General features: G+C 74.8%; 57 protein-coding genes (1 of these 57 cut by a window edge). 22 read left to right on the forward strand and 35 right to left on the reverse strand.

Annotation, left to right across the window (positions count from 1 at the left end):
- Positions 1–287 precede the first annotated feature (287 nt).
- Positions 288–1,514 (forward strand): Rv3212 family protein, encoded by a 1,227-nt coding sequence (locus tag ACYVOF_RS13935; protein WP_460867534.1) that lies wholly within the window; start codon positions 288–290, stop codon positions 1,512–1,514.
- Between the two features lie 12 nt (positions 1,515–1,526).
- Here the strand turns inward: ACYVOF_RS13935 and ACYVOF_RS13940 are convergent, their stop codons facing one another.
- Entirely contained in the window at positions 1,527–2,315 is a 789-nt protein-coding gene (locus ACYVOF_RS13940; protein ID WP_460867435.1) for a ParA family protein, read from the reverse strand.
- A 78-nt stretch (positions 2,316–2,393) separates the two neighbouring features.
- On the opposite strand from ACYVOF_RS13940, the gene ACYVOF_RS13945 reads away from it, so the two are divergent.
- Positions 2,394–3,245: an oxygenase MpaB family protein gene (locus tag ACYVOF_RS13945; RefSeq protein WP_460867437.1), complete on the forward strand. Its 852-nt coding sequence runs from the start codon at positions 2,394–2,396 to the stop codon at positions 3,243–3,245.
- Positions 3,246–3,291: 46 nt separating this feature from the next.
- On the opposite strand, the gene ACYVOF_RS13950 is transcribed toward ACYVOF_RS13945, so the two are convergent.
- The 4 genes from ACYVOF_RS13950 to ACYVOF_RS13965 are packed head-to-tail and all read right to left on the reverse strand — an operon-like array spanning position 3,292 to position 5,896.
- Positions 3,292–3,585: a hypothetical protein gene (locus ACYVOF_RS13950; protein WP_460867439.1), complete on the reverse strand. Its 294-nt coding sequence runs from the start codon at positions 3,583–3,585 to the stop codon at positions 3,292–3,294.
- The gene (locus ACYVOF_RS13955) at positions 3,582–4,502 is read right to left on the reverse strand and encodes a RecB family exonuclease (protein WP_460867441.1); all 921 of its coding nucleotides are present in this window, start codon (positions 4,500–4,502) and stop codon (positions 3,582–3,584) included. Before ACYVOF_RS13955 ends, ACYVOF_RS13950 begins: the two co-directional genes overlap by 4 nt.
- Position 4,503: 1 nt before the next feature.
- Positions 4,504–5,361: a PHP domain-containing protein gene (locus ACYVOF_RS13960; RefSeq protein ID WP_460867442.1), complete on the reverse strand. Its 858-nt coding sequence runs from the start codon at positions 5,359–5,361 to the stop codon at positions 4,504–4,506.
- Between the two features lie 34 nt (positions 5,362–5,395).
- Positions 5,396–5,896 (reverse strand): MaoC family dehydratase, encoded by a 501-nt coding sequence (locus ACYVOF_RS13965; RefSeq protein WP_460867444.1) that lies wholly within the window; start codon positions 5,894–5,896, stop codon positions 5,396–5,398.
- 177 nt (positions 5,897–6,073) lie between these two features.
- Between ACYVOF_RS13965 and ACYVOF_RS13970 the strand changes: the two genes are divergently transcribed.
- Positions 6,074–7,156, forward strand: coding sequence for a magnesium and cobalt transport protein CorA (locus ACYVOF_RS13970; RefSeq protein ID WP_460867446.1), 1,083 nt, complete (start codon positions 6,074–6,076; stop codon positions 7,154–7,156).
- Here the strand turns inward: ACYVOF_RS13970 and ACYVOF_RS13975 are convergent.
- Together ACYVOF_RS13975 and ACYVOF_RS13980 are read right to left on the reverse strand one after the other, a co-directional pair.
- The gene (locus ACYVOF_RS13975; RefSeq protein ID WP_460867447.1) at positions 7,153–8,226 is read right to left on the reverse strand and encodes a DUF2332 domain-containing protein; all 1,074 of its coding nucleotides are present in this window, start codon (positions 8,224–8,226) and stop codon (positions 7,153–7,155) included. The genes ACYVOF_RS13970 and ACYVOF_RS13975 overlap by 4 nt on opposite strands.
- 2 nt (positions 8,227–8,228) lie before the next feature.
- Positions 8,229–8,801 carry a suppressor of fused domain protein gene (locus ACYVOF_RS13980; protein WP_460867449.1) on the reverse strand — a complete coding sequence of 191 codons (573 nt, stop codon included), beginning with the start codon at positions 8,799–8,801 and terminating at the stop codon, positions 8,229–8,231.
- 90 nt (positions 8,802–8,891) lie between these two features.
- On the opposite strand from ACYVOF_RS13980, the gene ACYVOF_RS13985 reads away from it, so the two are divergent.
- The 5 genes from ACYVOF_RS13985 to ACYVOF_RS14005 all read left to right on the forward strand — a co-directional run bounded on the left by ACYVOF_RS13985 (position 8,892) and on the right by ACYVOF_RS14005 (position 14,734).
- Complete coding sequence (locus ACYVOF_RS13985) at positions 8,892–10,112, forward strand: DUF4032 domain-containing protein (RefSeq protein ID WP_460867451.1); 1,221 nt, start codon at positions 8,892–8,894, stop codon at positions 10,110–10,112.
- Between the two features lie 171 nt (positions 10,113–10,283).
- Positions 10,284–11,624 carry an extracellular solute-binding protein gene (locus ACYVOF_RS13990; RefSeq protein WP_460867453.1) on the forward strand — a complete coding sequence of 447 codons (1,341 nt, stop codon included), beginning with the start codon at positions 10,284–10,286 and terminating at the stop codon, positions 11,622–11,624.
- 11 nt (positions 11,625–11,635) lie between these two features.
- Entirely contained in the window at positions 11,636–12,592 is a 957-nt protein-coding gene (locus ACYVOF_RS13995; RefSeq protein ID WP_460867536.1) for a carbohydrate ABC transporter permease, read from the forward strand.
- Positions 12,592–13,425: a carbohydrate ABC transporter permease gene (locus ACYVOF_RS14000; protein ID WP_460867454.1), complete on the forward strand. Its 834-nt coding sequence runs from the start codon at positions 12,592–12,594 to the stop codon at positions 13,423–13,425. The genes ACYVOF_RS13995 and ACYVOF_RS14000 overlap by 1 nt, the downstream gene beginning before the upstream one ends.
- 52 nt (positions 13,426–13,477) lie before the next feature.
- Entirely contained in the window at positions 13,478–14,734 is a 1,257-nt protein-coding gene (locus ACYVOF_RS14005; RefSeq protein ID WP_460867456.1) for an ABC transporter ATP-binding protein, read from the forward strand.
- A gap of 73 nt (positions 14,735–14,807) precedes the next feature.
- Here ACYVOF_RS14005 and ACYVOF_RS14010 read toward each other — a convergent pair whose 3' ends face one another.
- The 3 genes from ACYVOF_RS14010 to ACYVOF_RS14020 all read right to left on the reverse strand — a co-directional run bounded on the left by ACYVOF_RS14010 (position 14,808) and on the right by ACYVOF_RS14020 (position 17,340).
- Positions 14,808–15,332, reverse strand: a complete 525-nt coding sequence (locus ACYVOF_RS14010) for a YflT domain-containing protein (RefSeq protein WP_460867537.1) — start codon at positions 15,330–15,332, stop codon at positions 14,808–14,810.
- Between the two features lie 108 nt (positions 15,333–15,440).
- Positions 15,441–16,640, reverse strand: a complete 1,200-nt coding sequence (locus tag ACYVOF_RS14015) for an acyl-CoA dehydrogenase family protein (RefSeq protein ID WP_460867458.1) — start codon at positions 16,638–16,640, stop codon at positions 15,441–15,443.
- A gap of 151 nt (positions 16,641–16,791) precedes the next feature.
- Positions 16,792–17,340: a Dps family protein gene (locus ACYVOF_RS14020; protein WP_460867460.1), complete on the reverse strand. Its 549-nt coding sequence runs from the start codon at positions 17,338–17,340 to the stop codon at positions 16,792–16,794.
- Positions 17,341–17,418: 78 nt separating this feature from the next.
- Here ACYVOF_RS14020 and ACYVOF_RS14025 point away from each other — a divergent pair, with 78 nt between their 5' ends.
- From ACYVOF_RS14025 to ACYVOF_RS14050, 6 genes are read left to right on the forward strand one after another with little or no spacing between them, the layout of a single operon-like run.
- Entirely contained in the window at positions 17,419–18,471 is a 1,053-nt protein-coding gene (locus ACYVOF_RS14025) for an HpcH/HpaI aldolase/citrate lyase family protein (protein ID WP_460867462.1), read from the forward strand.
- Positions 18,468–19,358 (forward strand): HpcH/HpaI aldolase/citrate lyase family protein, encoded by an 891-nt coding sequence (locus ACYVOF_RS14030; RefSeq protein WP_460867463.1) that lies wholly within the window; start codon positions 18,468–18,470, stop codon positions 19,356–19,358. Before ACYVOF_RS14025 ends, ACYVOF_RS14030 begins: the two co-directional genes overlap by 4 nt.
- Positions 19,358–19,762, forward strand: a complete 405-nt coding sequence (locus ACYVOF_RS14035; RefSeq protein ID WP_460867465.1) for a hypothetical protein — start codon at positions 19,358–19,360, stop codon at positions 19,760–19,762. The genes ACYVOF_RS14030 and ACYVOF_RS14035 overlap by 1 nt, the downstream gene beginning before the upstream one ends.
- A gap of 9 nt (positions 19,763–19,771) precedes the next feature.
- Positions 19,772–21,058, forward strand: a complete 1,287-nt coding sequence (locus tag ACYVOF_RS14040; RefSeq protein ID WP_460867466.1) for a magnesium transporter MgtE N-terminal domain-containing protein — start codon at positions 19,772–19,774, stop codon at positions 21,056–21,058.
- Positions 21,051–21,587: a DUF1003 domain-containing protein gene (locus tag ACYVOF_RS14045; RefSeq protein ID WP_460867467.1), complete on the forward strand. Its 537-nt coding sequence runs from the start codon at positions 21,051–21,053 to the stop codon at positions 21,585–21,587. The genes ACYVOF_RS14040 and ACYVOF_RS14045 overlap by 8 nt, the downstream gene beginning before the upstream one ends.
- The gene (locus ACYVOF_RS14050; RefSeq protein WP_460867469.1) at positions 21,584–22,726 is read left to right on the forward strand and encodes an Mrp/NBP35 family ATP-binding protein; all 1,143 of its coding nucleotides are present in this window, start codon (positions 21,584–21,586) and stop codon (positions 22,724–22,726) included. Before ACYVOF_RS14045 ends, ACYVOF_RS14050 begins: the two co-directional genes overlap by 4 nt.
- A gap of 251 nt (positions 22,727–22,977) precedes the next feature.
- On the opposite strand, the gene tatB is transcribed toward ACYVOF_RS14050, so the two are convergent.
- From tatB to sigE, 4 genes are all read right to left on the reverse strand, one after another.
- Positions 22,978–23,439, reverse strand: a complete 462-nt coding sequence (gene tatB / locus ACYVOF_RS14055; RefSeq protein ID WP_460867471.1) for a Sec-independent protein translocase protein TatB — start codon at positions 23,437–23,439, stop codon at positions 22,978–22,980.
- A gap of 88 nt (positions 23,440–23,527) precedes the next feature.
- A complete protein-coding gene (locus tag ACYVOF_RS14060) occupies positions 23,528–25,105 on the reverse strand; it encodes a S1C family serine protease (RefSeq protein WP_460867473.1) in 1,578 nt (525 codons plus the stop codon).
- Between the two features lie 44 nt (positions 25,106–25,149).
- Entirely contained in the window at positions 25,150–25,851 is a 702-nt protein-coding gene (locus ACYVOF_RS14065) for an anti-sigma factor family protein (protein ID WP_460867474.1), read from the reverse strand.
- A gap of 1 nt (position 25,852) precedes the next feature.
- Positions 25,853–26,515 (reverse strand): RNA polymerase sigma factor SigE, encoded by a 663-nt coding sequence (sigE, locus tag ACYVOF_RS14070; protein WP_460867476.1) that lies wholly within the window; start codon positions 26,513–26,515, stop codon positions 25,853–25,855.
- A 286-nt stretch (positions 26,516–26,801) separates the two neighbouring features.
- Here sigE and ACYVOF_RS14075 point away from each other — a divergent pair, with 286 nt between their 5' ends.
- The gene (locus ACYVOF_RS14075) at positions 26,802–27,455 is read left to right on the forward strand and encodes an O-methyltransferase (RefSeq protein WP_460867478.1); all 654 of its coding nucleotides are present in this window, start codon (positions 26,802–26,804) and stop codon (positions 27,453–27,455) included.
- Positions 27,456–27,485: 30 nt separating this feature from the next.
- On the opposite strand, the gene glgC is transcribed toward ACYVOF_RS14075, so the two are convergent.
- The gene (gene glgC, locus ACYVOF_RS14080; protein WP_460867480.1) at positions 27,486–28,706 is read right to left on the reverse strand and encodes a glucose-1-phosphate adenylyltransferase; all 1,221 of its coding nucleotides are present in this window, start codon (positions 28,704–28,706) and stop codon (positions 27,486–27,488) included.
- 69 nt (positions 28,707–28,775) lie between these two features.
- Here glgC and glgA point away from each other — a divergent pair, with 69 nt between their 5' ends.
- Positions 28,776–29,942, forward strand: coding sequence for a glycogen synthase (glgA, locus tag ACYVOF_RS14085; RefSeq protein WP_460867482.1), 1,167 nt, complete (start codon positions 28,776–28,778; stop codon positions 29,940–29,942).
- 16 nt (positions 29,943–29,958) lie between these two features.
- Here the strand turns inward: glgA and ACYVOF_RS14090 are convergent, their stop codons facing one another.
- Positions 29,959–30,840: a putative RNA methyltransferase gene (locus tag ACYVOF_RS14090; protein ID WP_460867484.1), complete on the reverse strand. Its 882-nt coding sequence runs from the start codon at positions 30,838–30,840 to the stop codon at positions 29,959–29,961.
- Positions 30,841–30,845: 5 nt separating this feature from the next.
- On the reverse strand, positions 30,846–32,096 hold the full coding sequence (locus ACYVOF_RS14095) for an MFS transporter (RefSeq protein WP_460867486.1): 1,251 nt from the start codon (positions 32,094–32,096) through the stop codon (positions 30,846–30,848).
- A gap of 67 nt (positions 32,097–32,163) precedes the next feature.
- On the opposite strand from ACYVOF_RS14095, the gene ACYVOF_RS14100 reads away from it, so the two are divergent.
- On the forward strand, positions 32,164–33,099 hold the full coding sequence (locus ACYVOF_RS14100) for a LysR family transcriptional regulator (RefSeq protein WP_460867488.1): 936 nt from the start codon (positions 32,164–32,166) through the stop codon (positions 33,097–33,099).
- 99 nt (positions 33,100–33,198) lie between these two features.
- Here the strand turns inward: ACYVOF_RS14100 and ACYVOF_RS14105 are convergent, their stop codons facing one another.
- The 7 genes from ACYVOF_RS14105 to ACYVOF_RS14135 form a co-directional block, all read right to left on the reverse strand.
- A complete protein-coding gene (locus tag ACYVOF_RS14105; RefSeq protein ID WP_460867490.1) occupies positions 33,199–33,366 on the reverse strand; it encodes a DUF3117 domain-containing protein in 168 nt (55 codons plus the stop codon).
- 103 nt (positions 33,367–33,469) lie between these two features.
- Positions 33,470–34,006: a DNA-3-methyladenine glycosylase I gene (locus ACYVOF_RS14110; protein ID WP_460867539.1), complete on the reverse strand. Its 537-nt coding sequence runs from the start codon at positions 34,004–34,006 to the stop codon at positions 33,470–33,472.
- Positions 34,007–34,053: 47 nt separating this feature from the next.
- Entirely contained in the window at positions 34,054–34,506 is a 453-nt protein-coding gene (locus tag ACYVOF_RS14115; RefSeq protein WP_460867492.1) for an SRPBCC family protein, read from the reverse strand.
- A complete protein-coding gene (locus ACYVOF_RS14120; RefSeq protein ID WP_460867493.1) occupies positions 34,503–34,841 on the reverse strand; it encodes a DivIVA domain-containing protein in 339 nt (112 codons plus the stop codon). Before ACYVOF_RS14120 ends, ACYVOF_RS14115 begins: the two co-directional genes overlap by 4 nt.
- Positions 34,842–34,878: 37 nt before the next feature.
- Positions 34,879–35,802: a glucosyl-3-phosphoglycerate synthase gene (locus ACYVOF_RS14125; RefSeq protein WP_460867540.1), complete on the reverse strand. Its 924-nt coding sequence runs from the start codon at positions 35,800–35,802 to the stop codon at positions 34,879–34,881.
- Positions 35,790–36,341: an LOG family protein gene (locus tag ACYVOF_RS14130; RefSeq protein ID WP_460867496.1), complete on the reverse strand. Its 552-nt coding sequence runs from the start codon at positions 36,339–36,341 to the stop codon at positions 35,790–35,792. Before ACYVOF_RS14130 ends, ACYVOF_RS14125 begins: the two co-directional genes overlap by 13 nt.
- Positions 36,338–37,027 (reverse strand): LOG family protein, encoded by a 690-nt coding sequence (locus ACYVOF_RS14135; protein WP_460867542.1) that lies wholly within the window; start codon positions 37,025–37,027, stop codon positions 36,338–36,340. The genes ACYVOF_RS14130 and ACYVOF_RS14135 overlap by 4 nt, the downstream gene beginning before the upstream one ends.
- Positions 37,028–37,245: 218 nt before the next feature.
- Between ACYVOF_RS14135 and wrbA the strand changes: the two genes are divergently transcribed.
- Positions 37,246–37,866 carry an NAD(P)H:quinone oxidoreductase gene (gene wrbA, locus ACYVOF_RS14140; protein WP_460867497.1) on the forward strand — a complete coding sequence of 207 codons (621 nt, stop codon included), beginning with the start codon at positions 37,246–37,248 and terminating at the stop codon, positions 37,864–37,866.
- A gap of 52 nt (positions 37,867–37,918) precedes the next feature.
- On the opposite strand, the gene ACYVOF_RS14145 is transcribed toward wrbA, so the two are convergent.
- A complete protein-coding gene (locus tag ACYVOF_RS14145; RefSeq protein WP_460867499.1) occupies positions 37,919–38,470 on the reverse strand; it encodes a hypothetical protein in 552 nt (183 codons plus the stop codon).
- Between the two features lie 217 nt (positions 38,471–38,687).
- Here ACYVOF_RS14145 and ACYVOF_RS14150 point away from each other — a divergent pair, with 217 nt between their 5' ends.
- Positions 38,688–39,356, forward strand: a complete 669-nt coding sequence (locus ACYVOF_RS14150; RefSeq protein WP_460867501.1) for an SDR family NAD(P)-dependent oxidoreductase — start codon at positions 38,688–38,690, stop codon at positions 39,354–39,356.
- A gap of 81 nt (positions 39,357–39,437) precedes the next feature.
- On the opposite strand, the gene ACYVOF_RS14155 is transcribed toward ACYVOF_RS14150, so the two are convergent.
- Positions 39,438–40,880: an amino acid permease gene (locus tag ACYVOF_RS14155; protein ID WP_460867503.1), complete on the reverse strand. Its 1,443-nt coding sequence runs from the start codon at positions 40,878–40,880 to the stop codon at positions 39,438–39,440.
- Positions 40,881–40,999: 119 nt separating this feature from the next.
- Positions 41,000–42,073, reverse strand: a complete 1,074-nt coding sequence (gene dapE, locus ACYVOF_RS14160) for a succinyl-diaminopimelate desuccinylase (RefSeq protein ID WP_460867505.1) — start codon at positions 42,071–42,073, stop codon at positions 41,000–41,002.
- A 35-nt stretch (positions 42,074–42,108) separates the two neighbouring features.
- Here dapE and dapD point away from each other — a divergent pair, with 35 nt between their 5' ends.
- Entirely contained in the window at positions 42,109–43,119 is a 1,011-nt protein-coding gene (gene dapD, locus ACYVOF_RS14165; protein ID WP_460867506.1) for a 2,3,4,5-tetrahydropyridine-2,6-dicarboxylate N-succinyltransferase, read from the forward strand.
- A gap of 100 nt (positions 43,120–43,219) precedes the next feature.
- On the forward strand, positions 43,220–44,653 hold the full coding sequence (locus tag ACYVOF_RS14170) for an MFS transporter (protein ID WP_460867508.1): 1,434 nt from the start codon (positions 43,220–43,222) through the stop codon (positions 44,651–44,653).
- Between the two features lie 54 nt (positions 44,654–44,707).
- Here ACYVOF_RS14170 and ACYVOF_RS14175 read toward each other — a convergent pair whose 3' ends face one another.
- The 3 genes from ACYVOF_RS14175 to ACYVOF_RS14185 form a co-directional block, all read right to left on the reverse strand.
- Positions 44,708–45,730, reverse strand: coding sequence for a zinc-binding dehydrogenase (locus tag ACYVOF_RS14175; protein ID WP_460867510.1), 1,023 nt, complete (start codon positions 45,728–45,730; stop codon positions 44,708–44,710).
- A gap of 92 nt (positions 45,731–45,822) precedes the next feature.
- A complete protein-coding gene (locus tag ACYVOF_RS14180) occupies positions 45,823–47,988 on the reverse strand; it encodes a 3-hydroxyacyl-CoA dehydrogenase NAD-binding domain-containing protein (RefSeq protein ID WP_460867512.1) in 2,166 nt (721 codons plus the stop codon).
- Between the two features lie 29 nt (positions 47,989–48,017).
- A complete protein-coding gene (locus tag ACYVOF_RS14185; RefSeq protein WP_460867513.1) occupies positions 48,018–49,229 on the reverse strand; it encodes an acetyl-CoA C-acetyltransferase in 1,212 nt (403 codons plus the stop codon).
- A gap of 135 nt (positions 49,230–49,364) precedes the next feature.
- On the opposite strand from ACYVOF_RS14185, the gene ACYVOF_RS14190 reads away from it, so the two are divergent.
- Positions 49,365–50,558 carry a TetR/AcrR family transcriptional regulator gene (locus ACYVOF_RS14190; RefSeq protein ID WP_460867515.1) on the forward strand — a complete coding sequence of 398 codons (1,194 nt, stop codon included), beginning with the start codon at positions 49,365–49,367 and terminating at the stop codon, positions 50,556–50,558.
- Positions 50,559–50,731: 173 nt separating this feature from the next.
- Here ACYVOF_RS14190 and ACYVOF_RS14195 read toward each other — a convergent pair whose 3' ends face one another.
- The 5 genes in view from ACYVOF_RS14195 to ACYVOF_RS14215 are tightly spaced (at most 27 nt apart) and all read right to left on the reverse strand, a layout consistent with a single transcriptional unit that may run on beyond the window.
- Entirely contained in the window at positions 50,732–51,166 is a 435-nt protein-coding gene (locus tag ACYVOF_RS14195) for a PPOX class F420-dependent oxidoreductase (RefSeq protein WP_460867517.1), read from the reverse strand.
- Positions 51,167–51,193: 27 nt separating this feature from the next.
- On the reverse strand, positions 51,194–52,225 hold the full coding sequence (locus ACYVOF_RS14200; RefSeq protein WP_460867519.1) for a D-alanine--D-alanine ligase family protein: 1,032 nt from the start codon (positions 52,223–52,225) through the stop codon (positions 51,194–51,196).
- Positions 52,225–53,556, reverse strand: a complete 1,332-nt coding sequence (locus ACYVOF_RS14205; RefSeq protein WP_460867521.1) for an ATP-grasp domain-containing protein — start codon at positions 53,554–53,556, stop codon at positions 52,225–52,227. Before ACYVOF_RS14205 ends, ACYVOF_RS14200 begins: the two co-directional genes overlap by 1 nt.
- A gap of 14 nt (positions 53,557–53,570) precedes the next feature.
- Positions 53,571–54,374 carry an O-methyltransferase gene (locus ACYVOF_RS14210; RefSeq protein ID WP_460867522.1) on the reverse strand — a complete coding sequence of 268 codons (804 nt, stop codon included), beginning with the start codon at positions 54,372–54,374 and terminating at the stop codon, positions 53,571–53,573.
- A 2-nt stretch (positions 54,375–54,376) separates the two neighbouring features.
- A protein-coding gene (locus ACYVOF_RS14215) for a sedoheptulose 7-phosphate cyclase (protein WP_460867524.1) crosses the window boundary here: on the reverse strand, positions 54,377–55,351 show its 3' portion. It continues 282 nt past the right edge of the window; 975 of the gene's 1,257 nt are visible here — the last part of the coding sequence; its start codon lies off the right edge, out of view; it ends in the stop codon at positions 54,377–54,379.

The following is a 55,351-nucleotide window of genomic DNA, read 5'->3' on the forward strand; positions in this document are numbered from 1 at the left end:
TGACGGCGACGCGCCCGGGTCGGGCCGGACCCGCCCGCGGCGCCGCACCCGCAGCGGGGACGGCACAGGTGCAGCGCCGGCCGCCAACGCGGGCCCTGCACCCACCGAGGGCGCTGCCGCCGGCGACGCCACGGCTACCGCGCCCCGCAAGCGTCGCCGCCGCCGTCGCGGCGGGGGTGCCGGTGCCGGTGCTGAGGGCGGGGCAGGCACGGCGACCGGGGCCGGCTCGTCCGGTCCCACCGACGCCTGACCCGCGCGTGACCCGTCCCGCCCGCCGGCGGTCCCCGCTGCCCGCACCGGAGCGGCGGACCCGCCGGGACCTCGTCGTGGCCGCGGCGATCGTCGTGGTGGTCGCGCTCGCCGCGGGGGCGCTGTGGGCGGGCAGCGACGCCCGGGCCACCGACTCCGAGACGGCCACCACCCCGGCCACCCCGCTGGCGCCGAGCCCGGCGCTGCCCGCCGCGCTGGTGACGGCCTACTCGCTGCCCAGCGGGGCCAGCACCCGGCCCGGTGTGGCGGCGGGGGCCGTGGTGGCCGCCGACGGGGGCACGGTGACCGGGCACGACCCGGTGACCGGCGCCCCGCTGTGGCGCTACGCGCGGGACCTGCCGCTGTGCGCGGAGGCGGTGCAGTGGAGCCACGCCGTGGCCGTCTACCGGGACGGTCGCGGCTGCAGCCAGGTCACCGCCCTGCGCGGCGCGGACGGGGCCCGGGGCCCGCAGCGCAGCAGCGACGCCGACGACGAGGTCTCCCAGCTCGGCGACGGCACCTACCTCACCTCCGTCGGGGACACCCGCCTCGAGGTGTGGCGCTCCGACCTCGTCCGGACCACCGAGCTCGGCCGGGTGGACGCGCCGGTCAACCCGTCGTCGCAGCCCCGCACCGGGTGCGAGCTGCGCTCGACGGGCACCACCAACGGGCGGGTCGTCGTCGTCGAGCGGTGCCCCGGGGACGACTCCGAGCGGCTGACCACCATCGCCAGCGCCCCCTCGGACGCGGAGAAGCCGCAGGAGTTCGGCTCGGTGCTGCTCGGCGTGGAGGGCGCCCGTGTCGTCGCCGTCACCGGGGACCGCGCCGCGGTGCTCCTGCCCGGCGACGTGCCCCGGCTGGTCGTCTACGACGGCCAGGGCGCCGTGCTCGCCGAGCACCCCGTGCCCGGTCTGGGCGTCCCCGCCCGGCCCGCCGGCCGCACCGAGGCGACGACCAGCACGGGCACGCTCACCACCTGGTGGACCGGCGGCGCCACCGTCGCGCTGTCCAAGGCCGACCTGGCCCCGCTGTGGACCCTGCCCACCACCCTGGGCCCCGGTGTGGCCGCGGGCGCGGCGATGGACGTGCCGGTGCCCGGGGGCATCGCCGTGGTCGACACGGCCACCGGCGCGGTCCAGCGGACCACCGCCGTCGACCGCGGGTCCTACGACCCGGCCACCGACGGCCCGGTGACGAGCGAGACGGCCGGGGACACCTGGCTCGAGCAGCGCGGCGGTCTCGTCGTCGGGCTGCGCGCCCCCTGACCGGGGCGCGGGTCAGGACTCGACGGTGGCCAGCGGGGTGCCGTCGGTCCAGTGCGCCAGCAGGTTCTCGGCCAGCTCGCGGTAGGCGGTCGCGCCCTTGTTGCGCCGGCCGGTGAGCACCGTCGCCCCGGAGGCCGAGGCCTCGGCGAAGCGCACGGTGCGCGGGATGGGCGGGGCCAGCACGGCGAGGCCGTAGCGGTCGGAGACGTCGGCCAGCACGTCGCGGGAGTGCGTGGTGCGGGCGTCGTAGAGGGTGGGCAGCGCGCCCAGCAGCGTCAGGCCCTCGTTGGTGATGGCCTGCACGTCGGCCACCGTGCGCAGCAGCTGCCCGACGCCGCGGTGGGCGAGGGTCTCGCACTGCAGCGGCACCAGCACCGCGTCGGCCGCCGTCAGCCCGTTGAGCGTCAGCACCCCGAGCGAGGGCGGGCAGTCGACGAGCACCACGTCGTAGTCCTCGAGCACCGTGCCCAGCGCGCGCTTGAGCACGTACTCCCGGCCCGCGCGCATGAGCAGCATGGCCTCGGCGCCGGCGAGGTCGATGGTCGCCGGCAGCAGCGTCGGCCCCTCCGCGGTCCCCAGCAGCGCGTCGGCGAGCGGCACGTCGCCCAGCAGCACCTCGTGGACCGAGCGCTCGAGGGCGTCGGGGTCGTGGCCGAGTGAGAAGGTCAGCGACCCCTGCGGGTCGAGGTCGACCAGGAGCACGCGCTGGCCCAGCGCCGCCAGTGCGGCCCCCAGGGAGGCGACGGTGGTCGTCTTCGCGACGCCACCCTTCTGGTTCGCCACCGCCACCACCGTCGTCACGGCGGTGATCCTCCCACGTCGCGGCCGTGGCACCGGCCCGACTGGCGGGTCGGGACGCGAGCCCCGACCCTGGGGGGCGTGACCCCCACCGAACCCGCCACCCGCGACGACGCCGCCGGCCTGTTCGGCCCGGGCAGCGTCAGCTGGCGGGTGCAGGCCGACCCGGTGGCCGGCGTCGGCGGGCTGGGGGCGCTGTTCCTGCAGGCGCTGCACCCCCTGGCCATGGCCGGGGTGTTCGAGCACTCCAGCTACGACCAGGACTTCTGGCCCCGCTTCGGCCGCACCGCGCAGTACGTGACCACGGTCAACTTCGGCACCACCGCTGAGGTCGAGGAGGTCGCCGCGCACGTGCGTCGGATGCACGACTACGTCCGGGGCACCGACCCGGTCACCGGCCGGGAGTACTCCGCGGGCAGCCCCGAGCTGGTCACCTGGGTGCACGTCACCGAGGTGCACGGCTTCCTCACCGCCGTGCAGCGCGGCGGGCTCGGGCTGACCGGGGAGGAGCAGGACGCCTACTACGCCGAGCAGGTGCAGGTGGCGCAGCTGCTCGGGGCCACCGAGGTGCCGTCGAGCCGCGCCGAGGTGGAGGAGTACCTGCAGCAGGTGCGGCCCCAGCTGGTCTGCAGCCCGCACACCCGGGACGGCGCACGGCTGCTGCTCGCCCCGCCGATGCCGTGGCGGGTGCGGCTGCTGACCCCCGCGCGGCCCGCGTGGGCCGGTCTCGCCGGCCTCGGGTTCTGCCTCATGCCGCCGTGGGCGCGGCGGCTGTACCGGCTGCCGGGGCTGCCGACGACCGACGTGGGGGCGACCGTCGCGCTGCGCGGGCTGCGCACCGCGCTCGGCGCGCTGCCCGCCCGCTACCGGGAGGGCCCGACGGTCCGGGCCGCCCACGCCCGCGTGGCCGCGCAGGGCCCCGCCGCCGCCTGAGCCCCCACGGCCAGCAGGCCTACGGCCACCGAGGCATCCCCCGGGCCTACGGCCACCAGGCCGCCCACAGCAGCGCCACGGCGACGAGGACCACCACGAGCGCCCCGGGCACGGCGGCGGCACCGCGGCGGTGGTCGGCGTGCACCTGGGCGGGGACCGCGAGCAGCGCCGCCACCACGTGCAGGGCCACGGTCGCGGCGCCCGGTCCCTCCACCGCCCGCTGCGTCGAGACCACCTCGGCCGCGACGACGACCACCGCCATCACCACCAGCGCCCCCGCCACGACCCCCGAGACCCCCCGCAGCAGCCGCACCCCGGCCACGTCGGTCCGGGTGCTCACGCCCCGTCCCCCTCGCCGTCGACCCCGCCCGTGGCCGGGGGCGGGGCGTCGAGGTCGGCCAGGCCGGCCCACGGCGCCAGCTCGGGGGCCGCGGCCCGGCCCTCCGGGCAGTTCCGGCGCACGTCGCACCACGAGCAGCGGGGCCCGGGCGAGGGCGGGAACAGCTCCTCCGGGCTGCCGCCCGCGGCCAGCGTGTCCGAGGTCAGCGCGATCTCCTCGGCCGACTCCTCGGCGCGGACGAGGTGGCGCTGCAGCGAGGCCGGGGTGTGCTCGAACGCGGCCACCGTGCCCGTGGGCACGTGGTGCAGCTCGACCCGGCGGCACGGCTTGCGCAGGGTGCGGCGGGTGGCCAGGACGTAGAGGGCGAGCGCCTGCGAGCCCCGCGCCTCGTCGACGTCGGGGGGCCGCCGCCCCGTCTTGTAGTCGACCACCACGGCCTCGGTGCCCCCGGGGGCGTCGGCGTTGGGCCGGGCGTCGATCCGGTCCACCCGGCCCTCGGCGACGATGGTGCCGACGGGCGCGGACACCCAGCGCTCCAGGCCCAGCGCCTCGACCTCGCCCAGGTCCGACTCGGCGACGTAGGCCGCGACCTGGTCGGCGGCGACCTGGCGGTACCGCGCGGACTGCGCCGCGTCGGCGAAGCCCTCCCCGCCCCACGCGGCCGCCAGCTCGGTGCGGGCGACCTCCGGGGTCCGCTCCCGCGGCGGCCGCACCAGCAGCGCGCGCAGCGCGTTGTGCACCGAGGCCCCCACGGTGGAGTGCGCCCAGGCGTGCCCGCGCGGCGGCGCCGGCCGGTCGAGGTAGGTCATCCGGTAGCGCCGCTTGCACGACGAGAAGGTCCCCAGCTTCGACGGGGTCACCTTGACCAGCCGGGTCGGCATGCCCTCCAGGCCCAGCTGCTCTTCGCCCGCGGGCACCTCAGGCACCCCCGGTCAGCAGCGGCACCCCGTGGCCGAGTGCGAGGAGCCGCTCGAGCTGCTCGTCCGCGGTGGTGCACTGGCCGAGCCGGTTGACCTTGCGGTCGCCGTGGTAGTCGCTCGACCCGGTGACGAGCAGGTCGTGCTCCGCGGCCAGGGCCCGCAGCTGCTCGCGCTCGGGCTCGGCGTGCTCGGGGTGGTCGACCTCGAGGCCGGCCAGGCCCGCCGGCACCAGGGCGGCGATCTCGTCCAGGGTCAGGTTGCGGCCGTCGCTGGGCCGCGCGAGGGCGTGCGCGAGGACGGGCACGCCGCCGGACTCGCGGACCAGCCGCACGCCGTCGGCCAGCGGGGTGTCCGCCTTGTCCACGTAGTACGGCCCGCCGTCGCGCAGCAGGTCGGCGAACGCCTCGTCCGTGTTCGCCACCACCCCGCCGCGGATCAGGGCCGCGGCCAGGTGCGGCCGACCGGCGGACCCGGTGGCCGACGCCATCACCTCGTCGGGGTCCACCGGGTAGCCGTCGGCCGCCATCCGCTCGGCCATCGCCCGCAGCCGGCTGCGCCGCTCGCCCTGCAGCCGGTCCCGCTCGTCGGCCAGCGCGCGGGCGTCCGGGTCGACGAGGTAGCCCAGCAGGTGCACCGTCAGCCCGCCCGCGCTGGTGCAGGACAGCTCCATGCCGCGCACCAGCGCCAGGCCCGCCGGCAGCGCCGCCGCGGCCTCCGCCCACCCCCCGGTCGTGTCGTGGTCGGTGATCGCGACGACGTCGAGGCCGGCCGCCGCGGCGTGCGCCACCAGCTCGGCCGGCGAGTCGGTGCCGTCCGACGCCGTCGAGTGGGTGTGCAGGTCGGTGCGCCGGGTCATGGGCCCAGTGTGGCGCAGGTGCCCGACACCGGGTTCAGCGCTGCGGGGTGGGGCGGCCCGGCTGCTCGCCGCCGGCGGCCTGCGCGTGCGACTGCTTGGGGACCATGACCTTGCGCCGGAAGATGCACACCACGACGCCGTCCTGGTTGTAGCCGATGGTCTCGACGTGCACCACGCCGCGGTCGTCCTTCGACTTCGACGGCGTCTTGTCCAGCACCGTGGTCTCGCCGTAGATGGTGTCGCCGTGGAAGGTCGGCTTGACGTGGCGCAGGCTCTCGACCTCCAGGTTGGCGATGGCCTTGCCCGAGACGTCGGCCACGCTCATGCCGAGCAGCAGCGAGTAGACGTAGTTGCCCACGACCACGTTGCGGCCCTGCTGGGTGCCCTCGGCGTAGTGCGCGTCGAGGTGCAGCGGGTGGTGGTTCATGGTGATGAGGCAGAACAGGTGGTCGTCGTACTCGGTGACCGTCTTGCCCGGCCAGTGCTTGTAGACCGCGCCGACCTCGAACTCCTCGTAGTACCGCCCGAACTGCACCGCTGCGCTCCTCCCGCTGGGACGCCCGGGCCGGTGGGGCGCGGGCTCGACCCGCCCAGCATGACCGGTGCCGGGGTAGCGTCGCCCGGCGGCCCGCCCCCGCGGAGCCACCACGCCCCCGCCGACGTGCGGCCGAGCCCGGCCGCACGCCCCCGTCGCCACCGGAGGAGCTGACGAGTGCCTGCCCTGCCCGCCCCCCGACTGGCCCGGCCCCACGTGCCGCGCCGGTCCGCCCGTCCGGGCTCGGCCGCCGCCTCCCCCGCGGCCGCCGTCGTCGACTGCGCGGTCTACGTGGCCGGCGGGCGCGTCGAGGGCCGCTGGACCCACGAGCAGGCCCTGGCCGAGGTCCGCCGGCGCGGCGAGGGGTTCGTGTGGGTGGGCCTGCACGCCCCCGACGAGGCGCAGATGACGGCGGTGGCCGACACCTACGGGCTGCACGACCTCGCCGCGGAGGACGCGGTGCACGCCCACCAGCGGCCCAAGCTGGAGCGCTACGACGACACCCTGTTCGTGGTGCTCAAGACCGTGTCGTACGTCGCGCACGAGTCCATCGCCACCGCCAAGGAGATCGTCGAGACCGGCGAGGTCATGGTGTTCCTCGGTCGCGACTTCGTGGTCACCGTCCGCCACGGCGACCACTCCGGGCTGGCGCAGCTGCGCGACGCCCTCGAGCACGACGCCGAGCAGCTCGCGCTGGGGCCCGCGGCGGTGCTGCACGCGATCGCCGACCACGTGGTGGACCGCTACCTCGAGGTGGTCGACGCGGTGGAGGGCGACATCGACGCGCTGGAGGAGAACATCTTCTCGCCGCGCACGGCGATCGACATCGACCAGATCTACCTGATGAAGCGCGAGGTGGTGGAGCTGCGGCGCGCGGTGGAACCCCTCGGGGGCCCGCTGAAGCGCCTGGTCGGGGACAGCTCGTCGCTGGTCGACCCGGAGATCCGCCGCTACTTCCGCGACGTCGACGACCACCACACCGCGGTCTCGGAGCGGGTGGCCAGCTACGACGAGGTGCTCACCACGCTGGTGGACACGGCCGTGGCCAAGCTCTCGGTGCAGCAGAACAACGACATGCGCAAGATCGCGGCGTACGCGGCGATCATCACCGTGCCCACGATGCTCGCGGGCATCTACGGCATGAACTTCGACAACATGCCCGAGCTGCACACCCGGTACGGCTACTACGTGGTCCTGCTGGTCATGCTCGGGTCCTGCGTGCTGCTGTGGCGCGGCTTCCGCCGCAACGGCTGGCTCTAGCTCCAGGCCGTCCACCTGAACGGCGTGCCGTGCCCGCCGCCGTGGCCGAGCACCCGGACCGCGCCGTCCCCCGGCCAGGTGCGCAGCCGCAGCTCGAACCGGTGGCCGGGCGTGCCGTCGGGCAGGACCACCCGCACCGGTTCGTAGGACAGGTGCGCCAGCGGGGCCCGGGCGTCGGCGCGGGCCGCGGCGCCGGCGAGCACCTCCCGGGCCCGGGCGCGCTCGGCGCGGTCCACGTACTGGCGCACCACGGAGTGCCACACCACGGTGAGCACCCCGGGCGCGGGCGCGGCGAGCTCCTCGGCCAGGAACGCCGCCGCCGAGGCCCGCCGCACCACGACCGGCTCGGCCGCGGCCAGCGCGAGGGCGGCGCGCAGCCGCTCCCACCGCACCCGGTCGTCGGGCCAGACGAACGAGCCCAGGTGCGCCCGGCCCGCCGTGGAGCCCGGGTCGACGGGGTCGACGTCGCCCCCGGCCCGCGCCACCACGGCCAGCGGCCGGTCGAGCTCGGCCGGGGGCAGACCGGTCCACGCCGCGGTGACCCGCAACGGCGAGGTCGCGTCGCCCAGCAGCCCGGCGGGGGTGTCGAGGCCCACCCGGTCCGGGCGCAGGTTCAGCCCGCCGCTGGCCCCGACCTCGAGCAGCCGCACCGGCAGCCCCGCCTGCTGCGAGGCCACCTGCAGCCCGCCCCACAGCGGCCCCAGCCGGCCCGCCTCGTTCGTCTGCACCGCGGTCGCGTCCACCCAGGCGCGCACGGTGTCGCGGTGCTCGGCCAGCGCGTCGGCCGCGGCGGGCCACAGCCGGTCCAGGTCGGGCGTGCCGCCGCAGCTGGGCAGGTGCAGTGCGTAGCCCGGGGCGCGGCGCAGCAGCGCGAGGCGGTGCAGCGCCCCGGCCAGCCGCAGCCCGGGGGCGTCGGCCAGCCGGTCGTGCTCGTGGCCGGCCAGCACCACGGCGACGTCCCCGCCGGCCTGCAGGTCCGCCGCGGCGTCGAGCAGCAGCCGGTGGGTCAGCGGGCTGCTCGGCAGGCAGAGCGGCGCCTGCTCCCGGAGTGCGTCGAGCAGCGGGCCCACGGTCAGAGCGAGACGGCCGAGCGGGCCGGGTCGGTGGTGTCGACGCCCGCTTCCGCCCACGCCTCGCGCAGCGCGTCGGCCCCCCGCAGCCGCACCCACGCGGCCTCGGTGGCGGTCACGGGCACGACGGCCAGGAAGGCCACCGGGTCGGCCGGCTCGGGCAGGACGACGTCGGGCAGCGCGCCCGCACCGAGCAGCACCGCGGTGAAGGCGGCACCGTCCCAGAGCGGCTCGGAGAGGTCGAGCAGCGCGTCGGGGACGAGCACCAGGCCCTCCACCACCGGTGTCGCGGCGAGCACGGCCAGCGAGCGCAGCACGCCGTCGACCCCGCCGCGCACGGTGAGCACCAGCTCGGCCCGCGGCCCGCGCACCGGGTCGTGCACGACGTCGGCGGCGTCGCCCATCGGCCGCTCCGAGCAGCCCAGCGTGGCGTAGCGGACCAGCCCGTCGTCGTCGGGGCCGAAGCGGAGCACCTCGAGCGGGTCGACGCCGAGGAAGGTGACCGACGCGCGGACCGGGTCCGCCCCCAGGTGGGCGGCGAGGTGCGCGGTGACGGCCGCACCCACCTCGCTCACGCCACCATTGAACGCCAACCGTGCCGGGCCGACCGCGCCGGCCGGTAGGTTCACACCCCCGGTCCGCTCCCCCGTCCGCCGGAGGTCGGTGTGCGCTACCTCTTCCGCCCGCCCGCCACGGAGGCGACCGGGCTGCTGCCGCTGCCGTGGGGCACCCCGCTCGAGGAGTGGGACCCCGAGCTGCTGCTCACCGTCCCGCAGCGCGGCATCTCCCGGCACGTGGTGCGCTTCGTCGCCGTCGAGGGACGGGTCTACGCGCTCAAGGAGATCGGCGAGCGGCTCGCCCGGCACGAGTACGCCCGGCTCACCGAGTTCGAGGCCGAGGGCCTGCCCACGGTGTCGGTGCTGGGCATCTGCGTCGGCCGGCCCGACGACCTGCCGGCCATCCTGGTCACCCGCTACCTCGAGTACTCGATGTCCTACCGCTACCTGTTCTCCAGCCCGCGCACCGACCACTCCACCGACCAGCTGCTCGACACCCTCGTCGAGCTGCTGGTGCGGCTGCACCTGGCCGGGGTGTTCTGGGGCGACTGCTCGTTGTCCAACACGCTGTTCCGGCCCGACGCGGGGACGCTGGCCGCGCACCTCGTCGACGCCGAGACGGTGGAGCGGTACCCGACGCTGACCGTCGGGCAGCGCCGCCACGACGTCGACCTGGCCCGGGAGCGCGTGGGGGCCGAGCTGCTCGACCTGCGCTTCGGCGGGCTGCTGCCCGAGGACATCGACCCGGTCGACGTGGCCGACGACCTGCCCCCGCGGTACGAGGCGCTGTGGGACGAGGTGACCCGCGAGGAGCTGATCCCGCTCGACGAGCAGCGCTACCGGGTGGCCGAGCGGCTGCGCCGCATCAACGAGCTCGGCTTCGACGTCGGCGAGGTGGAGCTGGTGACGTCCGACGAGGGCGCCCGGCTGCGGGTGGAGACCCGGGTGGCCGAGCAGGGCCAGCACCGCCGGGAGCTGTTCCGGCTCACCGGGCTCGAGACCCAGGAGAACCAGGCCCGCCGGCTGCTCAACGACGTCCGCAGCTACCGGGCGTGGCTCGAGCAGCAGCGCGGCCACCCCGTGCCGGAGGCCGAGGCCGGGCACCGGTGGCTGGCGCGGGTGTACTCCCCGACCGTCGAGGCGGTGCCGCCGGAGCTGCGGGGCCGGCTCGCCCCGGCCCAGGTCTTCCACGAGGTCCTCGAGCACCGCTGGTTCCTCTCCGAGCGGGCCGGGCGCGACGTCGGCACCCGCGAGGCGGCCCGGTCGTACTTCGCGACGGTGCTGCCGGACACGCCGGCCGAGGTGACCACGCCCTCGGCGCTGGCCTGACGCGGCGGGCCGTCCCGGACGCAGCCGGGGCGACCCGGAGCACGGCCGGGTCACGGTCGGACGACGGGTCCGGTGGGGCGGGTGTGGCTCGGTTGACACCCCTTGTGATCCGGGTAACAGTGGCCGTCCGGTGATCGTCCGCGGGGGACGGTTCTCGCTGGAGGGGGGCCGATGACGCATCGTCGACGCAGGGCGGGGACCGGGGGCGCCGCCCGCGGTGGTGGGCCGCTGCGGCGGGTGGTGGTGGCCGGTCTCGCGGCGCTCACCCTGACCTCGGTGCTGACCGCCTGCGGCAGCTCGGACTCCGGGGCGCCCACGCTCACCTGGTACACCAACCCCGATGACGGCGGGCAGGCCGAGATCGCCCAGCGCTGCACCGCCGCGGCCGGCGGGAGGTACACGATCGCCACCGCCGTGCTGCCCCGGCAGGCCGCCGAGCAGCGCCAGCAGCTGGTGCGCCGGCTCGCGGTGAACGACTCGTCCATCGACATCATGAGCCTGGACCCGCCGTTCATCCCGGAGTTCGCGCAGGCGGGCTTCCTCGCGCCGGTCCCCGAGGACGTGGCCCAGCGCGTCACCCAGGACATCGTGCCCAGCGCGATCGAGGGCTCGACGTGGAAGGGCGAGCTGGTCGCGGTCCCGTTCTGGGCCAACACCCAGCTGCTCTGGTACCGCAAGTCGGTCGCCGCGGCGGCGGGCCTGGACATGTCGAACGTGACCTGGCAGCAGGTGTTCGACGCCGCCGCCCAGCAGCAGACGACCATCGCCGCCCAGGGCATCCGGGCCGAGTCGCTGACCGTGTTCTACAACGCGCTCATCGAGGGCGCGGGCGGCACGATCATCGCCCAGAACGCCGAGGACCCCAACGACATCAAGCTGGGGATCGACTCCGAGGCGGGCTACACCGCGGGCGCGATCATGAACGAGCTCGCCACCCGCGGCCTGGGCGGGCCGGCACTGTCCACCGAGGACGAGGGCACCAGCGCCGCCAACTTCGAGAGCGGGGCGGCCGCCTTCCAGGTGAACTACCCGTTCATCTACCCCAAGCTGCAGGGCGACGTGGAGAAGGGCTCCGCCGACCAGGCCGTCCTGGACGACCTCGGCTGGGCGGTCTACCCGAAGTCGGTGGCCGACAAGGACGCCGCGCCGCCCTACGGCGGGATCAGCCTCGGGGTCGGCCGGGCCAGCAAGCACACCGACCTGGCCTACGAGGCCACCGAGTGCATCCAGTCCAAGGAGAACCAGAGCTACTACTTCGTCTCCAACGGCAACCCGGCCGCCAACGCGACCGTCTACGACGACCCCGAGGTCCTGGCGAAGTTCCCCATGGCCCCGACCATCCTGCAGTCGCTGAGCCAGGCCGCCCCCCGGCCGCAGACGCCGTACTACAGCGAGGTCTCCGGCGGTCTGCAGCGCACCTACCACCCGTACGAGAGCATCCAACCGCAGCAGACGGCGAAGGCCGCCGAGGACCTGATCACGGCCGTGCTGCAGAAGAAGAGGCTGCTGTGAGCGCACCCACCCTGGACCGCCCGACCGCCGGGGACGGTGCGGAGCGCCGCGCCGGGTCCCGCAACGGGCTGTCCGACCGGGCCAGGGCCGAGCGCAAGCTCGGCTGGCTGCTGGCCGGCCCCGCGCTCGTCGTCATGCTCGGCGTGACGGCGTACCCGATCGCGCAGGCCACCTACGAGTCGCTGTTCGACTTCCGGCTCACCGACCCGGCGAACCGGTCGTTCGTCGGGCTCAACAACTACCTGGTCATCCTCACCGACCCGCTGTGGTGGAGGTCGATCGGCGTCACGGTGCTCATCACCGTCGTCACGGTCGCCGTCGAGCTGGTGCTCGGCTTCGGCCTGGCCATGGTGATGAACAAGGCGCTCAAGGCGCTGCGGCCGTTCCTGCGGGCCGTCATCCTCATCCCCTACGCCGTCATCACCGTGGTCTCCGCGTTCGCCTGGCAGTTCGCCTTCGACCTCAGCACCGGCTTCGTCAACAGCTGGTTCGGCTGGCTGCCCGGCATCGACAGCAGCACCGACTGGTTCGGCAGCTTCACCCCGTCCATCGTGGTGATCTGCCTGGCGGAGATCTGGAAGACGACGCCGTTCATCTCGCTGCTGCTGCTCGCCGGGCTGGCCCAGGTGCCGGAGGTGCTGCAGGAGGCCGCCAAGGTCGACGGCGCCACCGCCTGGCAGCGCCTCGTGCGGGTCACGATCCCGAACATGAAGGCGGCCATCATGGTCGCGCTGCTGTTCCGCACGCTGGACGCGTTCCGGGTGTTCGACTCGATCTTCGTCATGACGGCGGGGGCCAACGGCACGGAGTCCGTGTCGTTCCTGGCCTACCGGCAGACCATCGCGCGCCTCGAGATCGGCCTCGGCTCGGCGGTGTCGGTGCTGCTGTTCCTCGTGGTCGTGCTCATCGCGTTCGTCTTCATCAAGCTGTTCCGGGTGGACCTCTCGCAGACCAGGGGTGACAACTGATGTCGACCAAGGAGAAGACCTGGTGGGGCGTCGGCGGGTTGGTCATCGCCGTGTACTGCCTGCTGCCCATCGCGTGGATCGTCTCGCTGTCGCTCAAGGACCCCAGCAGCGTGTCCGACGAGTCGTTCCTGCCCACCGTGTTCACCTGGGGCAACTACTCGCAGATCCTCACCGGTGACGCCAGCGACCTGTTCCTGCCCGCGCTGCGGAACTCGTTCGTCGTCTGCCTGTCCGCGACCGCGATCTCGGTGGTCCTCTCGGCGTTCGCGGCCTACGCGATCGCCCGCCTGGAGTTCCCCGGCAAGAAGTTCATCCTGTCGGCGGCGCTGGCGGTGGCGATCTTCCCGGTCATCTCGATCGTCACGCCGCTGTTCAACCTGTGGCGCATCGTCGGCCTGTACGACACCATCCCCGGCCTGATCATCCCCTACCTCTCGCTCACGCTGCCGCTCTCGATCTGGACGATGTCGGCGTTCTTCCGCGAGATCCCGTGGGAGATGGAGCAGGCCGCGCAGGTCGACGGGGCCACCACCTGGCAGGCGTTCCGCAAGGTCATCGTGCCGCTGGCCGCGCCCGGGGTGTTCACCACCGCGATCATCAGCTTCTTCATCGCCTGGAACGACTTCGTCTACGGCATCTCGCTGACCTCGACGAACGCGTCGCGGCCGGTGCCCGCGGCGCTGGGCCTGTTCTCCGGCGCCTCGCAGTTCGAGGACCCGTCGACCGCCATCGCGGCCGCCGCGGTCATCGTCACCATCCCGGTCGTCGTCCTGGTGCTGGTCTTCCAGCGCCGCATCGTCGCCGGCCTGACCAACGGCGCCGTCAAGGGCTGACCGCCCCACCACCCGTCACCAGACCCGACCCACCCCGGAGGGGACCCCCGCCATGGCCTCGATCGAGATGAAGAACATCGTCAAGAAGTACGGCGACGGCTTCCCGGCCGTCAACGACGTCAGCCTCGACATCGCCGACGGGGAGTTCATGATCCTCGTCGGACCGTCGGGCTGCGGGAAGTCGACCCTGCTGCGGATGATCGTGGGCCTGGAGGACATCACCTCCGGCGACATGGTCATCGGGGGGACGCGCGTCAACGACAAAGCCCCGCGGGACCGCAACCTGTCCATGGTGTTCCAGAACTACGCGCTCTACCCGCACATGAGCGTCTACGAGAACATCGCGTTCCCGCTGCGGCTGTCCAAGACCGCCGACGACAAGGTCGACGCCCTGGTCAAGGAGGCGGCGGACGTCCTCGACCTGCACGAGCACCTCGACCGCAAGCCGGCCAACCTCTCCGGCGGCCAGCGCCAGCGGGTCGCCATGGGCCGGGCCATCGTCCGCGAGGCCGACGCGTTCCTCTTCGACGAGCCGCTGTCCAACCTCGACGCCAAGCTGCGCGGCCAGATGCGCACCGAGATCGCCCGGCTGCAGCGGCGTCTGGGCATCACCACCGTCTACGTCACCCACGACCAGACCGAGGCCATGACCCTCGGGGACCGGGTCTGCGTGCTGCGCAAGGGCGCCATCCAGCAGGTCGCCTCACCGCGCGAGCTCTACGAGCAGCCCGTCAACCTCTTCGTCGCCGGGTTCATCGGCTCGCCCCCGATGAACTTCCTGCCGGCGACGCTCGACGGGACCAGCCTGTCCACCCCGTTCGGGCCCGTCGAGCTCGGCGCGGACCGGGCCGAGAAGTGCGCCGGGCACGACGTGCTGCTCGTCGGCATCCGGCCGGAGTACTTCGAGGACGCCTCGTTCGTGGAGGGCGACAAGCGGGGGAAGGGCTCGACGTTCCGGGCCAAGGTCGACGTCACCGAGTGGCTGGGTGACCAGCAGTACGCCTACATCCCCTACGAGGCCCCGGACGCGGTGCGGCAGAAGATGCGCGAGCTCTCCGCCGAGCTCGACGCCGAGGAGCTGCGCACCCAGGCGGTCGTCTCCATCGACGCCGCGAGCCGCATCCGGGAGGGCCGCGAGGCGGAGTTCTGGCTCGACTCCCGCAAGATCCACGTCTTCGACCCGGAGTCCGGCGAGAACCTGACCCGCGACGCCGAGGCCGGCGCCGAGCTGACGCGCATCGCCAACGAGGACCGCGAGGAGCAGGTCGCCGAGGCCAGCGGCAGCCTCACCGGCAGCGGGGCCGCCTAGCCGCCCGACCCCCGGACGACGACAGCGCCGCCGGACCCGCGAGGGGTCCGGCGGCGCCGTCGTGCGGGTCGGCTCAGCGCTGGTCGCCGGTGCTGCCCATCGAGAGGGTGGAGAGCAGGTCGCGCGCCTGCTCGGCCGAGCGCGGCTCGCACAGCACGTCGTAGCGGCCGGCGACGAGCTGCATGGTGGAGGAGAAGTCCCGCTGCCCGCGGGTCGCGCCGTAGGTCAGCGCCCCGGAGATGACGCCGAACACGATGCCGACGAGCACACCGGTCAGCAGCGGGCCCAGCAGCCCGCCCCCGGCCGAGAACAGGCTCAGCAGCAGGCCGACGAAGACACCGAGCCACGCGCCCGACGCCGCTCCGGCGCCCAGCACCCGGCCCCAGGTGAGCCGGCCCGTGACCCGCTCGACCTGCATGAGGTCGACGCCGACGATCGTGACGTCCTGCACCGAGAACTCGCGGTCGGACAGGTAGTCCACGGCGCGCTGCGCCTCGGCGTAGGTGGGGTACGAGCCGATGGGCCACCCGGTCGGCGGGGTGGGCGTGGGCAGGCCCTTGCCCTGCTGGCCCATCCCCCGCGACATCGGGGACTGCATGGGGCTGCTCATGTGGTGTTCTCCTTCGTGGTGCTGCGGCGCGGCGCGCGCCGACGGTCGGTCCCTGCCCAGGTCAACGCCCGGGTCGACCGATTCGTGCCCCGCGGGTCAGCGCTTGGACGCGTACTCCTTGAGCAGGCCGCGGCTGATGATCGTCTTCTGGATCTCCGAGGTGCCCTCGCCGATGAGCAGGAACGGGGCCTCGCGCATGAGGCGCTCGATCTCGTACTCCTTGGAGTAGCCGTACCCGCCGTGGATGCGGAACGCCTGGGTGGTGACCTCCGCGCAGTACTCGCTGGCGAGGAGCTTGGCCATGCCGGCCTCGACGTCGTTGCGCTTGCCCGAGTCCTTGAGGCGTGCTGCGTTGACCATCATCATGTGGCTGGCCTCGACCTTGGTGGCCATCTCCGCGAGCTGGAACGCGATGGCCTGGTGCTGGGCGATGGCCTTGCCGAAGGTGGTGCGCTGCTGGGCGTACTCCACCGCGAGCTCGAAGGCGCGGATCGAGATGCCGCAGGCGCGGGCGGCGACGTTGACCCGGCCGACCTCGACGCCGTCCATCATGTGGGCGAAGCCGCGGCCCGGCTCGCCGCCCAGGATGTCGGAGGCCTCGGCCCGGTAGCCGTCGAACACCATCTCGGTGGTGTCGACGCCCTTGTAGCCCATCTTCTCGATCTTGCCGGGGATGGTGAGGCCCGGCTTGACCTCGCCGAAGCCCGACGGCTTCTCGACGAGGAACGTGGTCAGGTTCTGGTAGGGCTTCTCGGCGCCCTCGTCGGTCTTGACCAGCGTGGCGACCAGGGTCGAGCTGCCCCCGTTGGTCAGCCACATCTTGGCGCCGTCGATGGTGTAGCCGCCGTCCTCGCCCTTGACCGCCTTGGTGCGGATGGCGGCGACGTCGGAGCCCAGGCCGGGCTCGGACATGGAGAAGGCGCCGCGCACCTCGCCGGTGGCCATGCGGGGCAGGTAGCGCTCCTTCTGCTCCGGGGTGCCGTGCTGGATCAGCATGTAGGCGACGATGAAGTGGGTGTTGATGACGCCGGAGACGCTCATCCAGCCGCGGGCGATCTCCTCGACCACGAGGACGTAGGTCAGCAGCGACTCGCCGAGGCCGCCGTACTCCTCCGGGATCATGAGGCCGAAGAGCCCCATCTCCTTCATCCCGTCGACGATCTCCTGCGGGTACTCATCGGCGTGCTCGAGCTCCTGCGCGCGCGGGATGATCTCCTTGTCCACGAACGTGCGGACGGTGGAGAGGATCTCCCGCTGGACGTCGGTCAGGTCGGCGGTCTGGGCAAGCCGGGCCATGGCGCACTCTCCGGTTCATCGGGGGCGCGCGGTCAGCGTCGACGGCGCCCGGTGGGGCCTGAGGTTACCGCCGGGTAGGGCCCACCGGCACCTGCGGCCCCGCACCGGTCGGTGCGGGGCCGCAGGTGGAGCACTGCAGGTGAGAGGCAGGTCACGCGTCCTGCGCGGCACCCTTCTCCGTGGTGTCGCCGGCGTCGGCGAGCCGGCCCGAGGAGGTCTCCAGGTGCGCACGGACGAACCACTGGAACTGCTCCAGCTGGCCGGCGTGGCCGATGAGCAGGTCCTCGGTGACCGGGTCGGGGTCGCCGACCTTGGCGATGACGTCGCGCAGGTCCGCGATGACCCCGGTGTAGACGAGGTCGAGCGCGGCCAGGTGCTCCTGGGTGCCCGCGCGGCCGATGGAGTAGTCGTCCCAGCTGCGGGCGGCGACGAGCGCGCCCGGGGTGCCCTGCGGCGAGCCGCCGAGGGTGGCGATGCGCTCGGCGACGTCGTCGGCGAAGCCGCGCACCGCGGTCACCTGGGGGTCGAGCATCTCGTGGACGGCGATGAAGGCGGGGCCGACGACGTTCCAGTGCACGTGCTTGAGCGTCAGGTGCAGGTCGTTGTAGGCGTGCAGCCGGTCCTGCAGCAGCGTGGCGACCTCGGAGCCCTGCTCGAGGGACATGCCGGGGACGGTGTAAAACGGGGTGGAGTCAGACATGAGGTGACCCTAACCTCGCGGTGGTGACGACGCAGGACGGCCGGACCCGGGCGGGGGCCATCGGTTAGCCTCCGCTCCGTGCGCTCCCCCAAGGACTTCTTCCGCCCCCTGGCCGTCGGGGCCCCCGCCCCGCTCCGCGAGATCCCGTGGCTGCCGTCCCGGATGATCCATTTCTTCGACCCCTCGAACGAGAAGATGGTCGCCAAGGCGCCGGACATCGCGAAGACCGTCGACGTGCTCCTGGGCAACCTCGAGGACGCGGTGAAGATCGAGAACAAGGAGGCGGCCCGCGCGGGCCTCGTGACGGTGGGCAAGGAGGCCGACCTCGCGCAGGCCCAGCTGTGGACCCGGGTGAACAGCCTGGAGAGCCCCTGGGTGCTCGACGACCTCACCACCCTGGTCACCGAGATCGGCGAGCGGCTCGACGTGATCATGGTGCCCAAGGTCGAGGGCGCCCAGGACATCCACTACGTCGACCGCCTCGTCGCCCAGCTCGAGGCCAAGGCGGGGATCACCCGGCCCATCCAGCTGCACGCCATCCTCGAGACCGCGTCGGGCATGGCCAACGTGGAGGAGATCGCGCAGGCCAGCCCCCGCATGCAGGGCATCTCGCTGGGCCCGGCCGACCTGGCCGCCGACCGCCGCATGAAGACCACCCGCGTCGGCGGTGGGCACCCCGGCTACCTGGTGCGCACCGACCCCGGCGAGGACCCCGAGGCCCCGCGGCCCACGTTCCAGCAGGACCTGTGGCACTACACGGTGGCCCGCATGGTCGACGCCTGCGCCGCGGCCGGCATCTACCCCTACTACGGCCCCTTCGGCGACATCGCCGACGTGCTGGCCTGCGAGGACCAGTTCCGCAACGCCTACCTGCTGGGCTGCGTGGGGGCCTGGAGCCTGCACCCCAAGCAGATCGCGGTGGCCAAGAAGGTGTTCAGCCCCGAGCCGGCCGAGGTGCACGCCGCGCAGGCCGTCATCGAGGCCATGGGCGACGGCTCCGGCGCGGTGATGATCGACGGCAAGATGCAGGACGACGCCTCCTACAAGCAGTGCCAGGTGGTGGTCGACCTCGCCACCCAGCTGGCCCGGCGTGACCCCGAGCTCGCCGAGGCCTACGGGATCGCGCCGTGAGCACCGCAGGCACCGGCAGCACCGACGACGTGCGGCCCCGGCGGTCCGTCCTCTACATGCCGTCCTCCAACGCCCGCGCGCTGGAGAAGGCGAAGACGATCGCCGCGGACGCGCTGATCTTCGACCTCGAGGACGCCGTCGCCCCCGACGCCAAGCCCGCCGCGCGCGAGCAGGCCTGCCGGGCCGTCGCCGACGGCGGCTACGGCGGGCGCGAGGTGACGATCCGCTGCAACGGCCTCGACACCCCGTGGGGGGCCGACGACCTGGCCGCCGCCGCGGCCGCCGGGCCCGCCGCGATCGTGGTGCCCAAGGTCAGCGGCGCCGAGCACCTCGGCCGGCTGACCGACGTGCTCGAGGCGGCCGGCGTGCCCGACCACACCGCGATCTGGCCGATGATCGAGACCCCGTCGGGGCTGTTCAACGTGCGCGAGATCGCCGCCTTCCCCCGCGTCGCCGCCTTCGTGCTCGGCACCAACGACCTGGCCAAGGAGCTGCGCGCGGCGCTGCTGCCCGGCCGGGCCGCGCTGGTCCCCCACCTGGCCACCGCGCTGCTGGGTGCCCGCGAGGCAGGCATCGCCTGCCTCGACGGGGTGTTCAACGACACCAAGGACGCCGAGGGCTTCGAGGCCGAGTGCCGCCAGGGCGCGCAGCTCGGCTTCGACGGCAAGACGCTCATCCACCCCAGCCAGGTCGAGGTGGCCAACCGGGTGTGGGCGCCGACCGACGACGAGGTCGCGTTCGCCCACCGGGTGGTCGACGCCTTCGCCGAGGCCGAGCGCGACGGCCGCGGCGTGGTCACCGTGGACGGGAAGATGATCGAGAACCTGCACCGCGACAACGCGCTGCGCACGCTGGCCGTCGCCGAGGCCATCGCCGCCCTGGGCTGATGGCCCCGACCCGGGCGGACCTCGATGGTGCTCTCCGCAAGGCCGCCTCGGTCTGGCTGCGCACGCCCGGCCACGGTGACCGGCTCGTGTGGGCGGTGTGGCCCGGCCGCGGCCCGCTCGCGGGGCGGCTGCTCGTCGCCGCCGGGGGCGCCGAGCAGGCCGTGCCCGGCCTGGCCGAGGGGGTCGCGGTGGTGGTGACCGTGGCCGCCGCCGGGAGCCGCAGCGCGCTGGGCGCTGTCCGCAGCGAGGCCCGCGCCCTGGCCGGGGCGGAGCGCGACGCCGCCGAGGAGCTGCTGCGGGCGGCCCGGCGCAACGCCGCCCCCGCGTGGCAGGACGTGTGGGCGCTCGACCTTCTGGCCGGGGCCGCGGGCAGCGCGGGCGGAGGGGGCCTCGCGCCCCGATAACCTGGGCCCGTGGCATCGCAGAGCAAGGTCTTCGTCGCCCGGCTCGCCGGCCTGGCCGTCCTCGGCCCCGACGGGGAGTCCCTGGGCCGGATCCGGGACGTGGTCGTCACCGTGCGGGCCACCGGCCAGCCGCGGGTGCTGGGTCTCGTCGTCGAGCTGGTCACCCGGCGCCGCATCTTCGTGCCCATGCTGCGGGTCACCGCCGTCGACCCCACGTCGGTCACCCTGGCCAGCGGCAACGTGAGCCTGCGCCGCTTCGCCCAGCGGCCCAACGAGGTCCTGGTGCTCGCCCAGCTGCTCGACGCCCGGGTCCGCGTCCGCTCCGACGACCTCAGCGGCGACGCCGTCGTCACCGACGCCGCCATCGAGACCACCCGCACCCGGGACTGGGTGCTCACCCGGGTGGCCGTGCGCGGCAGCCGGGGCCGCCTGAGCCGCCGCGGGCCCGTCGTGGTGGTGGGCTGGGGCGAGGTCGACGGGCTCACCCCCACCGAGATGGCGCGGCCCGGCCAGGGCGCGGAGCACCTGCTCGAGCAGTTCGAGGGCCTGCGGCCCGCCGACGTCGCCCACGCGCTGCGCGAGCTACCGCTCAAGCGGCGCCACGAGGTGGCCGACGCCCTGGACGACGAGCGCCTGGCCGACGTGGTGCAGGAGCTGCCCGAGGACGACCAGGCCGAGATCATCACCTACCTCGAGCTCGAGCGGGCCGCGGACGTGCTCGAGGCCATGGACGCCGACGACGCCGCGGACCTGCTCGGCGAGCTGTCCAGCGAGGACTCCGAGGCGCTGCTGGCGCTGATGGACCCGGAGGAGTCCGAGCCGGTGCGACGGCTGCTGCAGCACTCTCCCGACACCGCCGGTGGGCTCATGACCCCGCAGCCGGTGGTGCTGACCCCGGCGGCGACGGTGGCCGAGGCGCTGGCCCGGGTGCGCAACCCCGACCTGACCCCGGCGCTGTCCAGCCTGGTGTTCGTGGCCCGGCCGCCCACGGCGACCCCGACGGGGCGCTACCTGGGCTGCGTGCACCTGCAGCGGCTGCTGCGCGAGCCACCGTCGGACCTCATCGGCGGCGTCCTCGACCAGGGCCTGCCGCAGCTCTCCCCGGAGTCGACGCTGCAGGAGGTCACCCGGTACTTCGCCCGCTACAACCTGGTGTGCGCGCCCGTGGTGGACGACGAGTCCCACCTGCTCGGGGCCGTCACCGTCGACGACGTCCTCGACCACCTGCTGCCCGACGGCTGGCGGATGGACGAGGACGACGAGGACCGCGTCGTCGTCGAGGTGACCCGTGGCTGAGGCACGGGAGAGCGCCGCCCGCCGCCGGCTGGAGACGCCCAAGGGGCCGCGGCGCATCGGGCTCAACCTCGACCTCGAGGCCGTCGGACGGGTCAGCGAGTCCATCGCCCGCTTCCTCGGCACCGGCCGCTACCTGGCCATCCAGACCGTCATCGTCATCGTCTGGATCGCGCTCAACGTCTTCGCGGTCAGCCTGCAGTGGGACCCCTACCCCTTCATCCTGCTCAACCTGGCCTTCTCCACCCAGGCCGCCTACGCCGCGCCGCTGATCCTGCTCGCGCAGAACCGGCAGGAGAACCGCGACCGGGTGTCGCTGGAGGAGGACCGCTCGCGGGCCGAGCGGACCAAGGCCGACACCGAGTTCCTGGCCCGGGAGATCGCCGCCCTGCGCATCGCCGTCGGCGAGGTGGCCACCCGCGACTACCTGCGCCGCGAGCTCGAGGAGCTCAAGACCCTGGTGGTCGAGCGGAGCCTCGACGGCGCCGGGGAGAGCGGCGACGGCGGGCCGCCCTACAGTGGGCGCCGATGACGAACGCGACGCAGGTGTCCGAGGACCAGGTCCGCACCGCCCTGGCCCGGGTGGACGACCCCGAGATCCGCAAGCCCATCACCGACCTGGGCATGGTCAAGTCGGTGGACGTCCGCGACGACGGCAGCGTCGACGTGGGCATCTACCTGACGGTGTCGGGCTGCCCCATGCGCACCGAGATCACCGAGCGCGTCACGAAGGCCGTCTCCGACGTGGCCGGGGTGGGCGCGGTGCGGGTCGAGCTCGACGTGATGAGCGACGACCAGCGCACCGAGCTGCGCAAGTCGCTGCGCGGCGACGCCGGCGAGCCGGTGATCCCGTTCGCGCAGCCCGGCTCGCTGACCCGCGTGTACGCCGTCGCCTCCGGCAAGGGCGGGGTGGGCAAGTCCAGCGTCACCGTGAACCTGGCCGCCGCGATGGCCGCCAAGGGGCTCTCCGTGGGCGTGCTCGACGCCGACATCTACGGCCACTCCGTGCCCCGCATGCTCGGCACCGACGCCCGGCCCACGCAGGTCGAGAAGATGATCATGCCGCCGCAGGCGCACGGGGTGAAGCTGATCTCCATCGCCCAGTTCACCCCGGGCAACGCCCCCGTGGTGTGGCGCGGGCCGATGCTGCACCGCGCGCTGCAGCAGTTCCTGGCCGACGTGTTCTGGGGCGACCTCGACGTGCTGCTGCTCGACCTGCCCCCCGGCACCGGGGACATCGCGATCTCGGTGGCCCAGCTCGTGCCCGGCGCGGAGATCCTCGTGGTCACCACCCCGCAGCAGGCGGCGGCCGAGGTCGCCGAGCGGGCCGGGGCGATCGCACTGCAGACCCGCCAGCGCATCGTCGGCGTGGTCGAGAACATGTCGTGGATGGTCATGCCCGACGGCTCGCGCAACGAGATCTTCGGCTCCGGCGGCGGTGCGACCGTGGCCGCCAGCCTGACCAAGGCCGTGGGGTCCGACGTGCCGCTGCTCGGCCAGGTGCCGCTGGAGACCGACGTCCGCGAGGGTGGCGACTCGGGCGTGCCCGTCGTGCTCTCGCACCCCGAGTCCGCGGCCGCGGTCGCGCTGCGCGGGGTCGCGGACCGGCTCTCCACCCGGGCCCGGGGTCTCGCCGGCATGAGCCTCGGCATCGACACCGCCCGCCGCTAGCGCCACCCCCGCATCTAGCGGGCTTCCTGCGCGTCAGCCCGCCCGCCGGCCCGCATCAAGCGGGCTACCTGCGCGCCAGCCCGCCCGCCGCACCGCATGTAGCGGACTACCTGCGGAGGCGGTCCCTGGTCGCACACTGCGGGCAGTGTGGCCGCTGCGGGGCCCGCGGCCGGGCACAGTGCGGGCAGTGTGCGGTCGCGGGGCTGGTGCGGTCGCGGGGCTGGCGTGGTTGCGGGCCGAGGTGGCTCGGGTCAGGTGGCGTCGGCGTCGAACGGGGGACGCTCGCCCGCGGCCAGCGGCGGCGGCGCGGTCTCGGGGTTGAGGGTCGGCTTGGCCGCGGCCCCCTTGTCCAGCGACACCCCGTCCCCCGCTACCGGGGCCGCGGGGTTCGCGGGCGCCCCGGACAGGCCCGGTCGCCCGCTCAGGCCGAGGTCGGCGATGGGGTCGGACCCGTCGAACAGGTGCTTGGTGATGATGCCGCGCGGGGTCAGCCCGCGGAGCTGCTGCAGGTCCGACAGCGGCTTGCGCAGCTCGTCGAGCTCGGGGCCCAGCTCGTCGCGCAGCTGGTCCCGGGCGCCGGTGGCGTACTCGCGCACCTGCTTGAGGGCGTTCGCCAGCCACGCCGCAGCGCCGGGGAGACGCTCGGGTCCGAGGATGAAGAGGCCGGCGACGAGGAGCACCGCCATCTCTCCCCAGCCGATGTTGCCGAACACGTCCCCGAGCCTACGTCGCCGTGCGACTGGGTGTTCCCGTCGCCGTGCGACAGGGCGTCTCCGCCGCTGCGGTCATGGTCGTCCCCGCTCAGTCCGAGCCGAGGGTGGCCTGCAGCTCCACGCTGCGCCCGGAGCGCACCACGGTCACCGGGACGACCGAGCCGATGCCGGCCTGGCGCACCGCCACGGTGAGCTCGTCGGAGCTGCGGACCGTCCGGTCGCCCACCTTCGTCACCACGTCGCCCTCGACGATGCCCGCCCTCGCCGCCGGCCCGTCCGCCACGACGTTGGCCACCTCGGCGCCGTCGGTGCTGCCATCAGACACGGTGCGCGCGTTGACCCCGAGCTCGGCGTGCTTGACCTGCCCGGAGCGGATCAGCTCCTGCGCGATGCGGGTCACCTCGTCGACGGGGATCGCGAAGCCCAGGCCGATCGAGCCGGTGGAGGACTCCCCCGAGGTGCGGATGGCGCTGTTGAGGCCCACCACCCGCCCGGCGAGGTCCACCAGCGGGCCGCCGGAGTTGCCCGGGTTGATGGCGGCGTCGGTCTGGATGGCGTCGATGACCGCGTCGGTGTCGGTGCCGTCGCCGGACAGCCGCACGGGCCGCTGCACGGACGACACGATGCCGGTGGTCACGGTGCCGGCCAGGCCGAGCGGGGACCCCACGGCGATCACCGGGTCGCCGACCCCGACGTCGGCGGTGCGGCCGAGCTGGGCGACGGTGGGGTTGTCGACCTGCGCCCGCACCACGGCGAGGTCGGTCTTGGTGTCTCGGCCGACGATCTGGGCGGGCACCCGGGTGCCGTCGCTGAACACCACGTCCAGCGTGGTGCCCTGCGGCGTGGTCGCGGCCTGGGAGATGACGTGGTTGTTGGTGACGATGTAGCCGCCGCCGTCGATGACCACCCCGGAGCCCGTGCCCCCGGTGTCGCCGCTGCGGGTCTCCACGGACACCACGGCGGGCAGCACGGCCCGGGCCACGGCGGCGACGTCGGTCGTGGCGGGGGGCAGGTCGCCCGACGGCTGCGCCAGGGTCACCGAGGGGTCGGTCAACGACTGGCTGACCTCGGCCGTGAGCCGGCCCACCAGGCCGCCGAGCAGGCCGACGACGAGGGCCAGCGCGCCGAGGACGAGCAGGGCGCGCGGCCGGACCCGGGAGCCGAACAGCAGCTCGCGCACCCCGAGGCGGGGGGCGGGGGGTAGCGACGCATCGTCGACCTCGCCCCCGGCGTCCAGCGCCGGCGCACCGAGGAACGCCCGCGCGTCGGGGTCGCGCCACGGCCCGGGGTCCGGGGTGTCCTCGTCGGGCGGGGCGTCGGCGACGCGGGGGTCGCGCTGCAGGGTGGGGTCGCCGGGGCCGAGGTCGTCGGGCCGGCCGAAGGCCTGGGCGAGCGACTCGGCGGGGGCCGGGGCCGTGACCACCCTCGGGTCGAGCCGGCGCGGGCCACCGGCGAACGACCCCTCGACGCCGCGGGGCCGGGCGAAGGTGTCGGCCTGCCGCGGGTCGACCGGGGGCCGGTCCAGCGGGCGGGGCGGCAGCCGGTCGGGGGCGCCGCGGTCGTGCCGTGGCACGGCGGCGCGCGGGACGACCGTGGTGGTGTCGGCGGACCCGTCGTGGCCGGTGCCGGGGCGCTCGGGGGCACCACCGGCAGAGGGGTCGGGCACGGGTCGGCTTCCCCCTGACGCGGCTGGGACGGGTCGGTACCGGCTCAGCCTGCCCGACCGCCGGTGAAGTCCGCGTCTGCGGGGGTCGGTCGGGTGGCGGCGGCGCCCCCGGCCGTCGCCGGGACCTGCACCACCCGGGCGGGCGCGGGAGCCGCGGCGGGGACGCTGCGGGCGGGCGAGCCGGCGACGAGCAGGCCGGCGGTGGCGGACACGGCGACCACCGCGAACGGCAGGATGCGCCGGTGGGGGCGTCGGCGCGGCGCGGGTGCGTCGTCGTCCTCCCCCTGACCCTGCCCCGCGGTAGCGCTGCCCTGATCCGCCTGCGGGGCCGCCCCGGTGCCGTCGGACGGGTCGTCGGGGTCGAAGTCGTCCGGGCGGAGCACGGCCACGTACCCGCTGTGGGCGCTGAACACGACGGCCCCCGCCTGCAGCGAGACGTCGACGGCCAGCGGCTGCCCGGGCGAGGAGCCGCGCAGGGTGGTGCCGCGGGCGTCCCACGCGTCGGGGATGCGGCACAGCGCGCCCAGCAGCGACGACGGCATGCTCACCGGCCCGGAGGTGCGCAGCGCCGCCCGGGCCTGCTGCTGGGCGTGCACCTCGAGGGTGCACTGCTCGCAGCCGGCCAGGTGCCCGGAGGCGCGCTGGTGGGCGCCGACGCCGAGCTCACCGTCGACGTAGGCCACCACGGCCTCGGTCGTGAGGTGGTCGGTGTCGCGGAGGCGGCCGCGGCCGGTGGGCGAGCCCACGTCAGACGCCGACCGGGGCGGTGTCCACCACCTGCGAGCGGGAGCGGCCGGCGGCCTCGAGGTGAGCGCGCAAGGCCTGCCTCCCCCGGTGGATGCGGCTGCGCACGGTGCCCAGCTTCACCCCCAGGGTCGCCCCGATCTCGTCGTAGGACAAGCCCTCCACGTCGCAGAGGACGACGGCGGCGCGGAACTCGGGCGCCAGCGCGTCGAGCGCGGCCTGCAGGTCCGGGTCGAGGTGGGCGGTGTCGTAGGCCTGCTCCGGGCTCGGGTCGTCCCCGGGCACCCGGTCGTAGTCCTCGGGCAGCGCCTCCATGCGGACCCGGCCGCGGCGCCGGACCATGTCGAGGAAGAGGTTGGTGGTGATCCGGTGGGTCCAGCCCTCGAACGTGCCGGGCTGGTAGCTCGACAGCGAGCGGAACACCCGGATGAACGTGTCCTGGGTGAGGTCCTCGGCGTCCTGCTGGTTGCCGGAGAGCCGGTAGGCGAGGCGGTACACGCGGTCACCGTGCTGGCGGACCAGCTCGTCCCAGGTGGGCATCGTGGTGCGGTCGCCCGTCGCGTCGAAGACGGCGGTGCCGGTCGGGTCGGGCACCGTGGTGGGCGCGGTCGGGGCCTGGGCGGCGGCCGGCGCGGTGGTGCCCGTGCGGTCGCTGGTGGTCGTCATGTGGGTGCGGACTGCCTCCTGTGGTGCCGGCGGTCGCGGTGACCGCTCGGTGGTGCTCACAACGTCTGCCCGGGGTGCGGTGTTCCCACCGTCCACCGGGCTCCACCTGGGGTTCGTCCCCACCGGGGCCCCGGGTTCGTCCGTCGTGGCCCTACTGTCCCGTCCGCAGGTGTGCGGCCGGTGAGAGCGACCTGAGGATCACCTGAGAAGCGGGGCCCGCCGGACGCCCGGTCCGCGCCGCGCGCCCCGGCCCCCGCCGCGGGTCCCCGGCGATACGGTGGGCGCCGTGACCGCCACGGAACCCCCCGCCGACGCCCTGCTCGGCCTCCTCGAGCGCGTGGCCGTCGAGGACGAGGTGCTCGTGGCCGCCCGCGAGCGCGCCGAGGAGCTCGGTGCCCGCCCGGTGACCCCCGGGACCGGGGCCGCGCTGCGGTTCCTCGCCGCCACCACCTCGGCCCGCGCCGTCGTCGAGGTCGGCACCGGGGCCGGGGTCAGCGGGGTGTGGCTGCTGCGGGGCCTGGGCCCGGACGCGGTGCTGACCACCCTGGACTCCGAGCCGGAGCACCTGCGCGCGGCCCGCCGCGCGTTCGCCGACGCGGGTTACCCGGCGGGGCGGGTGCGGCTGATCAACGGCCAGGCCCACGAGGTGCTGCCCCGGCTGACCGACGGCGGGTACGACCTCGTCGTGGTCGACGCGGGCCCCGCCGCCGCGGCCGAGCTGGGCGGGTACCTGGCCGAGGCGCTGCGGCTGCTGCGCCCGGGCGGGGTGGTGGTGCTGCACGGCGCGCTCGCCGGGGGCCGGGTCGGGGAGCCGACGCACCGCGACCCCACCACGGTGGCCCTGCGCGAGGTGCTGCGCACCGTCACCGAGGACGAGCGGCTGGCCCCGCTGCTGCTGCCGCACGGTGACGGCCTGCTGGCGGCCGCGCGCATCGGCTGACCCGAGCAGCGACCGGAGGGCTCAGCCGGATCAGCCGGTGACGGTGACGCCCTTGCCGACCGCGACGACGCCCCCGGGGCTGACGGTGTGGCGCTGGCGGTCGCGCTCCAGGTCGACCCCGATGATGGCGCCGTCGGCGACGGTGACGTTCTTGTCCAGCACGCAGCGCCGGACCACGGCCCCCTTGCCGATGCGCACCCCCGGCATGAGCACGCTGCCCTCGACGGTCGCGCCCTCGGCCACCATGACGTCGGAGCTGAGCACGCTGGTCCGCACGGTCGCCGCGGAGATGATGCAGCCCTCGCCGACCATGGAGTCCTGCGCCAGGCCGCCCTGGACGAACTTGGCCGGCGGCCACAGCTCGAACGCCGAGCGGATGGGCCAGCGCTGGTTGTAGAGGTTGAACACCGGGTGCACCGAGACCAGGTCCATGTGGGCGTCGTAGAACGCGTCGATGGTCCCGACGTCGCGCCAGTAACCGCGGTCGCGGTCCGTGGCCCCGGGCACCTCGTTGTCGTTGAAGTCGTAGACGTGGGCCAGGCCCTTTGCGACGAGCGCGGGGATGATGTCGCCCCCCATGTCGTGCTCGCTCTCCCCCACCTCGGAGTCCTGCCGGATGGCGTCCATGAGCACGTCGGTGGAGAAGACGTAGTTGCCCATGGAGGCGAACGTCGCGTCGGGGTCGTCGGCGGTGCCCGGCGGGTCGGCCGGCTTCTCCAGGAACTCGGTGATGAGCCCGTCGGCGTCGGCGTCGATGCAGCCGAACGCGAACGCCTCCGAGCGCGGCACCCGGATGCCGGCCACGGTGACGCCGGCCCCGGAGGCGATGTGCGCGTCGACCATCTGCCGCGGGTCCATCCGGTAGACGTGGTCGGCGCCGAAGACCACGACGTACTCGGGGCGCTCGTCGGTGACGAGGTTGAAAGACTGGTAGATCGCGTCGGCGCTGCCGGTGTACCAGCGCGGGCCGAGCCGCTGCTGCGCTGGGACCGGGGTGATGTACTCCCCCGTCAGCCCCGAGAGCCGCCACGTCTGGGAGATGTGGCGGTCCAGCGAGTGCGACTTGTACTGCGTGAGCACGCAGATGCGGTGGTAGCCCGCGTTGACGAGGTTGCTGAGCACGAAGTCGACGAGCCGGTAGGCCCCGCCGAACGGGACGGCGGGCTTGGCGCGGTCCGCGGTGAGGGGGAACAGGCGCTTGCCCTCGCCGCCGGCGAGCACGATCCCCAGGACGTGCGGCTGGCTTCTCACACCCGCGAACCTACTGCGAGCCCTGTGGTCCTGACCACTCCGGCGGGGCGCACGACTACCGTCGCCCCGGTGAAGGTGTCGGTGCTGACGCGCGAGTGGCCCCCGGACGTCTACGGCGGGGCGGGGGTGCACGTGACCGAGCTGGTGGCACGGTTGCGCGGCCTGGTCGAGGTGGACGTGCACTGCATGGGCGAGGACCGCGACGGGGCCACCGCGCACCGCCCGGCGGCGGGCCTGGCGCACGCCAACCCGGCGCTGGCGACGCTGTCGACCGACCTGTCCATGGTGGACGCCGTGGCGGGCACCGACCTGGTGCACTCCCACACCTGGTACGCCGGGATGGCCGGGCACGTCGCCGGCCTGCTGCACGGCGTCCCCCACGTGGTCACCGCGCACTCGCTGGAGCCGCGGCGGCCGTGGAAGGCCGAGCAGCTCGGCGGCGGGTACCGCGTCTCGTCCTGGGTGGAGCGGACCGCGCTGACCGGGGCGGCGGCCGTCGTCGCGGTCAGCGAGGGCATGCGCACCGACGTGCTGGCCTGCTACCCGGAGCTCGACCCCGCCCGGGTCCACGTGGTGCGCAACGGCATCGACACCGCGCGTTACCACCCGAGCGCCGACCCGGCGGCCGACGCGGCGGTGCTCGCCCGTCACGGCGTCGACCCCGCGCGGCCGTCCGTCGTCTTCGTCGGCCGCATCACCCGGCAGAAGGGCGTGGGCCACCTCGTCGCGGCCGCCCACCAGCTGGACCCGGCGGTGCAGCTGGTGCTGTGCGCCGGCGCCCCCGACACCCCGGAGATCGCCGCCGAGACGCGCCGTGCCGTCGACGAGCTGGCGGCCGTGCGCGACGGTCTGGTGTGGATCCAGGACATGCTGCCCGCCGAGGAGGTGCGCGCCCTGCTCGGCGCGGCCACCGTGTTCGTCTGCCCCTCGGTCTACGAGCCGCTGGGCATCGTCAACCTCGAGGCGATGGCGTGCGGCACCGCCGTCGTGGCCTCCGACGTCGGCGGCATCCCCGAGGTGGTCGACGACGGCCGCACCGGGCTGCTGGTGCACCACGACGCGGACGACCCCCGCGGGTTCGAGCGGGACCTCGCGACCGCCCTGAACACCCTGGCGCTGGACCCCGAGCGTGCGGCGGCGATGGGGGCGGCCGGCCGGGAGCGGGCCGTGGCCGAGTTCTCCTGGGAGCAGATCGCCGAGCAGACCGTCGAGGTCTACCGCGCGGTGCTGGGCTGACCGACCCCGCGCCGGCTCACCCGGGCACCGGCCGGTAGACCGACACCTGGGCCGACGCGGTGACCACGCAGGGCTCGGGCAGCGCCGCGACGGCCGCCGCCCGCTGCGCGCCGCCGCCGTGGAACGCCGAGGGCCCCATGCCGACCAGCGCCGTCACCGCCGCGTGGTCGAGCGCCATGGTGTGCTCGACCACCGCGTGGCGGCCGCGCACGAAGCGGGAGCCCAGCGTGGCCGCGAGCCGCTGCGGCTTGCGCTCGTCGACGTGGAGCAGGCCGAGCACGTCGACCAGCTCGCGCAGGTGCCGCGGGGTGGGGGTGAGCACGACGAGGCGCCCGGCCGGGTCGAGCACCCGGTGCAGGTGCTCCGCGCCGCGCGGGGCGAAGACCGTCATGGCCGTGGTCACGGACCCGGTGCGCAGCGGCAGGCCCGCCCAGGTGTCGGCGAGCACCGCCCCGGCCCGGGGGTGGCAGCGCGCGGCGCGGCGCACGGCGGGCTTGGCCGCGTCCAGCGCGACCCCCCGCACGCCCGGGTCGCCGGCCGCGGCGGCGGCCAGCGCCGCGGCCAGCGAGTGCCCGGTGCCGGCGCCGACGTCGAGCAGCACCCCGGGCCGCGGTCCCTCCTGCGCCCCGCGGGCGGCGTGGCCGGCCACGGCGTCGAGGAAGGGGCGGTAGTGCCCCGCGTCGAGGAACGCCGCCCGCGCCGCCACCATCTCCGCGGTGTCGCCCGCCGGCGCGGCCGAGCCCGCCGGCGCCGCGAGGTTGACGTAGCCCTGCCGGGCGACGTCGAAGGTGTGCCCGCGCTCGCAGAGCAGGGCGGCGGGGCCGTCCGCCGGGTCGTCGAGCTCGAGGTCGGCGCCGCAGTGGGGGCAGGTGAGCAGGTCGGCGACGTCGGCGAGCACGCCCGTCAGTGTGCCGCGGGAGGTGCCGCGGGGGCGCGGGTGGCGCGGGTGACGGCGGCGGTGGCCACCAGGGCCAGGGCCAGCAGCACCAGCACCAGGCCCACCACCCCGGCCCAGCCCGCGGCGGCGAACGCGGGCCCGGCGGCCCAGCCCCCCACGCTCGACCCCGCGTAGTAGGCCAGCAGGTAGAGCCCGGAGGCCTGCGCCCGCGCGCCGCCCCCGGCGCGGGCGGCCACCCACCCGCTCGCGGTGGCGTGGGCGGCGAAGAACGCGCCGGTGAGGACGACGAGCCCGACGAGGACGACCGCGAGGTGCGACGAGGCGGTGCCCAGCACGCCCACCGCGGTCAGCGCCACGGCCCCGGCCAGCACCCCGGGGCGGCCCAGCCGGCCGGCGAGGCGCCCGGCCAGCGGGGAGGTGAGCGACCCGACGGCGTAGGCGGCGAACAGCAGCGCCACGACCGCGGGGGCCACCCGGAACGGCTCGGCCAGCAGCCGGAAGCCGAGGAAGTTGTAGACGCCGACGAAGCAGCCCATGACCAGCGCGGCCACCGCGTACAGGCCGCGCAGCGCCGGGTCCCGCAGCGCGGCCCCCACCCCGGCGGCCAGCGGGCGCAGGGCCAGCGGCTGGGCGACGAACCGCCGCGAGGTGGGCAGCAGCACGACGATGCCGGCGGTGCACACCACCGCGACCCCGGCGTCGGCCCACATCCCCGCCCGCACGCCGGCGACGTCGGCGACCAGGCCGGAGACGAGCCGGCCGGTCATCCCGCCGAGGCTGTTGCCCGCCACGTAGAGCCCCATGGCGGCGGCCAGGGCGCGCCGCGACATCTCCTCGCCCAGGTAGGCCATGGCGGTCGCGGGGAGACCGGCCAGCGCCACCCCCTGCAGCGCCCGGCCGACGAGCAGGGTGGGCAGGTCGGGGGCCAGCGGCAGCAGCAGCCCCAGCCCGGTCGCCACCACCAGCGAGGCGACCATGGTCCGACGGCGGCCGAAGGACTCGCTCAGCGTGGCCATGGGCAGCACCGCCAGCGCCAGCGCCCCGGTGGCGACCGACACGGTGAGGCTGGCGGCGGACGCGCTGACCCCGAACCGCTGCGTCAGCTGCGGCAGCAGGGCCTGCGTGGAGTACAGCAGGCTGAACGTGGCGACCCCCGCCGCGAACAGCGCCAGGCTGATGCGGCGGTACTCGGTGGAGCCGGCCTCGACGGGCTCGGGCAGGTGGGCCCGGTCGGGGGGCGAGGTCACGGCGGTCACGATGCCTGACGCTAGGACCGGGCGATCCATGCGTCCAATGCGAGGCGGCGCCTGCAACGATGCACGAGTGCATGAGACGACACCGCCGCCCGCGGAGGACCCGGTGGCCGTGCTGGCCCCCGTGCTGGCCCAGCTGACCGCGCTGGCCGACGACGAGCACCTCACCCGGGCCGCCGCGAGCGCCGGGGTGCCGCAGCCGACGCTGAGCCGGGCGGTGGTGCGCTGGGAGGCCGCGCTGGGGGTGCCGCTGCTGCTGCGCCGCGGCCGCGGGGTGGTGCTGACCCCGCACGGCCGGGTGCTGGCCGAGGCGGCGCGCGAGGCGCGGACGGTGCTCGAGCGGGCCGTGCGGGCGGTGCGGGAGGACGCCGGGGTCGAGCACGGCCGGGTCCGGTTCGCGTTCCTGCCCACGATGGGCCCCGACGTGGTCCCCCGGCTGCTGCAGACGTTCCGCCGCGGGCACCCCGGGGTGGCGGTGGCCCTGCAGCAGGGCTCACCGGCCGCGAACCTCGCGGCGCTGCTGGCCGGCGAGGTCGACCTGGTGCTCACCGCCCCGGCCCCGCCCGCCGACGCGGGGCTGCAGACCTGGCACCTGGGCTCGCAGCCCGTCGCCCTCGCGGTGGCCCCGGAGCACCGGCTCGCCGGGCGGGACGAGGTCGCGGTGGGCGAGGTGGCGCAGGAGACGCTGGTCGGCATGGCCCGGGGGTTCGGCATGCGGACCATCACCGACGCGCTGTGCGCCGCTGCGGGGTGGACCCCGGAGCTGGCGTTCGAGGCCCAGGACCTCGACACCCTGCTCGGCCTGGTCGCCGTCGGGCTGGGGGTGGCGCTGGTGCCCGTGGTGCCCGCCCGGGACGGCGGCCGGCGCCGGGACGTGGTGCTGGTCCCGCTGGTGGGCCGCCCGCGCCGGGAGATCGTGCTCGTGGCCCTGCCCGGTCGGGTGCGGACGGCGGCCGTGGCGGCATTCGTCGAGGCGGCGCTGGGCGTGGCGGGCCGGCTGGGCTGACGGCACCGGCCCGGGACGCGTGGCCCCCGGACGTGCGCGAGCCCCGGGCCTGGTGGGGCTCCGGGGCTCGCGCGGGACGGTCGTGGCGACCGCCGGGGTTCAGCTGACGACGGCCTTGAGCTCGTCGCCCAGCGCCGAGGCCTCGTCCGGGGTGAGCTCGACGACCAGTCGTCCTCCGCCCTCGAGGGGGACGCGCATGACGATGCCGCGGCCCTCCTTCGTCGCCTCGAGGGGACCGTCGCCGGTCCGGGGCTTCATGGCCGCCATCGTGTGCTCCCTCCACGTGTGCGCGACGCGGGGGGAGTCCCCGTGCCGCGTGCTTCGCTGCCCATTGTTCCCCATCGCGCACCCCGCCGTCACCGCGGGACGGTCAGCGCGCTGCCCGCTCGCAGCCCCGCAGGTGGTCGTCGACCATCCCGGTCGCTTGCATCAGCGCGTAGCAGGTGGTCGGGCCGACGAACCGGAAGCCGCGGCGCTTGAGCTCCCGGGCCATCGCGGTGGAGGCCGCGGTGGTGGCGGGGACGTCGTCCGGGGTGGCCGGTCGGGGCGGGCGCGGGTCGGGCGCGTGGGACCACAGCAGCCCGTCGAGGTCGTCGGTGTCGAGCACGGCGCGGGCGTTGCCGATGGTCGCCAGGATCTTCGCCCGGTTCCGCACGATCCCCGGGTCGGCCAGCAGCCGGGCGACGTCGTCGTCGGTGAAGGCGGCCACGGCGACGGGGTCGAAGCCGGCGAACGCGGCCCGGAACGCCTCCCGCTTCCGCAGCACGGTGATCCAGGCCAGGCCGGACTGGAACGCCTCGAGGCTGATCCGCTCGAACAGGGCGTCGCGGCCGTGCAGCTCGGCCCCCCACTCGGTGTCGTGGTAGCGGCGGTAGATCTCCGGGGCGTCGCCCCAGGCGCAGCGCAGCACCCCGTCGTCGGAGCGCACCAGCCCAGCGCCCGGCCCCGGGGCGCTCACCGCGCCCGGGCCTCGCAGCGGCGGGCGAGCTGTCGGAGCGAGTACTTCACGCCGAGGGCGAAGCCGGGCTTGACCAGCGGCCAGCCGAGCCGGCCGAGCGCGCCGAGGGGCAGGTCGAGCTCCTCGCGCCACACGAAGACCGACTCGCGCGCGCCGCGGGCCTCGACGCGGAACACGCCGATGCCCCGCACGACCTTCCCGGTGTGGTCGACGCGGCACTCCCGCGGCGGGTCCCAGGAGGTGACGACCATGGTGTCGAGGAACCCGAGGGGGCCGACGCCGGTGAACGCGGCCAGCTCGGAGCCGACCGACGCCCCGTCACCCCGGGCCACCTCGACGCGGGTGCCGAGCATCCACTCGCCCTGCGCGGGCCAGTCGACGACCTCCGCCCACACGACCTCGGCGGGGGCGGCGACGGGCTGGCGGAGCTCGAGCACGGCACGGCTCACGGGGTGTCCTCCTGGAGTGGGTGGGGTGCGGGGTCGTGGCGGGCGGCGGGGTCGGCGCGGTGGCGGGCCAGCTCGGCGCGCAGCTCGTCGAGCTCGGCGGCCAGACGGTCCAGCGCCCAGTCGACCTCGCCGGCCCGGTAGCCGCGCACCACCTGGGCGAAGCGCAGCGCGCGCACGTCGTCCCCGGTGACGTCGGTGGCGGGCAGCGTGGTCAGCGTCGTCCGCGGCTCGAGCGGGGCCAGCTCCTCGCCGCGGCCGAACACCAGGGAGGCCAGCACGAAGAACAGGCCCCCGACGACGACCGCGACGAGCAGGTAGGCCAGTGCCGTCAGCACGGCGCACCGCCCCCGGCGCGCCCGCCGGCCCCGTCCGTCACGGCTGCGATGCTCGCACGTCGGCCATCGGCGGGCGATCGGCCAGGTCCAGCGGGGTGGTCCGCGGCCGGTGCGCGGCGTCGAACTGGGTGAGCCCCGCCCCGGAGTCGGGCAGCCCGCAGCGCAGCAGTGCGGTGCGGACGATTTGCCGTGCCATGACCCCGAGCTCGAGCAGGGACCGGTGGCGGTGCTTGCGGACGCCGAGGTCGACCTGGGCGAGGGCCCCGACCCCGCGGGCGGCCTCCGCGTCGAGCAGCAGGCCGATCTCGACGCCGTAGCCGGGCGCGAAGGGCAGCGACTCGAGCAGCTCGCGGGTGGCGGCGTACTCCCCGCCCAGCGGCTGCACCACCCCGGCGAGCGCGGGGCGCAGCGCGGCGAGCAGCGGCCGGGCCACGAGCTCGGTGACGCGGCCCCCGCCGGTGTCGCTCTGCTCCCCCTCGACCCGCAGCGGGCGGCGGTAGTAGCCCTTGACCAGCGCGACCCCCGGGTCGGTGACCAGCGGGCCGAGCAGCGCGGGGACGAACCCCTCGTCGAGCTCGACGAGGTCGGAGTCGAGGAACACGAGCAGCTCCCCCGTCGTCGCGGCCAGGGAGCGCCACAGCACCTCGCCCTTGCCCGGCACCGGCGCCACCTCCGGCAGCGCCTCCTCCCGGGTGACCACCCGGGCTCCCGCGGCGGCGGCCCGCGCCGCGGTCCGGTCGGTGGAGCCGGAGTCGACGACGACGACCTCGTGGACCAGCGTGCCCAGCAGCGGCACCACCGCGGCCACGACGGCCCCGACGGTGGCCTCCTCGTCGAGGGCCGGCAGCACCACCGACACCCGCCTGCCCGCCAGGCCGGCCACGAGCTCGTCGACCGTCCACCCCGGGTCGTGGTGCGTGCGCAGCCCCGGGGCCGCGCCCGGTGCGGTCACGGCGCGCAGGCGTCGAGCGCGGCGTCGACCGTCGTCGTCACCACCACGCGGTCGAGGGCGGCGCGGGACACGAAGCCCTGCCCGACCAGGCCGTCCAGCCAGCGCAGCAGACCCGCGTAGTGACCCGTCGGGTCGAGCAGCACCACCGGCTTGGGGTGCAGGCCCAGCGCCCCGGCGGTCCACGTCTCCACCAGCTCCTCCAGGGTGCCGATGCCCCCGGGCAGGGTGACGAAGGCGTCGGCCCGGTCGTCCATCCCCGCCTTGCGCTGCCGCATGGTGTCGGTGACGACGAGCTCGTCGGCGTCGGTGTCGGCGACCTCCCGGTCGAGCAGCGCGCGGGGGATGACCCCGGTGGTGCGGGCGCCGCCCGTCCGCGCGGCCCGGGCGACCGCGCCCATCATCGAGACCCGTCCTCCGCCGGAGACCAGCGCCCAGCCGCGCCCGGCGATGCCGGCCCCGACCGCGGTGGCCAGGTCGAGGTGCTCCTGGGCCACGGGTCCGGAGGCGCAGTAGACGCAGACGGCGAGCCCGGGGGCGGCCCCGCTCACGCCGGGCTCGCGTGCGAGGCGGTGACGATGCGGACCGCCTCGTCGACGTCGTCGGTCAGCACCAGCAGGTCGAGGTCCGCCGCGCCGACCTTGCCCTCGGCGAGCATCGTCGAGCGCAGCCAGTCGACGAGGCCGGACCAGTAGGCGGTGCCCAGCAGCACGATCGGGAAGCGGGTGACCTTGCGCGTCTGCACCAGGGTGACCGCCTCGAACAGCTCGTCCAGGGTGCCGAACCCGCCGGGCAGGCACACGAAAGCCTGGGCGTACTTGACGAACATGGTCTTGCGGGCGAAGAAGTAGCGGAAGTTGATGCCCAGGTCGACGTAGTCGTTGAGGCCCTGCTCGAAGGGCAGCTCGATGCCGAGGCCGACGGACTGCCCGCCGGCCTCGCAGGCCCCCTTGTTCGCCGCCTCCATGACCCCGGGCCCGCCGCCGGTGATGACGGCGAAGCCGGCCTCGGCCAGCGCGGCGCCCAGGGCCAGGCCGGTGGCGTAGTCGGGGTGGTCCCGCGGCGTCCGGGCCGAGCCGAAGACGGCGACGGCGGCGGGCAGCTCGGCGAGGGTGCCGAAGCCCTCGACGAACTCGGCCTGGATGCGCAGCACCCGCCACGGGTCGGTGTGCACCCAGTCGCTGGGGCCGCGCTGGTCGAGCAGGCGCTGGTCGGTGGTGCTCGAGGGGTCGCTCATCCGGCCGCGCAGCACCGCCGGGCCCCGGTGGTGGGAGGCGCTGCGGTCGGGCCCCGAGCCCTCGGTGGGCGTGCTCCCGGCGGGCGGACTCGTCGGCTCGGCCATGGCGCGAAGGCTAGCGACCGTCCGCGCCGGGTTGCGGCGCCGGGCGCGAGGCCCCACCATGATGGTTGAAACCGCAACAATCTTGCGGACCACCAACCCCAGGAGGATCCCCCGTGGCTCCCACGCCCAAGGTCGCCGTCGTCTACTACTCCGCCACCGGGAGCGTGAAGACGCTCGCGGACTCGATCGTCGAGGGCGCCCGCTCCGCCGGGGCCGACGTCACCCTGTTCAAGGTGCGCGAGACCGCGCCCGCCGAGGCCATCGCCTCCAACGAGGCCTGGGCCGCGAACGCCGAGGCCACCAAGGACGTCCCGGAGTTCACCCACGACGACCTCCGCGCCGCCGACGCCGTCGTCTTCGGCACGCCGACCCGCTACGGCAACATCTCCTCCCAGCTGGCGTCGTTCATCGACACCCTGGGCCCGCTGTGGGGCGCCGGCGAGCTGGCCGACAAGGTCTACTCCGGCTTCACCTCGTCCTCCACGCTGCACGGCGGCCAGGAGACGACGCTGCGCTCGCTGTACACCTCGGTCTCGCACTTCGGCGGCATCCTGGTGACCCCGGGCTACACCGACGCCATCCAGTTCCAGACGGGCAACCCCCACGGCCCCTCGCACGTCGACGGCGGCCAGGGCCTGCCCGTGGACGACAACACGAAGACCGCGGCCGAGTTCTCCGGCCGTCGCGTCGCGCAGGTCACCGCGCAGCTGCTCGCGGGCCGCGCCGCGGGCTGACCCCGACCCACGCTGCAGGCCCCCGTCCCCTCGGACGGGGGCCTGCGGTGCGTCAGGCGGGGACCGGCGGTGCGGGGATCAGGTTGACGATCCCGCACAGCAGGTTGCCCAGCAGGTTGCCGGGGCCGGGCACCGCGACGATGTCGAGCGTCACCTGCTGCAGCACGATGGCCAGGCCGAGCAGGTTGAGGTCCAGCGGGCCGAGCACCAGGTGCAGCACGGTGCAGCCGGCGGGCACCGGGATGTCCGCCGCCGCGGCCAGCGTGGTCGTGGTGCCGGGGGCGGCCGTCGAGGTGGCCGAGGTGGGCACGGCGACGCGACGGGTGACCGTGGGCGCCCCGGTGCCTGCCGCGGTCATCGTGACGTCCGCGCCGAGCACGACCCGGCCGTTCGCCCCGACGGTGGCCGTGGGCGTCCCGACCGTGGCGTTGATCGGGCCGGTGCGCCCGCCCGGGGCCGTCCAGGTGCCGGTGACGGACCCGACGGCGCCGGCCTGCGGCGCGGCGGGAGCGGCGGACGCGGGCGCGGCGCCGAGCGCGACGACGGACGCGGCGAGCGCGGACGCGACCCCGACCCGGGCGACGGCGGTGGTGGTGTGGTTCATGGTGTTCCCCTCCAGCACCGGGCCCGGTCGGGCCCGGTCGGCCCGCGTCCGGCCGGTCCCCGTCCGTGGGGCACGACGCCAGTGGGCGCGAGTCGATCTTGATCAACCAACCACGAGTTGATCTTGAAGTGGTGACGGACGGGCCTGCGACCGTCACCGCGGGCGACGACGCGGGCCCGAGCGGCGGCGGACCGCGTGCGTGGATACGGTCGGTGACATGACCACGATCGCGATCATCGGAGCAGGCAAGGGGCTCGGCGCCGCCGTCGCCCGCAAGTTCGGCCGTGAGGGCCACGCCGTCGCCCTCATCTCGCGCAGCCAGGGCAAGCTCGACGCCCTGGCCGCCGAGCTCGAGCAGGACGGCGTGCAGGCCAAGGGTTTCACCGCAGACGTGCGGGACCCGGCGTCCATCGCCGCCGCCCTCGAGCGCGCCACCGAGACCCTCGGACCCATCGAGGTCCTGCAGTACAGCCCGCTGCCGCAGAAGGACTTCATGCGTCCGGTGCTGGAGACCACGCCGGAGGACCTGCGCGGGCCCGTCGAGTTCTCCATCTACGGCCCGGTCGCCGCCGTGCACCAGGTGCTGCCCGGCATGCGCTTCCTGCCCGAGGGCTCGACGCCCTCGATCCTGTTCGTCAACGGCGGCTCCGCGGTGAAGCCGGGCCGGGCCGTGACGGGCACGTCGGTCGCCTTCGCCGGCCAGGCCGCGTACCTGCAGCTGCTGCACGAGGAGCTCAAGGACGAGGGCATCCACGTCGCGCAGCTCATCATCGGCGGGCAGATCATCGCCGGCGACGACGAGAAGGACCCCGACGTGCTCGCCGGGCACCTGTGGGACCTGCACACCGGGCGGAAGGACTTCCGCTTCCAGGTCTCCGAGGACTGAGCACCCCCGTCCCGCCGATCGGGCAGCACCGGTGGTCACCACGACCACGGGTGCTGCCCGATCGCCGTCCCGGCGCCCGGGTCAGCCGTCGTGGGTCTGCACCACCGTGCCCCGGCCGAGCTTGGCGTGCCGGTAGCCGTACAGGCCGTAGATGACCGCGCCGACCAGGAACCAGGCCACGAACCGCAGCCACGTCGCGAGCTGCAGCTGGGTGACGAGGTACAGCGAGAACGCCACGCCGAGCAGCGGGGTGACGGGCATGAACGGGGTGCGGAAGGTCCGGGGCAGCTCCGGGGAGCGGTAGCGCAGCACCACCACCGCGACCGACACCACGACGAAGGCGAGCAGGATGCCGATGTTGGTCAGCTCGGCGGCGTCGCCGATCGGGACCAGGCCGGCGATGAGCGCGGCCACGACCCCGACGATCCACACCGGACGGGTGGGCGAGCCCTTGTCGTTGGTGCGGGCGAACCAGCCGGGCAGCAGGCCGTCGCGGCTGATGGCGAACCACACCCGGGACGCGCCGAGGGAGAACGAGAACAGCACGGTGATGATGCCGACGATTGCGCCCACCGCGACGACCTTCGCGAACACGGGCTGGTCGACGAACGTGAACGCCTCGGCGAAGGCGGCCTCGTCAGCGAGGTCGGTGTACTTCCGCATCCCGGTCAGCACCGTGGCGGCCGGCAGGTAGAGCACCATGGCGATGGCCAGCGAGAGCACGATCGCCTTGGGCAGGTTGCGCTCGGCGTCCTTGCTCTCCTCGGCGGCGGTCGACATCGCGTCGTAGCCGAAGACGGCGAAGAACACCGTCGCCGCGCCCGTGGCGGCCCCGGAGAAGCCGAACGGGAAGTACGGGGTCAGGTTGTCGGACTTCACGTAGAACGCGCCGACGACGATGACCGCCAGCACGATCGCCACCTTGATGAACACCAGGTAGGTCTCGATGCGGGCGCTCGACCTGATCCCCCGGTTCAGCAGGGCGGCCACCCCCAGGCAGAGCAGCATCGCGATGAGGTCGACCCGGTGCCCGCTGCCGGTGCCGGGGGCGCCGAGCATCCACGCGGGCAGGTCGGCGCCGAAGGCCTGGATGAGGAAGTCGACGTACTGTGAGACCCCGATCGCCACCACCGCGACGATGGCGGTGTACTCCAGCAGCAGGTCCCACCCGATGAACCAGCCGACGACCTCGCCGAGGGTGGCGTAGCCGTAGGTGTAGGCCGAGCCGGCCTGCGGGATGAGCCCGCCGAACTCGGCGTAGCTCAGCGCCGCGCACGCGCTGGCCACCCCGGCGACGAGGAACGACACCGACACCGCGGGCCCGGCCGTCTCCTTGGCCACGGGTCCGGCCAGGGCGAAGATGCCCGCCCCGATGATGGCGCCGAGGCCGATGGCGGTGAGCTGCCACAGGCCGATGCTCCGCTCGAGGCCCCCCTCCTCCGGCTCGGCCACGATGGGCTTGCGCCGGAAGATGCCCGTGGTCCGGACGTCGGACCCCACCTGTCGTGCCCCCTGCTCGGCCATGCCCGCTCCTCCGGTCCGGTTGCCAGGGTGGGAAGGCTGCGCGCGCCGATCACGGCCGTCAACACCGCACGCCCGCAACCGGTTCCGGAACCGGGACGATCCGGACGAAGCGGTCCGGCTCAGGTGGTGAGGTAGCGGCGCAGCACCTGCGTGCACGCCGTGATGGCGTCGACCTCGACGTGCTCGTCGCGGGTGTGGGCCAGGTTCGGGTCGCCGGGGCCGTAGTTCAGGGCGGGGATGCCGAGGGCGGCGAAACGGGCGACGTCGGTCCAGCCGTACTTGGCGCGGACCTCGCCGCCGGCCGCGGCCACGAAGCCCTGCGCGGCCGGGGCGGCCAGGCCCGGCAGGGCGCCCGGCGCCAGGTCGGTGGTCTCGACCGTCACCCCCGCCACGGCCGTGAGCACCTCGTGCACGTGGGCCAGGGCCTGCTCGCCGGAGCGGTCGGGCGCGAACCGGAAGTTGACGTCGAGCTCGGCGTGGTCCGGCACCACGTTCCCCGCGACCCCGCCCGCCACCCGCACGGCGTTGAGGCCCTCGCGGTAGGTGCAGCCGTCGATCTCCACGGTGCGCGCGACGTAGGCGTCGAGCACCGCCAGGACCCGGCCCATCCGGTGGATCGCGTTGTCCCCCAGCCAGGACCGCGCCGAGTGCGACCGGACCCCGCTGGTGGTCACCCGCACCCGCAGCGTGCCCTGGCAGCCGGCCTCGACCAGCCCGCCGGTGGGCTCGCCGAGCACGGCGAGGTCGGCGGCGAGCCACCCGGGCAGGTCGCGCTCGACGGGGCCGAGGCCGTTGCGGGCGGCCTCGACCTCCTCGCAGTCGTAGAGGCACAGCGTCACGTCGTGCGTGGGCTCGGGCAGCGTCGCCGCCAGGTGCAGGAACACCGCGTCCGTCGACTTCATGTCGGTGGTGCCGCAGCCGTGCAGCAGCCCGCCCTCGCGCCGGGACGGGACGTTGTCCGCGATCGGCACGGTGTCGAGGTGCCCGGCCAGCAGCACCCGGGTGGGCCGGCCCAGCGAGGTCCGGGCCAGCACGGTGTTGCCGTGGCGGAGCACCTCGTAACCGGGGGCCTGCGCCCGCAGCGCGGCCTCGACCGCGTCGGCCAGCCCCGCCTCGTCCCCGGACACGCTCGGCACGTCGACCAGCGCCGCGGTGAGGTCGACGGGGTCGGCGGCGAGGTCCAGGGGGGTCATGGCGACCACGCTAGCGGCGCCTACCCTGGGCGCTCGTGACCACCGCAGCCGCCACCCCCGCCGCCGACGCCGCCGGCCGCGCCCCCGCCGACGGCCCCACCGGGGCCCGGGCCGACGGGATCGCCACCCTGCTGGGTGACGGCACGGTGCTCGACACCTGGTTCCCGTCCCCCGAGCTCGTCGCCGCGCAGGCCTCGGCGTCGGCCCGCCTCGAGCCGGACGACGTCCCCGCCGAGCTCGCGTCGCTGCTGGGGGCCGACCCCGCCCGCGGGGTCGACGTCGTCGCGGTGCGCACCACCATCACCGACCTCGCCGCCCCGCCGGTCGACGCCCACGACGCCTACCTGCGGCTGCACCTGCTCTCCCACCGCCTGGTGCGGCCCAACGAGCTGGACCTGACCGGGCTGTTCGGGCTGCTGGCCAACGTGGTGTGGACCAACCACGGGCCGTGCGGGGTGGAGGGCTTCGAGCTGACCCGGGCCCGGCTGCGCGCCACCCGGGGCCCGGTCACCGTGCTGGGGGTGGACAAGTTCCCGCGGATGGTCGACTACGTCGTGCCGTCCGGGGTGCGCATCGGCGACGCCGACCGCGTGCGGCTCGGGGCGCACCTGGCGCCCGGCACCACCGTGATGCACGAGGGCTTCGTCAACTTCAACGCGGGCACGCTGGGCTCGTCGATGGTCGAGGGCCGCATCAGCCAGGGCGTCGTCGTCGGGGACGGCAGCGACATCGGTGGCGGCGCCTCCACCATGGGCACCCTCTCCGGCGGGGGCACCGAGCGGGTCCGCATCGGCGAGCGCTGCCTGCTCGGCGCGGAGGCCGGCATCGGCATCGCGCTGGGCGACGACTGCGTGGTCGAGGCCGGGCTCTACGTCACCGCGGGCACCAAGGTCACCGGGCCCGACGGCGCCGTGGTCAAGGCGGCCTCGCTGTCCGGCCACGACGGGATCCTGTTCCGCCGCAACTCCGTCACCGGCGCGGTCGAGGTGGTGGCCCGCGAGGGTCACGGCGTCGCCCTGAACGCCGCCCTGCACGCGAACGACTGAGCGCACGGCCACCACCACGGGCCCCGGCGCGCCCACGACAAGCGCCGACGCCGACCCCCGGCGCTGGCGGGCGCTGGCCGTCGCCGTCACCGCCCTGTTCATGACGCTGCTCGACATCAGCATCGTCAACGTCGCCCTGCCCTCCATCCGCGAGTCGACCGGCGCGTCGGTCTCCCAGCTGCAGTGGGTCGTCTCCGGCTACGCCCTGGCGTTCGGCATGGTGCCGATCATCGGGGGGCGTCTCGGCGACGACCGGGGACGGCGGTTCGTGCTGCTGGCCGGCATCGCCGGGTTCGCCGTCACCAGCCTGGTCGTGGGCGCCGCACCGAACCCCGGCGTGCTCGTCGCGGCCCGCGTGCTGCAGGGCCTGGCCGGGGGGCTGCTCAACCCGCAGGTGGCCGGGCTGGTGCAGCAGCTGTTCCCGCGCGAGGAGCGGGGCCGGGCCTTCGGCGTCATCGGCACCGGGGTGGGGGTGGCGACCGCGCTGGGCCCGGTCCTCGGCGGCGGCATCATCGCGCTCGGCGGCCCCGAGCTGGGCTGGCGGCTGGCCTTCCTCGTCAACGTGCCCGTGGGGATCGCCTCGTTCGTGCTGTGCCGGCGCTGGATCCCCACCGACGCCCAGCGCTCCGGGGAGTCCCGCAAGCGCACCCCGCTGGACCTCGTGGGCGTCGGGCTGCTGGCGCTCGGGCTGTTCGGGATCCTCTTCCCCGCGGTGCAGTACGACTCGACGCCGGACGCCCGGCTCACGCTGGTGCTCGTGCCCGCGGCGGCCGTGCTCACCGGGTTCCTGTGGTGGGAGCGGGGTCCCGCGCGCCGGCACGGCCACCCGCTCATCGACGTCACCCTGTTCCGCTTCACCTCCTACACCGGCGGGCTGTTCGTGGCGCTGCTGTATTTCGCCGCGTTCACCGCCACCCCGCTGGTGCTCTCGCTGCTGCTGCAGGAGGGCCTCGGGTTCAGCGCGCTGTCCGCCGGGCTGGTGGCGACCGCCTTCGCCATCGGCACCGCCGTCTCGGCCCCGATCGGCGGGCGCTGGGTCAACCGTGCCGGGCAGCGGGTGCTGGTGGTGGCCCTCGTGCTGTTCGTCGTCGGCATCGCCGGGGCGGCGCTGGTGGCCGAGCTGCTGGCCGGCCAGGTCAGCGGCGTGGTGTTCGCGCTGGTGCTGGCCGGCCCGCTGCTGGTGGCCGGGCTCGGCGGCGGCAGCGTCATCACCCCGAACCAGGCGCTCTCGCTGGCCGAGGTGCCCACCGAGGGCGGCTCGACCGCAGGCGGGATGCTGCAGACCTCGCAGCGCGTCGGCGGGGCGATCGGCGTCGTGGTCATCAGCGCGGTGTTCTACGCCTCCGCCGGGGGCGTCGGGGCCACCGACCCCGCGGGCCGCGCCGACGGCTTCGGCCACGCGTACACCCTGGGCCTGCTGGTGACGACCGGCTTCGCGGTGCTGGCCCTGGCGCTCGTCGTCACCACCGGGCGCCGCCACCCCGGCGGGGACCGCGGCCCGGACCACGACGAGGGTGCCCGGCACGCCCCGTAGGCCGCGTGCCGGCTCGGCCTCGAGCCGCGCAGCCCCCGGTCCGGGGCACCGGTGTCAGGGCAGCAGGACGAGCTTGCCCACCTGCTCGCGCGCCTCGAACGCCTCCTGCGCGGCCGCGGCCTCCTCCAGCGGGAACGTCCGCGCGACCAGCGGGTCGACCTCCCCGGCGTTGGCCGTGGCCACGAGCACCGCGAACTGCTCGGGGGTGTGCATCGTCGAGCCGAGCAGGGAGATCGAGCGGAGGTAGAGCCCGCGCAGGTCGAGCTCGATCACCGGGCCGGCCACGGCGCCCGCGACGACCCACCGCCCCCCGGCCCGCACGTGCGGCATCACCGTGGCCACCAGCCCGCCCGCGACCACGTCGGCCACCGCGTCGAGGCCGCCCGGCACCAGCTCGGCCAGCTGCTCGCCGATGTCCCCCTGCGCCCGGTCGACCACCGCGTCGGCGCCCGCCCGGCGCACCGCGTCGGCCTTGTCCCCCGAGCTGAGCGCGACCACGCGGGCCCCGCGGCCGGCCGCCAGCCCGACCAGGGCCAGGCCGACCCCGCCGGAGGCCCCGCTGACCAGCACCGTCTCCCCCGCCCGCACCCCGGCCCGCTCGAGCATCCCGGTGGCGGTGCCCGAGGAGATGGGCAGGCAGGCCAGCTGCTGGTCGCTCAGCGGCGAGTCGGTGACGTCGTGGACGCGGTCGGCCGCGATGCGCACCTGCTCGGCGTACCCGCCGTCGGCCTCGCTGCCCAGCACGGCCTCGACGAGCGGCTCGGGGCCGTCCGAGTAGCGCAGCGCCGGGTCCAGCAGCACGCGCCGGCCGACCAGGGCGGCGTCGACCCCCCGGCCGACGGCGCGGACGTACCCGCACACGTCGGCGCCCTGGATGCGGGGGAAGTCGACCGGCCCGAGCCACCCGGCGGGCTGGTCGGCGCCGTAGGCCCCGGACCGGGTCCACACGTCGGTGTTGTTCAGCGACACCGCGGCCACGTCGACGACGACCTCGCCGGGACCGGGCTCGGGGGCCGCGACGTCGCGCAGCTCGAGCACCTCGGGTCCGCCGAAGCGGGTCAGCACCACAGCACGCACGGGCAACCTCCTGGTGGTCGGTGGGCCCATCCTGCCCGGGCGCGACGACGCCCCACCGGCGGACCGGTGGGGGCGTCGAGGTGCGCGGGGACCTACTCGAAGATCCCGCCGCGCTCGGCCAGCTCGACCAGCGACTGCGGCGGGGTGAACTGCTCGCCGTACTTCGCGGCCAGCTCCCGGGCGCGGGCGACGAAGCCGGCCACGCCGCCGTCGTAGCCGTTGATGTACTGGATGACGCCCCCGGTCCAGGCCGGGAACCCGATGCCGAAGATCGACCCGATGTTGGCGTCGGGCACCGAGGTGAGCACGCCCTCGTCGAAGCAGCGCACGGTCTCCAGCGACTCGGCGAAGAGCATCCGCTCCTGCAGGTCGATGAACGGGACGTCGGCGGTGCCGGCGTGGAACGCATCGCGCAGGCCCGACCACAGTCCGGTGCGCTTGCCCTCCTCGTCGTACTCGTAGAACCCGGCGCCCGAGCTGCGGCCCTTGCGGTCGTGGGTGTCCACCATCGCGTCGATGACGGCGTAGGAGCCGTGCTCCGGCCACTCGCCGCCGGCCTCGAGGACGGCCGCCTTGGTCTCCTCGCGGATCTTGCGCGGCAGGGTGAGGGTGAGCTCGTCCATGAGCTGCAGCGGCGGCGCCGGGTACCCGGCCTGGGCACCGGCCTGCTCGATGCTGGAGGGCTCCACCCCCTCGCCGAGCGCGGCGACGGCCTCGTTGAGGAACGTGCCGATGACGCGGCTGGTGAAGAACCCGCGGCTGTCGTTGACCACGATCGGGGTCTTCTTGATCTGCAGCGTGTAGTCGATCACCTTGGCCAGCACCGCGTCCGAGGTGTTCTCGCCCCGGATGATCTCCACCAGCGGCATCTTGTCGGCCGGGGAGAAGAAGTGGATCCCGATGAAGTCCTCCTGCCGCTTGACGCCCTCGGCGAGGGTGGTGATGGGCAGCGTGGAGGTGTTGGACCCCAGCACCGCGTCGGGGGCCACCACGGGCTCGAGGTCGCCGAAGATGCTGTGCTTGAGGTCGACCGACTCGAAGACGGCCTCGATGACGAAGTCGACGCCCTCGAAGTCGGCGTAGTCCGCGGTGGCCGTGATGCGGCCCAGCAGCGCGTCGGACTTCTCCTGGGTGGTGCGGCCGCGGCTGAGCGCCTTGGCCTCCAGCTTCTCCGAGTACGCCTTGCCCTTGTCGGCCGCCTCCTGGGTGACGTCCTTGAGCACGACCTCGCAGCCGGACTTGGCCGAGACGTAGGCGATGGCGGCGCCCATCATCCCGGCCCCGACCACGCCGACCTTCTTCGCGGTGTACTTCTCGTACCCCTCGGGCCGGGAGCCGCCGCCGTTGATGTGCTGCAGGTCGAAGAAGAACGCCTTGATCATGTTCTTCGAGACCTGGCCGTTCATCAGGTTGACCAGGTAGCGGGTCTCGATCTGGGTGGCGGTGTCGAAGTCGACCTGGGCGCCCTCGACGGCGGCCGAGAGGATGGCCCGCGGGGCGGGCATCGGCGCGCCCTTGAGCTGGCGCCGCAGGTTGGACGGGAAGGCCGGCAGCATCTGGGCCAGCTTCGGGTTGCTCGGGGTGCCGCCGGGCATCTTGTAGCCCTTCGCGTCCCAGGGCTGCACCGCGTCGGGGTTCTCCCGGATCCACGCCTTGGCGCGGGCCACCATCTCCTCGGCGGTGTCGACGAGCTCGTCGACGAGCCCCAGCTCGAGCGCCTTCGCGGGGCGGTGCCGCTGGCCCTGCGCGAGGACGTTGAGGATCGCGTCCTGCAGGCCGAGCATGCGCACGGTGCGGGTGACGCCGCCGGCGCCGGGCAGCAGCCCGAGGGTGACCTCGGGCAGGCCGATGACGCTGCCACGCGCGTCGAGGGCCACGCGGTGGTGGCAGGCCAACGCGATCTCGAGGCCCCCGCCGAGCGCGGCACCGTTCACCGCGGCGACGACGGGGCGTCCCAGGGTCTCCAGCCGGCGCAGCAGCGCCTTGACGTGGTTGGTGTGCTGGGTCGTCTCGGCCGCGTTCTCCGGCTTCGCCTCCCGCAGCCGGTTGAGGTCACCGCCGGCGAAGAAGGTCTTCTTCGCCGAGGCGACGACGACGCCGGTGATCTGGTCCCGCTCCGCCTCGAGACGGTCCATCGTGGACCCGAACGACGCGGCCCACGTCTCGTTCATCGTGTTCGCCGAGCTGGCGGGGTCGTCCATCGTGAGGGTCACGATGCCCTCGTCGTCGGCGTCCCAGCGGATCATGTTCTCTGCCATGTGGTCTGCTTCTCCCTGGTCCGTCGCGCTCAGACGCGCTCGATGATGGTGGCCACGCCCATGCCGCCGCCGATGCACAGCGTGACCAGGCCGCGGCGGGCGTCACGGCGCTCCAGCTCGTCGACCACGGTGCCGACGAGCATGGCGCCGGTGGCGCCGAGCGGGTGGCCCATGGCGATGGCACCGCCGTTGACGTTGACCTTGTCGGCGGGCAGGTCGAGGTCCTTCATCCACTTCATGACGACGGACGCGAACGCCTCGTTGAGCTCGAAGACGTCGATGTCGTCGGTGGTCATGCCCGCGGTCGCGAGGACCTTGCGGGTGGCCGGGGTGGGACCGGTGAGCATGATCGTCGGGTCGGCGCCCGAGATCGCGGTGGCCACGACGCGGGCGCGCGGGGTCAGGCCGTGGGCCCTGCCCGCCGCCTCGGAGCCCACCAGCACCAGCGCGGCGCCGTCGACGATGCCCGAGGAGTTGCCGCCGGTGTGGACGTGGTCGATCTTCTCGACGGTGTGGAACTTCTGCAGCGCCACGTCGTCGAAGCCGGCCATCTGCGCCAGGCCCGCGAAGGCCGAGGGCAGCTTGGCCAGGCCCTCGATGGTGGTGCCGGGACGGCGGTGCTCGTCGTGGTCGAGCAGCGTGACGCCGTTCATGTCCTTGACCGGGACGACCGACTTGGCGAAGTAGCCGCCCGACCACGCCGCCTCGGCCCGCTCCTGGGAGCGCACGGCGTAGGCGTCGACGTCCTCGCGGCTGAAGCCCTCCATCGTGGCGATGAGGTCCGCGCCGATGCCCTGCGGGACGAAGTAGGTGTCGTAGTTGGTGGCGGGGTCCATGGCCCAGGCGCCGCCGTCGGAGCCCATCGGCACCCGCGACATCGACTCGACGCCCCCGGCGATGACCAGCTGGTCCCACCCCGAGGCGACCTTCTGCGCGGCCAGGTTGACCGACTCCAGGCCGGAGGCGCAGAAGCGGTTGAGCTGCACGCCGCCGACGGTGTCGGGCAGCCCGGCGGCCAGCGCCGCGGTGCGGGCGATGTCGGCGCCCTGGTCACCGACGGGGGAGACGACGCCGAGCACGATGTCGTCGATGGCGGCGGGGTCCATGTCGGGGAAGCGCACCTTGAGCTCCCCGATCAGGCCCACCACGAGGTCGAGCGGCTTGGTGCCGTGCAGCGACCCCTTCTTGCCCTTGCCACGGGGCGTGCGGATCGCCTCGTAGATGAATGCGTCGTCGGCCACGGCCTGGTCCTCCACGGTGAGTCCTGCGGGAGCGGCGCCGGTCGGGCGCCGCTAATTCCAGTTAACATCTTCCCCCGTCACCCCTGCTTGTCAACCGGCGGGGGCGGCAGGCGCCCGGCTAGTATCCGTTCACTCATGACGACACCGCCGCGGGCGGGCGTGGCGCAGCGGCCCCGCCCCGCCGACCGCAAGGACCAGCTGGCCGCGGTGGCGTCCGCCCTGTTCAGCGAGCGCGGCTACCGGTCCGTGGGCGTGGACGACATCGCCGCCGCCGCCGGGGTGACCGGGCCCGCGATCTACCGGCACTTCCCGGACAAGCAGGCGATCCTGGCCCGCGTCGTGCTCGCCGGGGTCGCCGACCTCGAGGCCTGCACGGCGCAGGCCCTGGCCGACCCGGGCGGCTCCCCCACCCGCCACCTGCTGACCCGGGTCGCCGAGGTCGCGGTGCGGCGGCCGGACGCGGCCGTGCTGTGGCGCTGGTCCGGTGCCGACCTCGCCGCGGACGAGCGCGCGGAGGTGCGCCGGCGCTCCCGCGCGCTGCTCGGGACCTGGACGGCCACCCTGCTCGCGGCCGGGGGTGGCGGGGAGCCCGCCGACGCCGAGCTGGCCGCGTGGGCGGTGATGAGCGTGATGGGCAGCCCGATCGCCCACCGCAGCCGGCTGGGGGCGGCCGCGCAGGCGGCGCTGCTCGTCGCCGCGTCGGAGCGGGTCATCGGCACCGACCTGGCCGCGGCCCGCACGGCCCCCGCACCGAGCCCCGGGCCGGCGCCCGCGGGGGGCGGGACCCGGCGCGAGCAGCTGGTGGACGCGGCGTCGGGGCTGTTCCGCGACCGCGGCTACCACGCGGTGAGCATCGCCGACCTCGGTGCGGCCGTGGGCATCGCGGGCCCCAGCGTGTACCGCCACTTCCCCAGCAAGGCCGCCGTCCTGGTCGCGATCTGCCGGCGCTCCGCCCAGCGGCTCGAGGTCGCGGCGGACGAGGCGGTGCGGGGTGCACCGACGCCCTCGGCGGTGGTGCGCGCGCTGGTCGGGTCCTACGTGGGCGTGCTGGCCGGCAGCCCCGACCTGGTGGTCGGGTTCACCGCGGACCACACGCAGCTGACCCCGGCCGAGCGCGCCGAGCTGCTCGAGGCGCAGCGCGCCTACGTGGCGCGCTGGGTCGACGCGCTGCGCGGGACCCACCCCGACCTGGGGGCGTCCGCGGCCCGGGTCCTGGTGCACGCCGCGCTGGGCGTCGCCAACGACGTGTCCCGCACCCGCCGGCTCACGGCGCGGGAGCACTGGCGCCCCGAGCTCGTCGCGCTGTGCTGCGCCGCCCTCGACGTCTGACGCCCCCCCCCCGCAAGTAGCCCGCTACATGCGGGACGCCGGGCGGGACGGACCGCAGGTAGCCCGCTACATGCAGGACACCAGGCGACCCAGCCCGCAGGTAGCCCGCTACATGCAGGACGTCGGGCGGGACGGCCCGCAGGTAGCCCGCGACGTGCGGGAGGGTCCGGGGGTCAGCCGGCCCACCCGTAGACGTGCTCGACGGGCAGGCGCAGCAGCAGCCGGCGCTCGGACACCATCGCGGCGCGGAACTCGTCCCAGTCCGGGTGCTCCCCCGCGACGGCCCGGTAGTGCGCGACCATCGCGGCCACGGTGTCGTCGTGCGGGTCGGCGGCGGGCTCGGTGAGCACCACGGTGCCCTCGGCGACCACGTAGGCCGAGCCGTCGGGACGGCTGACGTAGTAGCTGGCACGGGGGTCGCGCAGCAGGTTGCGCGTCTTGGCCCGGTCCTGCGTAACCGACACCCGAAGCTCGCCCGCCTCGGGGTCCCACAGGTGGTTCACGGTCGAGAGCTGCGGGCGCCCGCTGCGCTTCAGGGTCACCAGCGCGCCGAGCCGCTGCTCCCCGAGCAGGTCGAGCAGGGGCTGGTCCTCGTCGCGCACGGCCACGGTGCGAACCCTAGGCCGACGGCCGCGTCACCGGGAGGACCCGCGGGCCAGGGCGGCGTCGAGGGTGGTGGCGAACAGCTCCGCCAGCGGGGTGCCGCCCGCCTCGGCCATCATCACGACCACGCTCTGCCGCGCGAAGGAGCAGTACAGCCCGGCCTCGAGGAACCAGGGACGGCCCTCGGGGTCGATGCGGAAGTCGAACAGGCTGTAGTCGCGGCACCCCAGGGCGCGGTGCGCGGCCCTGGCGGCCTCGTGCACCACGGCCGTCAGCGGGTCGGCCGGGTCGACCATCCAGGCCCGCACCCCGTCCTTGGCCTGCAGGCCCAGGTCCCCGTCGTCGCGGGTGGCGATCTTGTCGTCGTGCAGCCGCACCGGCTTGCGGTCGGTGTCGACGTCGTACTCCTCCAGCGGCAGGCCCACCAGCTCGCCGTCCCGCTCGATGACGCCGCAGCGCACCTCGCGCCCCAACGGGACGTAGGTCTCGACGAGCACCTCGCGGGAGTGGGTGAACGCCTCGGCCAGCGCGGGGCCGACCTCGCCGGGCTCGCGGACCAGGGCCAGGCCCAGGGAGTTGTCGGTGTCGACGGGCTTGACGACGAACGGTGGGGCGAGGGTGGGCTCGTCGCCGGGGCGCAGCAGCTCGCCCGCGGGCACGGCCACCCCGTCGGCGGCGACGACGGCCCGGGCGCGGGCCTTGTTCGCCCCCAGCGCCATGACGTCGGGGGCGTTGCCCAGGTAGGGCAGACCGAGCACGTCGAGCAGCGCCCGGTAGTGCGTCATCCCCGGCACGCAGAACATCTGCGGCACCACCGCGTCCACCCCGAGGTGGGTGATGACGGCGATGGCCTCGGCGGCCGGCAGCGGGTCGGCGGCGGCGACCGCGTCGCGGGAGAGGTCGGTGGGGAAGCGCCACCGGCCGTCGGGGCCGACCCACGCCACGTGGTGGGTGTAGCGGGCCGGGTCGGCGAGCGCGTCGAGGCAGTCCGCGGCGTAGAGCCGGGAGAGGTCGGCGTGGAAGTCGCTGACCGCGGAGCCGACGAGGTGCAGCAGGGTGCGCATCAGTCCCCGCCGGGCTCGACGAGCTTGCCGATGTTGAGGTCGATCTTCACCCACCCGGTGCCCCGCACCAGGTTCGCCAGCAGCAGCGACGGCACGTGCAGGTGGTGGACCATGAGGAACGGCAGCGGGTCCGACCAGTCGAAGATGGCGTCGGTGCCGCCGGCGATGACGCCGAGCCGGTGGCGGGCGTCGCGCGGGTCGCGCAGCAGCCGCCACAGCTCGTGGTAGATCCAGTACGTCGGCCGGCTCGTCGGCGTGGGCACGACGGGAGCACCACCCGACACCGCGCCGCCGAGGTAGGCCCGCGCCAGGTCGGGCTGGTCGTAGAACATCGTGATGGCGGAGTGGGTGCGGGGGTTGCACTCGATGGCGTGGGTGTCCCCCGCGGCGTCGGTGATGAAGTCGAAGGAGAGCTGCCCCGTGGCCCCCAGCTCGCGGACGAAGGTGCGCACCCACTCCTCGATGTCGGGCCGGTCGACCATCGCGTAGTTGATCTGGGAGGCCGACGACTCGCAGCACGCCCACACGGTCACCTCGCCGTCGCGGGCGGTGCCGTGGGTGCAGTACTCCTGGCCGCGGACGAACTCCTGCAGGATCCACGGGTTGTCGTCCGAGATCGGCAGGGTGCGCGCGTAGGCGGCCGTCTCCTCCGGGGTCTCGCGCGGCAGCGGGGTGAGGTCGAGCCGGCGCACCGGGTCGTAGCCGATGCTCTTGAGCACGTAGGTGTCCCCCGGGGCGGCGGCGAAGTCGAAGGCCGCGACCTGGTCGGGGTCGGTGATGCGGTGGGTGTCGGGCACGCGCAGGCCGAGCGAGGCGGCCAGGGCGGCGAACTCGGACTTGTCGTCGACGCGGTGCAGGTCCTCGGGGCCGAGGTGGACGACCTCGACGCCGGCGGCCTCGAGCGCGTCCTTGGCCAGCGCGTCGTGGTAGCTGGCCACGGGGCTGCACACCGGGACGTAGACGTCGACGCCCTCCTCGCGGCACACCTGCACCAGGGCGTCGGTGTAGCCGGGGTCGTCGGGCTTGGGCACGGTGCGGAACACGTCGACCGCGGCGGAGAAGCGGTGCCCGGTGAGCCGGTACTTCTCCTGCTCGACGAGGACCACGCGGTGCCCGTCGGCGTGGAACGCCCGCGCCAGGACCAGCGCCTTGGTCATCTTGCCGCCGCTGACCAGGACGGTGCGAGGGCTCTCCTGCTGCCGCGGGGACGGCCGGACCACCGCGGAGCGCAGCAGCGCCGCCCCGGTGACGGCCAGGTCGACCGGGAGGGTGGCGCCGAGCAGGCCGAGCACCCCCACCGTGCGGGCCGCGCCGCCGACCCGTCCGAGCACACCGGTGGCCACGGTCAGGCCCGGCGGACGAGGGTGAGGCCGTCGCGCAGCGGCAGCAGCACCTGGGCCACCCGCGGGTCGTCGGCCAGGCCGGCGTTGAACGCCGCGATCGCGTCGCCGTTGGCGGAGGCGTCGTCGCTGCGCCACGGCAGGCCCTGCATCAGGGTGTTGTCGACGCACACCACCCCGTGCTCGGCGAGCAGGTCGCCGGTCAGCACCCGGTCGAGGTAGTCGGCGTACCCGGCCTTGTCGGCGTCGACGAAGACCAGGTCGAAACGCTCCCCCGCCGCGGCCAGCGTGTCGAGGGTGTCCAGCGCGGGCGCGACCCGGACGGTGATCTTGCCGCCGTCCGGGGCCGCGTCGAAGCACTCCTGCGCGATGGCCGCGACGTGCGCGTCGACCTCGCAGGCCACCACCTCGCCGTCGTCGGGCAGCGCCTCGGCCATGGCCAGGGCGGAGTACCCGGTGAACATCCCGACGTCGAGCACGCGTCGGGCCCGGCACAGGTGGACCAGCATCTTCAGCGCCTGGCCCTCCACGTGACCGGAGAGCATCTCCTGCTCCAGGCCGGTCTCGCCGCGGGCCTGCGCCCAGTCCTCGGACCGGGTGCGCGCCTCCAGCGCCGCCAGGGCGGGCGACTCGGGCGTGGTGCACGCCGTGACGTACGGGTCGAGGCCGGAGGCGAGCTCGACCGCGCGCGCCACGTCGGCCGCGAGCCCGGCGTCGACCCCGGGCACCGAGGCGAGCCGCCGCTGCACGTCGACGAGCGTGGCGGCCAGGATGCCCAGCGGCGTGACCGGTCTGGGCGTGGCCGCCACGGTCACGACGAGGCGCCCGCGGTCACCGGCTGGGCGGCGTCGTCGTCGGCCTGCTCCGGGGTGATGTACATGTCGACGCCGTCGCCGCCGCGCGGGTAGCCGCGGGCGATCTCCTTGTGCGCCTCGAGGGTGGCGTCGAGCTCGTCGCGGGTGAGGTCGTTGAGGAAGTCGCAGGTGCCGATGGGGTGGGGCACCGCGCAGCGCTGCATCCCGTCGCGGGTGCGCACGATCGACTCGGTGGCCTTCCAGATCAGCTCCGAGGTGAAGTACGGGCTGTCGATGGCCAGGCCCAGCCGGCTCATGAGTCCGTGGATGCGGTCGCGCTCCTCGGTGGTGATGAGCCCGCGGCGCTCGGCCAGGGTCGCCGAGAAGGCCATGTCGATGTCGATGGCGTGGCCGTGGAACATCGGCACGTCCGGCGTGAGCTCCAGGGTGGGGCTCCAGGTGTGCCCGTAGGCGATGACGCGGTCGAGCATCAGCTCGTGGAGGTTGGGCACCTCGAGGTCGAGCATGGTGTCGATGGCCTGCCAGGTGATGGTGCCGGCCGCGGCGCGCAGCCCGGCCGAGCCGTCGACGTGGCCGAAGTGGGTGCGCAGCAGCTCCTCGCCGTGCTCCTCGAGCAGCTCGAAGACCTGCTTGTTGCTGACGACGGCGATCTTGATGAGCTCGGCCATGCCGTTGCGCACCTGGTCCTCGGGCAGCGTCTTGAGGAACCCGAAGTCGAGGATGACCTTCTGCGACGCGTGGTAGGCGCCGAGCCGGTTCTTCAGCTTGCCGTGGTTGGCGCCGACCTTGATGGACACGCTGGCGTCGATGAGCCCGATCAGCGTGGTGGGGATGCGGATGTAGTTCGACTTGCGGCGGTACGTGGAGCACGCGAAGCCGGCGACGTCGGTGACGAGCCCGCCGCCGACGACGAGCACCGGCTCCTTGCGGACCAGGCCGAACTCGGAGAACGCGTCGACGATCTGCTCGAG

It is taken from the genome of Rhodococcus aerolatus, from assembly GCF_054783215.1.

What these genes read in the sequence shown, in the direction of transcription:
- ACYVOF_RS14145 (WP_460867499.1), bottom strand. Translation starts at nt 38,470, where the DNA reads ATGAACCACACCACCACCGCCGTCGCCCGGGTCGGGGTCGCGTCCGCG.
- ACYVOF_RS13990 (WP_460867453.1), top strand. Translation starts at nt 10,284, where the DNA reads ATGACGCATCGTCGACGCAGGGCGGGGACCGGGGGCGCCGCCCGCGGT.
- ACYVOF_RS14035 (WP_460867465.1), top strand. Translation starts at nt 19,358, where the DNA reads ATGGCCCCGACCCGGGCGGACCTCGATGGTGCTCTCCGCAAGGCCGCC.
- ACYVOF_RS14135 (WP_460867542.1), bottom strand. Translation starts at nt 37,027, where the DNA reads ATGAGCGACCCCTCGAGCACCACCGACCAGCGCCTGCTCGACCAGCGC.
- ACYVOF_RS14010 (WP_460867537.1), bottom strand. Translation starts at nt 15,332, where the DNA reads ATGCAGTCCCCGATGTCGCGGGGGATGGGCCAGCAGGGCAAGGGCCTG.
- ACYVOF_RS14155 (WP_460867503.1), bottom strand. Translation starts at nt 40,880, where the DNA reads ATGGCCGAGCAGGGGGCACGACAGGTGGGGTCCGACGTCCGGACCACG.
- ACYVOF_RS14005 (WP_460867456.1), top strand. Translation starts at nt 13,478, where the DNA reads ATGGCCTCGATCGAGATGAAGAACATCGTCAAGAAGTACGGCGACGGC.
- ACYVOF_RS14015 (WP_460867458.1), bottom strand. Translation starts at nt 16,640, where the DNA reads ATGGCCCGGCTTGCCCAGACCGCCGACCTGACCGACGTCCAGCGGGAG.
- dapE (WP_460867505.1), bottom strand. Translation starts at nt 42,073, where the DNA reads ATGACCCCCCTGGACCTCGCCGCCGACCCCGTCGACCTCACCGCGGCG.
- ACYVOF_RS14150 (WP_460867501.1), top strand. Translation starts at nt 38,688, where the DNA reads ATGACCACGATCGCGATCATCGGAGCAGGCAAGGGGCTCGGCGCCGCC.
- sigE (WP_460867476.1), bottom strand. Translation starts at nt 26,515, where the DNA reads ATGACGACCACCAGCGACCGCACGGGCACCACCGCGCCGGCCGCCGCC.
- ACYVOF_RS14180 (WP_460867512.1), bottom strand. Translation starts at nt 47,988, where the DNA reads ATGGCAGAGAACATGATCCGCTGGGACGCCGACGACGAGGGCATCGTG.
- ACYVOF_RS14200 (WP_460867519.1), bottom strand. Translation starts at nt 52,225, where the DNA reads ATGCGCACCCTGCTGCACCTCGTCGGCTCCGCGGTCAGCGACTTCCAC.
- ACYVOF_RS14050 (WP_460867469.1), top strand. Translation starts at nt 21,584, where the DNA reads ATGACGAACGCGACGCAGGTGTCCGAGGACCAGGTCCGCACCGCCCTG.
- ACYVOF_RS13960 (WP_460867442.1), bottom strand. Translation starts at nt 5,361, where the DNA reads ATGACCCGGCGCACCGACCTGCACACCCACTCGACGGCGTCGGACGGC.
- ACYVOF_RS14190 (WP_460867515.1), top strand. Translation starts at nt 49,365, where the DNA reads ATGACGACACCGCCGCGGGCGGGCGTGGCGCAGCGGCCCCGCCCCGCC.
- ACYVOF_RS14020 (WP_460867460.1), bottom strand. Translation starts at nt 17,340, where the DNA reads ATGTCTGACTCCACCCCGTTTTACACCGTCCCCGGCATGTCCCTCGAG.
- ACYVOF_RS14170 (WP_460867508.1), top strand. Translation starts at nt 43,220, where the DNA reads ATGACGCTGCTCGACATCAGCATCGTCAACGTCGCCCTGCCCTCCATC.
- ACYVOF_RS14105 (WP_460867490.1), bottom strand. Translation starts at nt 33,366, where the DNA reads ATGGCGGCCATGAAGCCCCGGACCGGCGACGGTCCCCTCGAGGCGACG.
- ACYVOF_RS14000 (WP_460867454.1), top strand. Translation starts at nt 12,592, where the DNA reads ATGTCGACCAAGGAGAAGACCTGGTGGGGCGTCGGCGGGTTGGTCATC.